The sequence below is a fragment of the Streptococcus sp. HMSC065C01 genome (assembly GCF_001813525.1).
GTDB classification, from domain to species: domain Bacteria; phylum Bacillota; class Bacilli; order Lactobacillales; family Streptococcaceae; genus Streptococcus; species Streptococcus parasanguinis_V.
The window spans coordinates 202,528-254,180 of sequence record NZ_KV812857.1; the positions used below are offsets into that span (position 1 = coordinate 202,528).

Consider the following 51,653-nt stretch of genomic DNA (forward strand, 5'->3'; position numbering starts at 1 on the left):
AATATTCGGGAGTTGTAAGCCCACCATCACTCCATTGTGTCTGATCCCAATCAATCTGAACGGATTCAACTTTTGAATTTTGTGCTTTGACTAAATCAATAACCTTCTGTTCGTGTTCTTTTAGGTAGTCCAGTTGTTCTTTTTTTATGTCTCCTTCTGGTTTTTGTACGACTTTCTTTGAAGATGGGGTCGTTATCTTCTGTTCGGGTCTTTTGGTCAGGGTCATGATTTTTCCTCCAAGAAAAACCAGTCCTAGGATCGGTAACAAAATAATCAAAAATAGTTCCATTTGTCTCTTCATTCAATTCTCTCCAATCTACACACTTTTAATTGATCTATCAACTTATTTATTCGAAAATTCTTCCGCCTATCCTTAAGGATTGGCCCAAATACATCATTTTTAAATTAATTTTTCCATCTTCCACGACTACATCAACTCGCCAACTCGATTCAGGATTTTGATTAAATCCACCAAAAATGAGAATCATTTCGTCACCGCCTTGAGGTGTTCCATTCCCTGCTACTCCCCACTGAGTTTCATCCCAATATATTTGGACAGATTCGACTTTTGGATTTTGGGCTTTCACAAAATCGACGATTTCTTTTTCATGTTCTTTGAGGTAAGCGAGCTGCTTTTGTTTAATGGCTTTTTTGTCTTCTTTGATTGATGAAGAAACATTCGTTTTATCTTGCTTGGTATCTTCCTTCTGTTTCATGGTACATCCAGCTATACATAGCACCACCGCAATTGATACACCTATCATCATGATTTTTCGACTTTTCATAAGTCCTCCTACCATTTTGTACAGATTTTTCTTTAAAATGTCCACCTATCATTTCTGGATCTATTATGAACTCATAGCTCAAGTATTTTTGGAATTCTTTCCTCTTAATAGGTAGAATGATCTGTTGATTTTATTAAGGAAAATTCGAACCAGAGATTGAATCAATTGAACTTGGATTCTCAACATTTGGTTTTGGGACAATAAAAAATGAATAACCATTGAATTCCTTATCATTTGCCCCATAGACCTTTAAACGAATGTCAAACCCAGATTCCGTAAAAGCACCACTATCTCCTACTTTCACACTATCCCAGTCATACTTGACTCGAACAACTTCTGGATCATTCAACTTTATGTAGTTAGTAATTTCGGACTCGTGTTTTTTTAAAAAGTCGACTTGCCTTTGAGTAACAGTTGCTGTATCTTCTTTGGTGGAGGAAGAAACATTCGTTTTTTCTTGCTTCATCTCTTCTTTAGATTTTACAGTGCAACCTGTGATGATGAGCAATGTGACACATAAAGCAAGTAAATTGAAAATCATTTTTTCTTGTCTCTTCATAAATCCTCCTTACAGGCTTTGAATCTTCCAGTTCTTACTCAATATAATTACCCTTAATACTAATATGATAGCCCATACTGAAAGTCATCTTTTGATCAGAACCAAATACGACATCCACCCTCCATCCTGAATCTTCAAGTTGATTGACGGTACCAAAAATTTCTATGACCTCATCTCCACCTTGTGGGGTCCCATTTCCACCATCAATCCATTGCGTTTCATCCCAATAAATCTGAACAGATTCAACCTTTGAACTCTTTGATTTCACAAAATCGACGATTTCTTGCTCATGTTCCTTGAGAAAAGAGAGCTGTTTTTGTTTAATGACTCCTCTGTCTTTCTTTGTGGTTGAAGAGGTGACAGTCTGCGCTTGTCTGCTCTTTTCACGTTCTTGCTTCACACATCCTACTAGACATCCAAGTGTTGAAATGAAAGCAAGTGCGATCATCAGATTGTTTATTTGTTTTCTCATAATTTTATTTCGTTTAAAAATGATTCCTCTATTGCATCTCTCATTGTCTAACGGACGGATCATTTCTTTTCTACCCGATATAAACTATCAGAACCAATTGAATCTATTTTAGGCATTTTATTTTCGTCTAACGTAAAATTCAGGCTAAAATTTGTTAGATCACTTCCATTGGCATAACCATAAACTAATAGTATTTCGTCACCTCCCTGAGGTGTTCCATTACCTCCTACAACTGTTTTAATACTGTCCCAGTCATAAGACACCTGATGAATATTGGCATTATGTGCTTTCACATAGGCCGTCATTTCTTGCTCGTGTTCTTTCAGATAGGCGAGCTGTTTTTGTTTAATGTCTTCTTTGGTTGATGAAGAAGCGATGTGATCCATTGGTTTCGTCTGTTCTTTTGGATTTCCAACACACCCTCCAAGGCTTAAAATTCCAGCAATGGCAACAACTGTTACCATGATTTGTCTTGTTTGTAATTTCATAGCTTTTCCTTGTCCCAATTACTCAAATACTTCTCCTCCAACACCAAAAGCATTGCTTAACATCATTGTTTTTAGATCAGGCATTTCATTATGAATCTCAATTGTGACATTCCAACCAGAATTTTCAATATGATTAAAGCCACCATACAACTCGATGATTTCGCCACCTCCTTGAGGGGTTCCGTTGCCTGCTTCGCCCCATCGAATATCACTCCAATTAACCTGAACAGATTCTATTTTAGAATTTTTTGACTTTACAAAATCAATAATTTCTTTTTCATGTTCTTTCAAATAGGCAATTTGTTTTTGCTTCGTCGCTTCTTTATCTTCCTTGGTTGTCGAAGGGGCTGCAATGGGTGCTTGTTTTGTTTGCTCTTTTGATTTTATGGTACATCCTCCTATACTTGCAAGGAGAGCTAATGTAGAGATTAATATAAATATCGTTCGTTTTTCCATGGGGTAACTTTCTCTAACACAGTTCATTTTCAATACGTATTGTACTTGTTTAGGAAATCGGCTTTCCGCCAATCGTAGGTTCATGGAGCATAAACATTTCTCGCATGTTAATTGATTGATCATCATTAATTGGAATATCCACTCCCCATCCTGAGTTCTCAATATGATTAATGCGACCAAAAACATTCATATAATATTCGGGAGTTGTAAGCCCACCATCACTCATCTGAGTTTCATCCCAATCAATCTGAACGGATTCGACTTTTGGATTTTGAGCTTTCACAAAATCGCCGATTTCTTTTTCATGTTTTTTCAAATAGGCTACTTGTTCTTTTTTTATCTCTTCTTCTGATTTTTGAATGACTTTCTTTGAAGAAGCGGTTGTTATCTTCTGCTCCGGTCTTTTGGTCAGTGTCATGATTTTTCCTCCTAGAAAAACAATTCCTAGGATCGGTAACAGAATAATCAAAAATAGTTCCAGTCGTCTCTTCATCTCTTCTTCTCCAAACTATGATAGTCTGCCAAAAATAACTACACTTCGAATCAATCTATCAACTTAATCACTCGAAAATTTCTTGACCTATGCTTAAGTTTTGCCCAAGTGACATCGTCTTTAAATTAATCTTTCCATCTTCCACAACCAAATCAACTCGCCAACCAGATTCAGGATTTTGATTAAATCCGCCAAAAATGAGAATCATCTCGTCACCACCTTGTGGCGTCCCATTTCCTGCTACTCCCCACTGAGTTTGATCCCAATCAATCTGAACGGATTCGACTTTCGGATTTTGGGCTTTTACAAAATCGATGATTTCTTGCTCGTGTTCCTTGAGAAAAGCGATTTGTTCTTTTTTTATTTCTTCTTCTGATTTCTGTACGACTTTCTTTGAAGATGAGGCCGTTATCTTCTGTTCAGGTCTTTTGGTTAGATGCATGATCTTTCCTCCAAGAAAAACCAGTCCTAGTATCGGTAACAAAATGATCAAAAATAGTTCCATTTGTCTCTTCATTCAATTCTCTCCAATCGTTCCTTTCATGACTGAATAGGCCAGTCACTTTCCTTACTATTATAGCATCTTTCATTTGAATCTCAATCTAACTCACTAGTTAGAGACTTTATGCAACAATCATAAAAGAACTTGCGAGGTTCTGCTAGATTATAGGTAATCCTTTTTTACAAATATCAACCTAGGTGATGCTAAATATTCAAATGTTGCATTTTTGTAGAGTATCTAAAAATAAAATGAAACTTTCCGCTGTGAGAAAAGTGCTAGAAACACTATTGTTTCTAGCACTCGGGAGTTTTGGAACCTTAGGTCCAAAACTAAGTCATGGAACTTCTTCGAAGTTCGCTGACATCCGTACTCACTTAAGGAAAGTTTCTAAGAAGAATTCATCTTCAAACAAAAAGGAACCCGGAGGTTCCTTTTGTGTTATTTACGATACATCTTGACCTGGAGGTAAAGATCGTTATAGACTCCAAGTAATTTCTTGCCTAATTGTTGATAGACTTCCAAATGGTCCAGCGTTTCATCGCTTGGATAGAAGGCTTGGTCATCTTGGATTTCTTTTGGCAACATGGCTTTGGCTTTTTTATTTGGCGTTGAGTAGCCGACATAAAGAGCATTTTTCAAAGCATTTTTAGGACGAAGCATGAAGTTAATAAAGGCATATGCTGCTTCTTTATTTTTCACGGTTTTTGGAATGACAATGTTATCAAACCAAAGGTTGCTGGCTTCAGTTGGGACGACATAGCGAAGATCCTTATTGGCTTCGAGCATTTGGCTGGCTTCTCCTGAGAAGGTAACCCCAATAGCCGCATTGTTTTGGATCATATAGCCTTTCATCTCATCAGCAACCAAAGCTTTGATGTTTGGCGTCAAGGTGTAGAGTTTATCTACTGCCTCTTGTAATTTCTTTGGATCCTTTTCATTGAGGCTATAGCCCAAGGTATTGAGACCAATTCCCATGACCTCACGCGCACCATCGTACATCATGATGTCATTTCTGTACTCTTCACGCCAGAGATCTGACCAATGTTCAGGAGCATTTTTAACCATCTTGGTATTGTAGACGATCCCCAAGGTACCCCAGAAATAAGGGACTGAATATTGGTTGCCTGGATCAAACGATTGGTTCAAGAGTTTTGGATCGATATTTTCCATCCCTTTAATCTTGGATTGGTCCAACTTTTCAACCAGATGTTCATCCATCATCTTGGCAATCATGTATTCACTAGGAATCGCAATATCGTAGGTAGTTCCCCCTTGCTTGATCTTAGTGTACATGGCTTCGTTGGAATCAAAGGTATCATATTGCACCTGAATTCCTGTTTCTTTGGTAAATTCCTTGAGCAAGTCTGGATCGATATAATCTCCCCAGTTGTAAATGACCAGCTTGTCACTATTCTTGGTATTCATGCTCGCTTCGATCTGGTGGCTAATTCCCCAGAGGACCAGAATGACAAGGACAATCCCAGTTAGGAATGAATAAAGTTTTTTCATGCTGTTTCCTCCTTTTCACGGGTAATAAAGTAATAACCGATGACCAAGAGCACACTAAAGAGAAAGACAAGGGCGGACAAGGCATTGATACTGAGGGAAATCCCTTGTCGCGCACGGGAGTAGATCTCTACAGATAAGGTTGTAAAGCCATTTCCGGTTACAAAGAAAGTCACGGCAAAGTCATCAAGCGAATAGGTAAAAGCCATAAAGTAGCCCGCAATAATGGCTGGTGTCAGATACGGCAACATGATCTCTTTGAGCATTTGCACTTGGGTAGCTCCCAAGTCATAGGCAGCATTGACCATATCCCGGTTCATTTCCTTGAGACGTGGCAAGACCATCAAGACCACAATGGGAATCGAGAAGGCTACGTGGCTAGCCAGAACAGATAGGAAACCTAGCTGGTACTTGACCGTCGTAAAGAGAATCAAGAAGCTGGCCCCGATCATAACGTCTGGCGCTACCATGAGAATGTTGTTAATGGAGAGCAAAGGTCCTTCTAACTTTTTCTTGGATTGGTAAATATAAATGGCTCCAAAGGTTCCAATCACTGTCGCAATCAAGGCTGACAAGAAGGCCAAGAGGAAGGTCTCTGATAAGATCAGCATCAGGCGACTATCTGCGAACAATTCATTGAAATGCTCAAGCGTGAAGCCCGTGAAGGCATTCATATCTCCCCCTTTATTGAAGGCATAAAAGATCAAATAGAAGATGGGAAGATAGAGGATCAGAAAGACGAAGCCTAGATAGAAATGGGATACTTTTTTCATCGTTCTCTCCTTTCTCTAGTTGCCCACATGGTAAGGAGCATAGCAAGGATCAGAACAACTCCGATGGTAGAACCCATTCCCCAGTTTTGTGTTGTCAGGAAGTGCTGTTCAATCGCAGTCCCTAAGGTAATGACTCGGTTTCCACCGATCATCCGTGTCAACATGAAGAGACTCAGACTAGGAATAAAGACAGACTGCACACCTGAGCGGACTCCATTCATGGACAAGGGGAAGACCACATGACGGAAGGTATCCCAACGATTGGCTCCCAAATCATAGCTGGCATTAATCAAGTTTGGATCTAAGTCATCTAAGACATTAAAGATCGGCAAAATCATAAAAGGCAACTCGATGTAGCTGGCTACAAAGATAAAGGAGAAATCGGTAAAGAGGATCTGCTGGGGAGCGACTCCGAGAAAGCTTAAAAAGCTATTAATGGAGCCGTTTTGCCCAAAGATTCCGATAAAGGCATAGGCCTTGAGCAAGAGATTGACCCAGGTTGGCAAGACGATCAACATCAACCACAACTGCCGGTGTTTAAGCAGCGTCAAAAAGTAAGCAGTCGGGTAGGAGATCAAGAGCGTCACCAGGGTGACGATTCCGGCATAAAGGACCGAATTAAAGCTCATCTTTAAATAGGTCAAATTTTGCGAAGTGAAGAACTCTTTGTAGTTTTCAAGTGAAAACTGCCCTTCAACGTTAAAAAACGATTGAAAGATGATCATGACTACAGGTGCCAAGACAAAGAGAAAAATCCACAAGAAATAGGGGAGGATAAATAGATTAGAGGTTGTTTTCTTCATCTCTTTCCTCCTCAATGGCATTAATCAAACCAGCTTCTTGCTCTTCCACTTCAACGTACTCTTCGATCCGCGCATCGAATTCTTCTTCGGTTTCGTTGAGACGCATAACGTGGATATCTTCTGGTTCAAAGTCTAGCCCAATGACTTCTCCCACGATAGCCTTCCGAGTGGAGTGAATCATCCACTCATTTCCCAAATCATCATAAGCGATGATCTCGTAATGCACACCACGGAAGAGCTGGGTGTCCACCTTCACTTGGAGCTTGCCTTCTTCAGGAAGAGTGATTTGCAAGTCTTCAGGACGAATGACGACTTCAACTGGTTCATTTGGACGCATTCCCCCATCGACCGCTTCAAAGCGTTTGCCATTAAACTCCACCAAGTAGTCCTCGATCATACGCCCATCTAGAATGTTGGACTCCCCGATAAAGGTAGCTACAAAGTGGTTGATCGGTTCATCATAGATATCTACTGGTGTACCAGATTGGACGATCTCTCCTTCATTCATGACAAAGATCCAGTCACTCATGGCAAGGGCTTCTTCTTGGTCGTGGGTAACAAAAACAAAGGTAATCCCCAAACGTTGTTGCAATTCCCGCAACTCATACTGCATGTCTGTCCGAAGTTTCAAGTCAAGTGCAGACAAGGGCTCATCTAAAAGGACCACTCGTGGTTCATTGATAATAGCCCGTGCAATAGCTACCCGTTGGCGTTGACCACCAGATAATTTTTGGATCGAACGTTTTTCAAATCCAGCTAACTGGACCATTTTCAAGACTTCTGAAACCCGACGTTCAATCTCAGCCTTGTCCACCTTTTTCAAACGAAGGGGAAAAGCCACATTTTCAAAGACCGTCATATGTGGAAACAGGGCATAGGACTGAAAGACGGTGTGGACGTCCCGTTTGTTGGTAGGGACATCATTGATCCGTTCCCCATCAAGATAGACATCTCCAGTCGTCGCATCCAAAAGACCTGCAATGATATTAAGGATGGTCGATTTTCCTGATCCAGATGCACCAAGCAGGGTATAGAACTTCCCTTCTTCCAATTCAAAATTGATATCCTTTAGGACAACGGTTCCGCTATCTTCAAAGACCTTTGAAACATTTTTAAACTCAATAATTGGTTTTTTCAATTCACATAAATTCCTTCTTTACTGCGATTACCAAACTGCTTTTCATACGAAAATGCAGCGGCTGACAGGAAGACCTGTCAGACCACCAATACCTCTCGGGGACTTACTAGACTGCCCCACCTATTTACGGTATCGATAGGCACTCACCCCCTCTCCGACTGATGCTATCGATGGTTCACTATCAATTGTTCTTCACTACTAAAGTTCTTAGTCTTGGCCGATAATGCGAACTTCTGCTTCTAAACGGACGCCTGAGTGAGCTTCTACTGCCTCAATGACATGGGCGATCAGGTCTTCGTAGTCCTTAGCTGTTCCATTGTCGACATTGACCATAAAGCCGGCATGCTTTTCAGAAACTTCCACACCACCGATTCGATAGCCTTTCAGACCTGCTTCACTGATCAATTGACCTGCAAAATGACCGACAGGACGCTTAAAGACAGATCCACAAGAAGGGTATTCAAGGGGTTGTTTCAACTGACGAAGATGGGTCAACCGATCCATCTCCTGCTTGATCACCTCGTGATTGCCTGGTGACAAAGCAAATTTGGCAGAGATGACGACAGCACCTGTCTCTTGAATCTTAGAATGACGGTAGCCAAAAGCTAGTTCACTCGCTGACAGAGTTTCGATCTCTCCGTCTTTGGTCAAGACCTTACAGGATACTAGGACATGAGCGATTTCTCCCCCATAGGCTCCCGCATTCATAAAGACAGCACCACCGACACTGCCTGGAATGCCACTAGCAAACTCGAAGCCTTTCAAACTATGGTGCAAGGCCACATGAGTGGTGTCGATGAGTTTAGCTCCTGCCTCTGCTTCGATCACATAGCCGTCCACACTGATGTCACGCAAGCGATCAAACATAATGACAAATCCCGGAATGCCCCCATCACGGACAATGATATTGGACGCATTGCCCAGGACCATCCATGGGATTTGCTCTTGGTTGGCAAATTGGACGATGCGTTTTAATTCGTATTGGTTGCGAGGGAAGGCTAAAAATTCAGCATTCCCACCGACCTTTGTGAAGGTATAATGTTTTAAAGGTTCTTGAAAACGGATATCAATCCCTTCAAGAATTTGATTCATTTTTTCATTCATCTTTCTGTCTGTTCTCTCTCTATAAAAATACAAACTATTATACCAAATTTTTGACTATTTTTCGACCCTAAAAAACAAAAGAAGACCTATAATATTCAGGCCTTCCTTTTACCATTTATTATGCAATTTTACGTGCGATGGTACGATTCTTTTGTCCATCCAGAGCTGATTTGACCGAAATCCAAGCACCACCAAGAGTAAAGACAGCTAGCAAGCCTAGATTCAAGTAAAATTTATCTGGGACGTCCCCTGAAAATGTCGCTTCATTGAGAAGCGTCCAGGACATATCAAATGGCAAATCCAGTTCACTCATAAGCGCCAAAGTATAATCTAATTGGTTGACCAAAAAGACGGTCAAGACCATCAAAATAGCTGAAACTACCACACCTTTTTTAGTCAATTTCTTACCAAGGATCTCATAACCTTTGATGGTACAAAAACCAAGGGCTGCCCCTGCTAAAACAGACACATAGCCAAGACGCGCTACCAAGAGGGCAACGGCTCCACCGATGATCACACCGATCACAGCCCCTACAATCCCTAAAAGGAAGTTTTCTTCCCGAGCTTCATAAGCTTCAACTGTATCTTGCACTTCGGCTTGGTAAGCTCTAAAGGTTTCATCGTCGATTAAAAAGATCGCATCTCCAATTTGATACAGACCGATTGGTCCTTCCTCACCCGTTTGCGCATTCACTTGCACAAATTGGTGGTTGAGCAAGAAATCAACAATATCTTGGATAGCTGTCCATAAGGTTTCGACAGCCTTCCCTTTGGTCATTCCACCTTTGACGACGATCGAGGTCAAGTAACCATCAGAAGAGATAGCATTAATGGCTTTTGATTGTTCTTTTAATTCATTCCAAAGAATTTCACTATCTTCGATCAAGTCTCCTTCGGAACCTTGTTTCACACTGAGTGAAATGGTAAATACATTCTTGGTTTGAGCGCCTTCAATGACCAACAAGAAGCCTTCACGCTCTCCATACATCACACGGGCTTCGCCATCAAATTGCAGTCCAAGATCGGTAGCAATACTATATAAATATTCTGGTTTCATGTTTCCCCCTAGATTTTCGGGAAAGCTTGAGCTTTTCCCCATACAGTTTCCATTCTACCATAGGAGAAGCAAAAAGGACATATACAAAAGTATACATCCTTTTTTCAATTGTGTTACATTCAGTCTTATTTCTCGACACGAACGCCAAATGTGTCGATTTTAAGTTGGAAAATCTGACCATCTAGCCCAAGTGCTGCGAGAGCTGCTACAAAGGATGCGACATGCTCTGGTGCCAAAAGGTTCATGATCGTTGGGCCTGCTCCTGAAAGATAGGTGGCATAAGCATCGTGTTGATGCGCAACTTCTTTTACCTGAGGGAATTCTTTGACCAAGGATTGACGATAGCGCTCGTGGAAATGATCTAACTCAATGGAGCGACCAGCCGTCTCCAAATCTCCCTTGAGAAGAGCCGCGATGGCCACATTGGCTACACTACTAGCTGCAACAGCTTCCTTATAAGACCATTCTTTCGGTAGGACATTGCGGCTATCGCTGGTCTTCAATTGGTAGCTCGGTACAAAGGCCACAAGGTCACAGCTTGGGAAGTCAGCCGTGACATATTGGACATCCTCACCGATATAGCTCGCAATGACCATATTCCCAAAGATAGCTGGAGCTACATTATCCGGATGCCCTTCGATCTCGGTCGCGATGCGTAATTTCTCAGCATCTGATAGCTGGAGGTTGGCTAATTGGTTGGCCAATTCAATCCCTGCTACAATGACCGAGCTAGAAGATCCAAGACCACGCGCCAAAGGCACTTCACTAGTCATCTTGATCCGATGGGGTTGCATATCAGTTGAGATAGAAAGAGCTGTTGAGAGCAAAAGGTTTTTCTCATCTGTCGGAATCCCTGCTCCAAGATCATGCTCAATGAACCAAGCATCAGCTGGTTCAAGGACTTCAATGGTCAAATAGCGAGTCACGGCAATCCCAACCGAATCAAATCCTGGCCCTACATTGGCACTGGTTGCTGGAACAATAATTTTCATGCTTATTCTCCCAAGACTTTAAAGGTATTCAAGAGTTCGAAATTCGCCTCTGAATCCAATTTTTCAACCAAGTTCTTGAATTGAGTTTGGTTAACTTGGTGAGTAATGATGACAACACTTGCATAGTGACCATCTGAGTCTTCTTGAAGGATTTGCTTGAAGGAAGCTCCTTCTGCATTAAAGATTTCCGCAAGACGCAAGATTTGACCAGTCGCATCTGGTGCTTTGATTGAGAAGTAATAATTGTTCTTCACGTCTTCTGGCTTAGCCAATTGAAGAGGGCGACTGTATTCATTGAAGGCTTTACCGATTGTTCCTTCTTTTAGTCGACGGACAATGCGAACGAGGTCGGCTACGACACTTGTCGCAGTTGGTTTTTGACCAGCACCTGGTCCGTAGTACATAGACTCACCAATACCGATGGATTCCACATAGACCGCATTCATGACATCATTCACTCCTGCGAGTGGATGTTGTTTTGGAAGGAAGGTTGGTGTCACTTCTGCTGCGATCCCTGACTCTGTTTCAACGATAGATCCGACCAGCTTAATGACATATCCAAGGCTTTGAGCAACCGATACATCTTGAGGAGTGATCTGGCTAATTCCTTTGTGACCTACTTGGTCAAATTGGATATTCATCCCAAAAGCGAACTGGCTCAAGATCACCATCTTGTATGCAGCATCGATTCCTTCAACGTCGTTGGTTGGATCACTTTCAGCGTAACCAAGACGTTGCGCTTCTGCTAAAGCATCCTCATAAGTCCAGCCTTCTTCGACCATTTTGGTCATCATGAAGTTAGATGTTCCATTGACCACCCCGAGCACTTTGGTCACCTTGTCGGAAGCAAGGGAATTCACCAAGGTCCGAAGGATTGGGATCCCACCAGCTACGGCAGCTTCATAATAAAGAGCCACTTGGTGTTTTTTAGCAATCTCTAGCAACTCGCTTCCATGAACGGCAAGAAGGTCTTTGTTAGCAGAAACCACGTGCTTCCCTGCTTCAAGAGCACGGGTGATAAAGGTCTTAGCTGGCTCAATACGACCCATCAATTCAACCACGATGGCAATGTCCTTGTCTTCAATGATCTCATCGACATTGGTCACAAAGTTGTAGTCATGACCAGCAGCTTGTAATTTTTCCTTCTCAGCATCATCTCGAACCAAGACCTTGGCGATCTCGATTTCATCTTGAGCTGCCTGGGTGATTTTTTCATGGTTTTCTTTTAATAAAAATGGTACGCCACTTGCAACAGTACCAAATCCTAGTAAGGCAATCTTAACAGACATCCTATTGACTCCTTGAATTTTCTATAGTAGCTCCATTATAACAAAAACTTGAGCGTTTGACAGCCAATTGCCTTAAAAATTCTGAATTTTCATGACAGGATCTGCCTGTAGCAAGTTCTGGAAAAGAACCTAGAATTTGTGGTACAATAAAGAAAATAATGAAAACGGTGACACTATGAGTAAACGAAGAGTACCTAAAAAAATCAAAGCCCTACTTGGAATCAATGCCCTCCTACTGGTCTGTATCTTTATTTGTAGCTTTCTTCTGATCAAGCGGATCACTCAGCCGAATGAGGGGAATACCAGTGGCACTGCCATGACGCGTTCTCTCGAAGAAGGTAGCTCCTCTATCGAGTGGACTCGGGTGAAAAAGCCGGTCAAACTGCCCATCCTCATGTACCACTCCGTGCACAATATGGCCGAGTCTGAAGCTGCCAATGCTAATTTGATCGTTGATCCAGAAACCTTTGAAAGCCAACTAAAGGCCCTAAAAAAAGCGGGTTACTACACCCTGACACCTGGGGAAGCCTATCGCATCCTCGTCAAGAACGAAGTACCCAAAGGAAAGAAATTTGTCTGGCTGACCTTTGATGATGGCGTCGAAGATTTCTATACTATCGTCTATCCGCTTCTTAAGAAGTACAAGATGACCGCCACCAATAATATCATCACGGACTTTACCCAAAAGGAAAAAGAAAATGTCCTGACCTTTGACCAAATCAAAGAGATGAAAAGTGCTGGCTTGACCTTTGAAAGCCATACGGTCAATCATCCAGACCTAGCCAATTCCAGTCTTGAGACCCAAAAGAATGAGCTAGTTGCTTCTAAACGCCTGCTAGATAAGGTGCTGGATCAAAATACCAGCGTTATCGTCTACCCATCCGGTCGCTACAGCCAGGTCACGATCGACCAAGCCAAGAAAGCTGACTACAAACTAGGCCTCACCACTAAAAATGGACTAGCCAGCTCCGCTGATGGACTCTATTCCCTCAAACGAGTCCGGATCCTTCCAACCACTACAGGAGAGGATCTCCTAGCCATGATCCAAGAATAAAGAAAGAGAGTGGGACAGAAATCGGTAATTCGTTAGAATTCGATTTCGTCGTCCCACCTCCGCACAGTTGAGTAGGGCTGTAAAAGCTGATGAAATCAGCGTAGTAGAGCCCACTCAACCACTGCGTCTTGCTCGACAATCCAAAAATAATTGAGAGGCTAGGACTTTTGTCCCAGCCTCTTTTGTTAGAGTTACTTATAAAAAATTTTTTATCGTTGATTCATAAACTGTAATAGGATTCAAAAATTTTTAAAAGAGCTTCAACATTGATTTGCTATAGTCTTTGACTTTCTTTTATAAATGCTCAAAACAATTGCAAATGACAACAACTGCCAAAGAATAATTCTCACTATCTGCAAGCTATCTGATTCAGAATTTGAGACAACATGAACCAGATTTGAAGCAAGATTGTTGAAAAGATGATCTCCTAGTCCTAGCCACAAGGAACCTGTCATTTTGTATAGTAAGGACCATTTAATGCTCATCATTCCCGCTAGGATAACATAGCCAATCCCCATGGTAATAAGATTTAAGAGTGACGATTCTCCTTGAAGATAATCTCTGAAAGGCATTGCCAAGTGCCATATTCCAAATAGGAAGGCTATAAAGAATAGACTCTTACGGTAAGAAATCCCTTCAAGAATTTTGGTGAAAAGGCCACGAAAAACTCCTTCTTCCATCCACACGTTTATCAGGTTAAATAAGACACTTAACAAGATAAACAAGATGCCTGCTTGTGATCCTTTTTCATCAGTTAAAGAGAAACCACTCGCATAAAATGATAAGTGAACATTGTCATGAAGAAACAAGAGAACAATACACTCAACTGTATATGCAAAGATGGAGCACACTAAACCAAAGAGTAGGCCATTTCCTATACCTCTTATTATTCCATTAGGTGTAAAACCAATATCTATCCATCTTAATTTGCTAATTGAAAGAATTCCCCACAATAAAAGTATTCCAAAAAGCTTGTGTAGAAAATTCTACGATAAAAAGGTTTCATCTGTCCTCATATAGAAGTATTCGAATAGCCTTGCTACTGAGCAGATAACAAATATAATTGAACAACTTAAAATAGGTTTCTTTATTAGTTGATTTAGCATATCTTTCTTTCAAATAAGTCTTTTATAAAAGTTAATTTCAATATTTCACTCAGTCCAATTCCTTCTCTAGTTCTTTTAGAAAGGTGATTAAAAATTGATGGCGACTTTCTGCCATTTGTTTGGCAGTCTCCGTGTTCATTTCATCTTTTAAGAGGAGCAACTTGTCGTGGAAATGTTGGACGGTATCAGTAAGGGGTCTCCCTTTGTGGCCACCATAGGAAAAAGTTCGCGCAATTCCTACAGCTCCTATCGCATCGAGCCGGTCTGCATCCTGGACAATCTTGCCTTCTAAGGTTTCTGGATGTTTACCGCGATTTTTGCTGAAAGAAACAGCATTGATTACCCGACAAATCTGCTCGATTTGGTTTTTAGGAGTACCGATCTCTTCTAGAAACTTACGAGCATTCGCATGATTCTCTGTTTGAAACAATTTATCATCATCAGCATCGTGAAGAAGAGCTGACAAGCCCACTATCTCCAGATCACATGGCCCTTCTGCTTGTGCGATTCTCATAGCATTAGTATAGACGCGGAGGGTATGCTCTACATCATGGCCATCCGCTCGATCAGCAAATAAGGTTTTCACATACTGCTTAGCAGCAAGAATTCGTTCTTCCATCATCGTTCTTGTCCTTTGAATAATCTATGTATAGTTCTATCTATTCATTTGGGCTAGTTATGGAGAGGGGCAGTTTACTTTAAAACCACCTATCGGTGGTTCTTACTTCTTCTTTTGTGGGAAGAGAGGAAGGCCTAGGGTCGCGATTTTCTCAGCGGGAATCTTCATGCCATCCTTGATCCATTTGGAGATGACAGAGACAATGGCTGAGCTCCAGAAGGAATTGAGGTAGCTGCCAGCGCCATTTGATGAGCTGCCATTTCGTTTTTCTAAAAAGTCATAGACTGCCTTGGTCAAGAGCCGTTCAAAATTGTAATCAATGGCCAGGCTGATAATCTTAGCTTCTTTCTTAACTTCCTTAAAAAGATAGACCCAGACTTGGTAGAGATCTGTCTTGAGGTTGTAGCCATCTAAAGACTTGGTAATTTTTGCGATACTAGATTGAAAGATAGACTCAAGAATCTCTTCTTTTGATCCATAATTGCGGTAAAAGGCCGCGCGAGAGACCCCAGCACGCTGAACCAGCTCAGAGATGGTGATCTTTTTCAGATCTTTTTTCTCCAATAGTTGCAGGAGAGAGATTTCGATGGATTCTCGTGTAATCGCATTGTTTTCTTGGTTAAATCGTTTGAGATTTTCCAAGGATTTCTCGGATATTTTTCTTTCTGCCATAACATTTACTTTCTATCTGTCTCACCTGATGTTATCTGCTTGGATAGCATGGTACTTCATGATATAATTGTAAAAGAAGACAAACTACTTGTCAATGTACATTTTTATACAATTATGAGGTATGAACTGATGAAATGGAAAATTATTGCGGATTCAGGCTGTGACTACCGCTCTTTGGACAACCTGGCACCAGATACGGAGTTTGTCAGTGTCCCACTGACCATCCAAGTGGGAGAAACTATCTACACAGATGATGTCCAACTCAATATCGATCAGATGATGGAGGAGATGTATGCGACTGCGACTGCATCTAAGTCTGCCTGCCCAAGTCCGGATGATTACATGAAGTCTTTTGAAGGGGCGGATAATATCTTCGTTGTTACCATCACAGGGACCCTTTCTGGTAGTTACAATAGTGCCGAGGTGGCCAAGAAAATTTATCTGGAAGAGCATCCGAATACCAATATTCACGTCATTAATAGCTTGTCAGCTGGGGGCGAGGTGGACCTAATCGTTCGCAAGCTCAACCAGTTGGTCGCTGAAGGTCTCGATTTTGATCAAGTGGTTGATGTGATCACTACTTATCAGTCTAAAACCAAGTTGCTCTTTGTTTTGGCTAAGGTCGATAATCTGGTCAAAAATGGGCGTCTCAGCAAATTGATCGGGACTGTTGTCGGACTCCTCAATATCCGGATGGTCGGAGAAGCTAGTAAGACGGGTACCCTTGAGTTGCTTCAAAAAGCACGGGGACAAAAGAAAGCTATCAAGGCTGCTTTTGATGAACTAATCAAGGCGGGTTATAAGGGCGGACATATTACCATCGCCCACCGCAACAATGAAAAATTTATCGAGCAATTCTCTGAATTGGTTCGTGAGAAATTCGCCCATGCAATGATCGAAGTCCTCCCTACTTCTGGACTTTGTAGTTTCTATGCTGAAGAAGGCGGACTCCTTATGGGATATGAGATTTAAGTTACCACTAAAAAGGAGGCTGGGACAAAAGTCCTAGCCTCTTTATTGTTTTTGGATTGTCGATCAAGACGCAGTGGTTGAGTGGGCTCTACTACGCTGGTTTCATCAGCTTTTACAGCCCTACTCAACTGTGCGGAGGTGTGACGACGAAATCGAATTCTAACGAATGACCAATTTCTGTCCCACTCTCTCTTTTTATTCTCCGATCTCTTGGTAGAGAGTGCGGATTTTTTTGCGGTAGATGGTAGAACTGATTGCTACTCCGACTAGCAGCAGGACACTATAAAGGATCACAGCCAGCAGAGTGCTGACGGAATGGTAAGTCCAAATGAAGCTGACAATAATCAAGAGAAACATCACAAAGAGAAAGACAATCAAGAGAATGGACTGAAGGGCTGCATTCCCACGATGACGAGTCATTAACTCCGTGATATTGGTCCAATTGGTGCTAAAATTTTGAAAATCTTTGACATAGTCTATAATGCAGAACGGAATGGTGGTCACAATCCAGATCAGCAACATGGCAAGGATGGCCAAGGGATGCACGCCAAAATAGAGACAAACGCCAAGCAAAAGAAGGTCCGGAAGGATGGATTGCACCAAATAGAGCAACCAAAACTTCATAAAGAGATAGCGCTTGAAATCAATAGGGAGCGATCTCAAGTACTCAAAGTTTTCACGCTCCAGCGAAATACCGATACTGGTCAAGCCTCCAAAACTATTGAAAACACCGATCAAGATGGCAACAAGGGTCAGTGGTACCAGATACTGGGGTGTCAAGTAAGGACTGAGGCCTCCTATATTTTTTGATGCTCCTGCTGCTCCACTGAGGAGGAAAATATATGGCAGAATACTCATCATCAATAGGACTTGCACCATAAGGGTTCCATCGCTCAAGAGTCTGCGATGATACTGAATGACAAACTGTCTAAAGGAGTCTTTCTGGCCCACATGGATGGCTTTCACGCGCTCTTTGACGGTTTGGTTGGTCGCAACCGCAAGGGCTGCATCATAGAATTGTGGGATCACGATTTTGCGAACCAGGCCGATCAAGACCAAAAGCACCGCTATCCAGCCCAGAAGGCCAAGGATCGCTCCACCATCAAAAGGATGGAGGATAAACTGATGAAAGGCTGTAAAAGGTGGAAATAGAATGGGAATATCCGCTCCACCCGACACCTCTACCCGATGGGTTTGGACTAGATTCAGATAGAGATAAGCTCCTAGGCTCAGAAGAGAACCAATTCCGACCATGATGTTGGAGACCAGGGTCGTGTGTTTTTTGAAAAAAAGGGTCTTAGTGATCAAATGAGCTAGTAAAATCGTCGCTAAAAAGAGAACGCCTAAGAGAATCACGGCACAAAAGAGGCCTAGCAGGATCCCTAACGGATTGAAGCCGCCTGCTTGGACAGGCAGGATCAAAAAATAGCTGATCAATGGAAGGATAGCCATGAGAAGGGTCAGGATGACCGAGATACTTTTTCCAGCAATGACTTCCGCATCTGAGAAAGCATAGGGCCGGTAAAACTGGAGGTCCTTGCTTTCATAAAAGACATTGTAAAAACTCATAAAGCCTTGGGAAATGGTCATCAAGGAAAAGAGGGCCACCATATTGACAAAGAAGGCTGGCTGATGGACAAAATCATAGATACTAAAGAGCAAGCCAAATATGAGGAAATAGACCAATCCTAAAAAGAGGTAGTTGAGCACCGATCTGCGGGCAACATTGAGTTTGACGTCCGGTTTTTTAGCCTGTTTGGCGCGTAATTTTGCGATCTGGGCCGGCTGACTAGCATAGATGATATTGACATTGACCAGCTGTTGGATGATCTTAAGACGCATGATCGCCACCTTCTTCCTTCCGCCCCGCTAGGCTGAGATAGATACTTTCCAGACTTTGTTCGGGATGTTGGCCCTTCAATTCCTCGATCGTCCCATAGAAGATGAGATTACCTTTTTTGAGAATGGCGATCTTATCACAGAGTTGTTCGGCCACTTCTAATACGTGGGTAGAGAAAATAACCGTCTTGCCGCGATCCGCATGTTGGCGCATCATTTGTTTTAAATCGTAAGAAGCCTGTGGATCCAAACCGGTCATGGGTTCGTCCAAGACCCAGATATCTGGATCCGACAAGAGGGCTGCAATGACAAAGACCTTCTGGCGCATCCCATGTGAAAAGGATTCAATCACTTCATAGCGGTGGCTCTGAAAATCAAAGATCGTAAGAAGCTCTTCCAAGCGTTGATCACAGTCTTTCTGACTCATATCATAGGAGGTCGCAACCAACTCCCAGAATTCATTGGCTGTGAGGCGCAAGAAAAGATCTGGTGAATCCGCTACATAACCGATCTTCTTTTTGATCGCCAGCCGATGGCTATAGAGGTCCTGACCATCCACTTCAATTGATCCAGTAGTTGGGGTGATGACACTGACCAGGCTCTTAATCGTCGTTGACTTTCCAGCTCCGTTGTGGCCAATCAAGCCGACAATTTGTCCATCTTCGATGGTCAGATCCAAGTGGTTGAGGGCAATGTGCCCATCGTAATCTTTGGTAACTCCGTGAAATGTAATCATGTTAACTCCCTAATGGATCCTCATTGGGACCGTTTTTTCTTATTCTGTTGATAAGCGATCATCGAAATGGTAGAGCAATTCTAGCAGATAGTTTGGAATGGTCTCTAAGAAGTCTTCTTTGTAGACCCGCTCTCCTCGCTTATGCAATTCTTTGCCCCAAGGGCCTAGATTGACCGCTGGAACCTGAATTTGGGCAATTTTTTCCAGATCCAGATCATAGACCTGGGCTGGTGTGGCTAGGCTATCCAAGACGACTTGATAAGAGGCCACATCCTTTTCCAAGGCACAATAACTGGTGTCGTTAATCCCCATAAAGTATTCTTCGACTTTTAAGAGGTAACCTCTTGTGTCCAGATACTCGCGGTAATCAGTGATGAGGGACACGATATTGAGATCGGTATTGTCCAAAAAGCGGCAGTTCATGGAAGGATAATAGGGGGGCGCAAAACCAATAACCACCATGGGATCCTTATCTCCGAGAAACTCTAGGAGTCGCTGGATTTGCTGAATCGCAAGGCTCTGGTAGCTGGTCCCATTACGAAAATCGTGCTCCGCTTTTTTATTAGAAGCTTCTCTAAAGTCTTGGTAACCCTCTAAGTCTTGGCAACGTTCCTCTAGTTGTTGATAGGTGATGACTCTTGGCCTTGCAATAATATGTTCTTGGCCAGCCTGATCCTGCAAGTGCTCATACTTCTTGTAAAAGGCGTCCAAGGCCTCTTGACTAAGCTCATAGATTCGTTGCAAGAGCTCTTGCGGTGTTTTCTTCAAATGCAACACACTGAAATAACCAGCCGCATACAGCACGGTCGATACATCGTACTGCTCCTTCAAATCTCTGAGATAGGACCAAGAAGGAAGGGGAGACGTTTCTCCCAAGGCCTGATCTGCCAGATCGGGATGAAGATCCAGCTGGCTTGCAATAGCTACTAAGAGCGACAAGGCATTGATCCCTTTGAGTGGCTCCTTCATATGGGACAAGACGCCTTGCGCCACAACGACTGGCATGAGTTTGCCGACTGCGCCAATGTGAAGGACCTTTTCTTTTCCTACTTCCGATTCAAAGGGCTCTGAATCCACTGCTAATACATAATTCAGATCAAACTTTTCCTGCAAATCTGTAAGGAGGCCTAAGGCTCCACGCATCCCACGTGAATAGGATTCCTCGTCTCCAACAGAGAGATAAAGCAGATTGACCTGACCTCCTGTGGGGTCTGCTGCATAGGCTTCCAGAACCCCCAATTGAAGGGCTAGGGCTGCTTTCATATCGCAAGACCCTCTGCCAAATTTCCACTCCCCAGAAGCTAAATCTTCCTGCATATCTGGTCGCCTATCCAGTGTTTTCAAGGCTTCTGCTACTTGATCAGAATCGAGCGCGATTTCTGCCAAATTTCCATAGTCTTCTAGATCGACTGTATCATGGTGGTGGAAAAGGATAACTGTTTTTTTCTTGCCCTTATCAACCAAGGCCCAATTGACCGACCGATGCAAGTGATCCTGTGGCACCTGATAGCGCCCAAAATGGTCCGGATGTTCCTTGAAATAGGGGATTTGTCCAATCCGTTGATCCAGGTAGGCTTCGATTCCTTGCTCGGTCTCAGTGTTGGTAAAGCTTGGGATCGCCAAGGCTTCAGTAAAAATCGTTTCGATGCTCTCTCTATTGGTGGTTTTCACTTTCTCTCCATCCTTCTTTTCTATTATTCATCTTTGTGAGCTTTGCCAAGTGACAACAGGCTGGTGAGCATGAGTCCTAGGAAGCCAAAGAGAGTCCAAGGGCTTGTTGCTTGACCTGTTTTTGGAAGGTTTTGTTGGCTTGTCACTTCTATCTCATCTTTATCAGCTCTTTGAGCCAATTCTTGTGCAGTTTCTTCTTTTTGTTCCTTACGGAAGTCCATCGGATCTCGACCGTGGCTTGGTTTTTGAGGAATTTCAGAAGCAGCTGGATTGGTTGGCGTCATTAGATTACTTGGAACAATTGGTTTTTCTGCTTGATCTACTGGACTTGGGTCTTGTTCAGGATCTACTTTTGGTTGAATGGTTGCAATTGGCAAGATCCGATCTGCCAATGACGCATACTCTGTATCTTTTTCACTTGGTTGATAACGGAACAAGAGAGACCGACTGTCTTCAACGATTGGAATCGTTGCAGAAATAGAATCTGTCTTGAAGGTCACTTCATAAGGATCTGCAAAATAAATATAATCCGGATCATAGGTGTGCAAACTCAAAACCAGTCGATGGCCTTTTTTCACTGTATAGAGATTTGGTTGCAGATACATGGTGTAATCATGATATTCATTTTCTTTCAGATCAATAGAATGACTAGAACTTGCTGAGTCATAGCGAGATGCTGGATTGGCCAGATTCATCCAACCACGCGCAATCACCACACTCTTAACCTTGTGGGTCTTGTAACGTTTGAGAGGCAAGGTTTCAAGGTTGCTACCATTCCAGTAGCCTGTCTCATCGATGGTTTCTTTTTCCAATGTGCGCGTGCTATAACCGTCTTTGTCATAGGTGATTTCTTCTTTGACCACATCAAAGTCTTCGTCTGAAACATCCATCAGGGTCGCACTGACATGGGCATGGTTTTTGTCTCCCTTGACAAAAGCAGCGCTAAAATGCACAGGAATATGGCCTTTGATGGTGACATCTTGGTCGACGGTGGCTGCATAGGAAGCTGCCACTTCGGAAGAATGGAAGGCTGCATCTTGGTTACGTGTAGTCCAGTTATTTCCTGTACCATAGTAATCGCCAGTTACTGTCACATCCTCCCGTTTAGAGTAGATTCGAGCGGAGATGGCATTGTTGGTATCCCATTTATCAAAACGACGCCATTTACTTGGATCTAGATTGTCCTGAGCTGTTACTTGTGGAAGGTTTTCAATCCCATTTTCAATACCGTAGAGGTAATGGCTATACCAGAGATTCATCAGGTCATTAAAGGCTTGGCCTGCGACTTCTGTCCCTGACCAACGAGTAGATGGATAGATGTGATTGCCCTGGTGGAGCAAGACCTTGGCATCGATCCCCGCCTTTTTATAGGCTTCTAACATGAGTTCAAAATGTTTGGGTTTGACATTGTCATCATTGAGCCCTTGGATAATGAGAGGGGCCGCTTTCAGATTGGCTGCATTGAGCGTGTAGTCGCGTTTAGCATATTCTTCGTTGTAATTATGACCATCCTTGTGTTGGAGCTCATTGAGCTTGGTGATATAGGCTGCATAGTAATCCTTGACCTTGTCCCAATCTTCCTTGTCAAGGATACGACCAGAGGTATAGACAGATAACCAGGAAAGGTCATTGGAAGCTCCTGTATCAAGGGGAGAGCCTTGGCTGTTGAAATGGTCATACCAACTAGCAATCCCTGCGGCTGGCACAATGGTCTTGAGCCCTTCAACCCCAGTGGACGCTACACCAAATGTCGTCGTACCTGCCCAAGACAAGCCTGTCATAGCGACATTGCCGTTGGACCAGTCTGCCTTAACTTCCTGGTTGCTAGTCTTATCAGAGTAGGCTTTGCGTTTGCCGTTGAGCCACTCCACGATATTCTTGTATGCGGCCACTTCAAGATCAGAGCCGGTCGTATTGATCCCGTCTGATCCTTTTGAGCCCAAACCACTACTGGTCACCACTGCATAACCACGAACTAAGAAATAATTGTACCAGTTGAGATTTTCGTAATCATAATGCGTATAATCTTCAGAGCTTTCACGTGGATTGACGTAGTACCAATCCTTTGGATCAGTTGCTTTGGCTACTTCTTCTGTCGTAACAGACTTGGTTGCTTGGCGTTTGGCAGGTTTTTCATAGAGCTTGGCCATATCGAAGTTTCCACCTTCTTTGAGGCCAATTGCCTCTAAGGTACGCTCTTCTGTTGTTCCTGTTACATAAGGACTAGCTTCAAAAATGGTCGCAGCTTTATAGTCCCCATTGACAGCAGCTTTTGGCACCTGCACGAAGGTCTTGACCAAGTCAGGCTTGCCATCTCCATCCGTATCATAATCAGTTTCCACATAGACAATATAGCGGACGATGTCACTCTTGTCATAGGAGTAATGCTCCGGATCGTCCCCTGGCGTAAATGGGAAAATAGGTTGTGCTTTGCCATTCAAAAAGAGAGGTGTCTTCTTGTCAGCTCGGTAAGCGGCACGGAGCTGTTTGGCTACATCAACCATTGAAGTGAGATTGGTGACCGGAGCAGATCCCTCCACTCCTTCCTTGACCATCCCAAGGCTCTTGGCAAAAGCTAATCGATCTTTATCAGTAGATCCGACTTGATTTTCCTTGATTGAAGCCCAGTTCAATAGTTGATTGACTGCCTCCGTCACAGTGACTTCTTTTTCACGATACTGGTCGGTTACAGTTGCACCAGTAATTTCAGCCAAGTCTCCTTGGGTTACTTTTGGAATCGCGCGCTCCTCTTGACTACCAACGGTAGGCGTCGCAGGCGCAAGGCTTGGCTGATTGGTTAGAGTGGGCTCAACAGTTAGAGCGCTCACCACCGTTGAACTTGACGCAGGTTCTTCATGTAGCTCAGTCGTCGGAGTAGTTGTCGGAGCGGTTGGCGAAGTGGTTGGTCTGTTAGTTTCTGAAACCTCTTCCACTTTTTCAGGCTGTACGATTTCTTTAGTATCTCCTTGTGTTGAGGTCACTGTTTCAGTAACTTCAGGACTTGCCGTAGAAGGAGTCACCGTCTCCTCAGTAGTTGTGCTACTTACTTGGTCTGCTTGCACATGCTGGGCGAGTACAGCAGGACTAATCAGTAAACCTGCAACGAGTAGAGAAACAAGAGTTGTTTTTTTCATAAAATGGTCTCCTTTCACCATTTTCAAAGTCAGTCCTAGCGGAGCCTGACTCCATTATGTTATATTCTCACTTCATTTCTTTCATGTATGCGATTTCTTTTTTAGAAAGGGCTTGCTTCCAGCGCAAACGTTTGTCGCATCCAACTATTTTTGGTAAAATAGGGACATTCACATGAAAGAAGAAATAACGATGGAAAATCAAACCTTAATGCAATATTTTGAGTGGTATTTGCCCGCTGATGGGAACCACTGGACGCGTCTTGCTGAAGATGCGCAACACTTAGCAGACTTGGGTATTCGTAAAGTCTGGATGCCGCCTGCTTTTAAAGCTACTTCTAACAATGACGTTGGGTACGGAGTCCATGACCTCTTTGATTTGGGCGAGTTCGATCAAAAAGGAACGGTTCGTACCAAATATGGTTTCAAAGACGATTATCTTCAAGCCATTCAAGCCCTCAAAGATGCTGGGATTCAACCAATGGCCGATGTCGTACTCAACCATAAAGCTGCCGCTGATGGCTTAGAGGAATTCGAGGTCGTTGAGGTCGATCCTATGGATCGAAACAAGGTTCTCACTGAGCCCTTCACCATTCAAGGATGGACTAAATTCACCTTTGATGGCCGAAATGGCGCCTATAATGACTTCCACTGGCATTGGTACCACTTCACCGGTACGGACTACGATGCTTCACGTAATAAGAATGGGATCTACCAAATCCAAGGGGACAACAAAGGTTGGGCTCATGGAGATCTGGTAGACAATGAGAATGGAAACTACGATTACCTCATGTATGCCGATATCGATTTCAAACATCCAGAGGTTGTAGAAAATCTCGACCAGTGGGCTGACTGGTTTATCGAAACGACTGGTGTAGAAGGTTTCCGTCTGGATGCGGTCAAACACATCGACTCCTTCTTTATGAAGAATTTCATCCACAATATTACCCAAAAGTATGGTGAAGATTTCTACGTCTTTGCTGAATTTTGGAATGGCGACACAGAAACTAACGATGAGTACTTGGAAAGCATTGATTACCTGTATGACCTGGTCGACGTAGCCCTCCACCAAAACCTCTTTAGAGCTAGTCAAGAGGGTGAAAATTTCGACCTTCGAACTATTTTTGATGGAACACTGGCGCTGAATCATCCTGAAGAGGCCGTAACCTTTGTGGACAACCATGATACCCAACGAGGGCAAGCCTTGGAATCTACCATTGAAGAATGGTTCAAGCCTGCAGCCTATGCCTTGATCTTACTTCGTGAAGCTGGTTTGCCTTGTGTCTTCTATGGAGACTACTACGGTATCGAGGGCAAGTTTGCGCAAGAAAGTTTCCAAGAGGTCCTCGATCGGCTCTTATGGGTTCGTAAAGATCTGGCCTACGGGGAACAAACAGACTACTTCGATGATCCTAATTGCATCGGTTGGACACGCTCAGGTACTGAAGAATCAGCACCAATCGCCTGCTTGATTTCCAATAACCAAGCTGCTACAAAAGTCATGGAGATCGGCTCATCCTACGCAGGTCTCACCTACTATGATATCTTAGAAAATTGTAGCGAAACTGTCCAAGTTCAAGAAGACGGTACTGCCGAATTCCCAGTGGCAGAGCGCTCCGTCAGCGTCTGGGTAGCCCAAGATACAGAGGGCCAATAACCAATAAATGTAATTTTCTCCTAGGATCTACATCTTCCTAGGAGAATTTTTTCCTGTAAAAATTTTATAGGAAATACAGCTTCATTTTAGCACTATAAGAAAGCGCTGTCAATGGGTGTCGCGTCTATTTAAAAGAAATAAAGAGCATAAGAAAACTCGTTTTCCAATATGGAAAACGAGTTTTCATTTTAGCTCAATTCTGCAATGATTTCTTTCAATTGGGCTTTCGTATGAACTCCAGCCACTTGTTTGACAACTTGTCCATCTTTTTTAAAGAGAAGAGTTGGGATCGACATGATACCGAATTGACGTGCTGTATTTGGATTTTCATCTACATCCATCTTACAGATTTTCAAATCATCTTCATGTACTTCTTCTGCCAACTGATCCAAGATTGGAGCTTGCATGCGGCATGGACCACACCAAGTTGCCCAAAAGTCAATCAAGACAAGGCCTTGGCTGGTTTCTTGTTCAAAAGTTGCATCTGTGATTACGTGTGCCATATTTCCTCCTTTTTCAGTAGTGACTACTGATTCTGCATTTCTACTTTTATTTTACACTAAATGATGTCATTTTAGAAATATTTGCTACGGGGACTCCTTAGGCATCTTCTCTCTTATTGCGCCAAAAGATGAGGGTAGAAGCTGTTAGGCTGATCACCCCTAAGAGACCCAGAGCATGATCTTTGCTCCCTGTTTGAGGAAGCGTATGGTCTGCTTTCTCTCCTCCCACTACAAGAGTTGCAGCTTGAGGATCTTCTGCCAATCCTTGTGAAACAAATTGAGGGCCATAGGATACAGCTAGTGTAAGATGAGATTGCTCTTGTCTTGCTGATGCTGTTTGCATCTGTTCATCTTTTTCAGGAAGAGTTTGGCTTGGTTGGACAAAGTATTCTGGGCTTGGCAGTGTATACTCTTGCTTGTAGTGTACTTCTGGAGCAACTAGAGCAGCTCCTTCAACTTCTGGTAAATTCGCATAGTCTGTATCTGTTGCACTTGGCACATAGGCTGCCTTTTGAGCACGTGTCTTTTCGACAATTGGAATCGCCGCCTGGATAGAATCTGTCTTGAAGGTCACTTCATATGGATGCTCCACTGTTAAATCAGACGGGTCATAGGTGTTGAAAACAAGCGCTAACTTGTGACCTTTCTTAACTGTATAGAGATTTGGTTGGAGATAAACCGTGTAATCGTGGTATTCTCCCACCTTTGGCTCGATACTATTTCTTGAGCTGGCTGAATCGTAGCCGGACTCAGGGTTCGCAAGGTTGATCCAGCCTTTTGCAATCACCTTGTACTTGGTCTTGATGGTTTCGTATTCGGCAACAGATAGGTTGCTTAAATTGCTTCCCATCCAGAAAGCGTCTGCTGTTTTATCTTGCTTGACGCTACCATTTCCCACCACGTCAAAGTCCTCATCTGCCACATCTACCAAAAGGGCGTTGATTTGGAAATTCTTTCCTTGACCTTTGGCAAGAGCTGCTTTGAAATGAACAGGGATGTGGCCCTTGATCGTAGTGTCCTCAGTAACATCAGAAACGAAGGTCAGATTGGCCTTAGAGGAGGCTTTGCTGACAGTTTCATTACGGTTAGCGATCTCAACACCTGCAGCCGCATAATCACTAGAAATGGTTTCTTCTAGACGTTTCGAGCTTGCATTCAAGAAGAGACGTTGACTGCTCTTCCAGTTATCATAGCTGGTCCACTTGCTTGGATCATAGTTGTTTTGAGCTAGGACCGCTGGCAAGCTTTCGACGTGATTGTCCACTCCGTAGAGGTAATGGATCAGCCAGGTATTGAGCAGGTCATAAAAGTCCTGACCATTGGCGGTGATGCCGTATCCCCGTGACATAGCCGCTGGGTAGACGTGATCTCCTTGGTGAAGATAGAGCTTGACATCTTGTCCTGCTTTCTTGAGGGCATCGTACATAAGTTCAAAGTGCTTGGTCTTGACATTGTCATCATTCAAGCCATGGACGATCAGGGCGCTGGTCTTGAGATTTTCCGGATGAAGGGTATAATCCCGCTCCTTCCAGACATCACTGTAGTTACGATCATGGGCGTACTGGTCCTTGTTCAATTGGTTGATGTAGTTGGAATAGTTTTGCCAAATCCCTGCCCAGTCGTCTTGGTCCAGCATCCGCGTGCTAACGTAGAGGGATAGCCATGAAAGATCACTATAAGGCGCATTGCCAAACTGGGTTCCTTGGCTATTGAAATAATCATACCAAGAGGCAATCCCTGCTGCTGGAACGATGGTCTTTAGGCCTTCTACGCCTGTCGCTGCCACACCAAAGGTCGTGGTTCCAGCCCAGGAGAGACCTGTCATAGCGACATTGCCTGTTGCCCAGTCTGCCTTGATTTCGACATTGCTGGTCTTATCGGTGTAGGCCTTGCGTTTGCCATTGACCCATTCGATGATATTCTTAAAGGCATTGATTTCGAGATCAGACCCCGTCGTGTTAAATCCTTCTGATCCCTTGGTACCAAGTCCAGCGCTGGAGATAAAGGCATAGCCCCTGACCAAGAAATAGTCGTACCAGTTCAGATCTTCGTAGTCATAGATATACTCGTAGGGACTGTAGTAATACCAATCCGATGCCTTGGCTTTTTTGGCTGCTTCTACTGTTGTTTCACTGCTTACTGGCTGTCTCTTTGCAGGTTGGCTGTGCAGTTTCTTCATATCATAGCTACCGTCCGTTGGAAGGCCCAGGCTTTCAAGAGTGACGTAGTTTTCATCGAGCGTCCCCGCTACGTATGGGCGCGCTTCGAGAATAGTGGCTGCCTTAAAATCGCCTTGTGCTACGGCTTTTGGTAATTGAACAATGGCTTTGACTAAGTCAGGCTTGCCATCTGCATCGGTATCGTAGTCCGTTTCGACATAGACTGGGAAGCGTACAATTTGGCTATCTTCATATTTGTAGTCTTGGTCTTCTTTTTCTCCCGTCGTATAAGGGAAAATCGGCTGGGCACGACCATTTAAAAAGAGCGGACTTTTCTTTTCAGCCCGGTAGGCATCGTATAGTTTCTTAGCTGTTTCATACATCTTGGCCAATTCTGGCTGACTAACCTTACGAGTCAGATCATCAGATTTTTCAATCAAGCCTAAACTCTTGGCAAAGCGTTCGCGATCTGCTTGGCTTTGGCCCAATTGGCTAGGATCTGTTGCTGCCCATTGAAGCAAGCCATTAACAGCATCTTGGACCGTCAACTCTTTAGAGGCCTGATCCGCTGCAAGGGTGCTACCTGTAACCTTTGCCAAATCATTACTTGTTGCCAGAGCTTCTGAAGGAGGAGCAGATTGAGGTGCAGTCTCCCTGTTTGTTGCTGCTAGACTTGCTACTGGAACCGTAGGCTCACTTTGTGCTGCGCGCGCTTCTGTTGCAGGTGCTACTTGATTGGCAGCTGCTGTCCGATCCAGCGATGCCTCATTCGAGCTTGCAGCTTCTTCACTAGTGACAGTACTTGCGTCACTTGCTATCGGTCTTGCTTCAGTAGATGGAGCATGGACCACTTCTGTCGATGGGGCTAGCTCTTCTGTCTGCTCATCTGCTGCTGCTACTTGATGCAAGACCATCGGCGCGATCAATAAACTTGATGCGACAATGGAAACCATTGTTTTCTTTTTCATGTCAATCTCCTCACTTTTTGTAATCAACACTCCTATTATACTATGTAAGCGTTTTTAGATCAATTAGATATTCAAATGATCCCACAAAAAACCGAGGCATCAGCCTCGGTTATCGATTCTTATTTAACGTGTTTCTTAAGATCTTCTTGTGCTTTTTTGTTTGACTCTGCTTGTTCTTTTTGCCATTTTTCAAGGGCTTTGTTGTAGTCAGCAGTTGTCACAGCTTTATCTTGGAGTTTCATTCCTTTGTAGATCACGTGGTCTTTTCCTTTACCACCAGTCCATGCAAATGGAGCTGAGAATGGTTCGATACGTGTCAAGAATGGACGTCCTGTTGATGAAGAAGTTGGCATAACAAGGGCGCTATCAGTCAACCAAGCTTGCGCTGCCGCATATTTTTCGTAGCGTTTGTTAACGTCTTGTGTTTCTGCACCAGCATCTTTGATCATCTTTTCAAAGTCGTACAGACCAACTTTTTTAGCTGCTTCATTGTTTTCACTTGGGTCAAATCCAAGGAAAGTCTTAGTATTTTCACCAGATGAAGCTTTCAAGATATCCATGTAAGTTGATGGGTCTTGGTAGTCAGGGCTCCATCCAACATTATCAGAGAGATCCCAGTCTTCGCCAGCCGCATTTGGGGCAAAGAGGGTCACGTTTTGAAGGTCTTCTTTCGAAAGCATTTGGATATCGATGACGATATTTTCTTTACCAAGTGCTTCTTCAACTGATTGTTTGAAGGATTGTACCCGTTGAACTCTTGATGGTGTGGTTTGGTCTACAGGCATATCGATGTGAATTGGGAATTTCACACCTTCTGCTTCCAAGGCAGTCTTCGCTTTTGCAAACTCTTCCTTCGCTTTCTTAGCATCGAAGAGACCATTTTGACCATCGTCTAGTTTAGTAGATTTCCACTCATCTCCGTAGGTATCCAATTGAGTTTTCACCATTTCACCAAAGGTCTTGCCATTAGCTTGGACAAATGTTGGTGGAATGTAGAGGTTACGGATGATCTTACTTGCTCCGTCTTTTCCGTTCAATTGAGCAGCATACGCTTCACGGTTGAAGGCAAAGCTGATCGCTTGACGGAAGTCCTTGTTCAAGAGAGCTTTCTTAGTAGATTGTTTTTCTTCATCGGTCTTCTTAGCAGTGTGTTTGTAAGATTGACGGTCGATGTTGGTACCAATAACATAAGAAGCGGCGTCTTGAGGAGTGTAGGTGATTTCGTCTTTGAATTCTTTGGCTTGCTCTGAATAACCAGATCCAGTTGGGAAGAGTTTGGCCAAGCTAAGAGCATTTTCTCCGAATGATTTGGCCAATTTACTTTGGTCTTGTCCATCGTAGAATTCCAATTTCACATCTGAGATGTAGACCTTGTCTTTATCCCAGTAGTTTTCATTCTTGGTCATTTCGATAGAAGATTTTGAAGTAAAGCTCTTCAAGATGTAAGGACCATTGTAAAGAAGAGAGCTGGTGTCACTTGCTTGAGCGAATTTATCCCCTTTTGATTTCACGAATTTTTCGTTGACAGGGAAAGTGATCCCAAGAGTCAATTTAGAGTTCCAGTAAGATTCTGGTTGGTTCAAAGTGATTTGAAGGGTATGATCATCAACTGCTTTTACTCCTACAGCTGAGAAATCTTTATTTTTACCACTGACGTAGTCATTCAAGCCTTTGATAGAATCTTGGATGATGTAGAGCATTTCTGATTTGTTATCAGCCGCATATTTGATACCTGTGACGAAATCTTTAGCTGTTACATCCGCATACTCTTCGCCTTCTGAATCATACCATTTAGCATCGTCACGAAGTTTATAAGTATAAGTCAAGCCATCTTGCGAAACTGTCCAATCTTTTGCAAGAGATGGAATCAAGTTCCCGTATTTATCATTTTCAAACAAACCATCAATCAAGTTTCCAGTGATATCGTGGGTTGCTGCTTTACCAGATGTGATATAGTTTAGGTTTTCTGGCTCAGTCTCATAAACATATGAGAATTTTTGACCGTTGCTTGAGCTAGATGATTTAGAACCACCCGAACAAGCTGCTAGGATACCTGCTGAAAGGAGGGCAACTCCCGCAAGTGCAATGACATTTCTTTTTTTCATGTAAAACTCCTTAAGAAATTTTAAGTTTATTTTAAGATTATACCACAAAGATTTTCAGAAGAAAAGGAATTTTCAGAAAATTTTTGTATTATGAAAAAAACTACTCCGAAGAGTAGTTATTAATTTAAGTTTAAAACTTATTTGAGACTTTCCTTAGGTGAGTACGGACGTCAGCGAACTTCTACGAAGTTCCATGACTTAGTTTTGAACCTAAAGTTTCAAAACTCCCGAGTGCTAGAAACCATCGTGTTTCTAGCACTTTTCTCACGGCGGAAAGTCTCAGTTTTGATTTGAAAAACTATAAGGACTGGATATTATATAAAAAGAATTCTTATGTTATTTCTAAGAAAAAACATTTTTTTCTTTCTAAAACTAGTTCACAAAAGTAGTTCCAATTTTTAATCTACTAAGTCGCTCTTGAGGTAGGCATCGACCATGCGCTCTGTTGCGACTACAGAATCCAAGTGAGTCCGCTCATATGAGTGGCTAGATTCGATACCTGCTCCGAGGAGGGCATGTTTGACTTCTGCTCCTGCGCTCATGGCTGCAGAGGCATCTGATCCATAGAAAGGATAGATATCCAACTTATAAGGGATTTCTTGGGCTTTTGCCAAGGCTACCAAATGCTGACGGAATTCGTAGTGATACGGTCCTGAAGCGTCTTTGACACAGATGGATACCGTGTATTCATCCGTCGCTTGGTCATCTCCCATAGCTCCCATGTCCACTGCCAAGTACTCTACTACTTCAGCCGGAATACTAGAATTAGCACCATGCCCCACTTCTTCAAAGACTGAAAAGGCAAAGGTGGTCGTTACTGGCAATTGGATCTGTTCTTCCTTGTACACGCGCAGAAGATTCAAGAGAATCGCTGCACTCACCTTGTCATCCAAGTGACGAGATTTGATAAAGCCGGTATCTGTCACAATGGTCCGGGGATCAAAGCTGACAAAATCACCCACTTCAATGCCAAGGGCACGGGTTTCTTTCTCATTGGTCACTTTTTCATCCAGACGGACTTCCATATTGTCCTGGGTCCGTTCGACAGTTCCCGCATCCTTGTAGACGTGACATGAAGTCTGATGGACCAAAATTGTCCCCGAATGGGTCTTTCCTGTATTGGCTACATGGACTGTACAATTTTCCCCTTCAATCATATTCCAAGGGAAACCACCGATACGGTCTAGCTTGAGGCGACCATCTGCTTTCACAGCGCGGACAATAGCCCCCAAGGTGTCCACATGGGCTGTGACATAGCGTTGCTTGTCTGTGATCACACCAGGCACGGTGACATTCACGCCACCCTTAGCAGTCCGAGTTACTTCATACCCAAAGCCTTCAATGGTTTTGACCAAGTAGTCTGCGATCTCCCGTGTAAAACCGGTCGGTGAAGGAATGGCTGTCAATTCCTGCAAATAAGTCACTGTCTGATTCATAATGCCTCCAAATGTGTTTTTCTTTATTCTAGCATGAAATAGGTGGAATAGCTAGAGGCGAGGTTACAGAGTGGCGTTTTTCAACTCTTTCCGTACTTTCATCAGGAGAAGACCTAGCTTGTTCTTCCCAGAGCCATCTCCACCATCAGCCCAGTAGGCATCATTTCGCGTATGTTCGATGAGGATGGCATCTCCTGTCGCTAGCAATTCTTCAGCGATTTCTGGATTCTGGCTAAATTTCATTCGAAGGGCCTGAAGCATCACCTCATCTTTGACCTCTTCCCAATCTGGTCTCAAGGGATTTTGTCGATTGCGTCCCTCCAAAGCAGCATCTATTGGAGATGCTATCTGACGAATTTTCTCTTGAATTTGGGGTACTAATACAGTATCTGATGACAAAATGCTGGCTTTATCTTCTCCTTGTTTATCCTCTACAAGTTTAGCTGCAGCCAATTCAATCTCTTTGCGACTTTGTTTAGCAGTAGAATGTTGACCAGCAGTATATCCCATCATGATAATAAAGCTAGTTGCAGCTACTGTTACAACACTAATTAAGGCTTTAGTTTTGACTTTATTTAACATCTTAGACCTTCTTTCTATAAAAACTAAGTCAAGAATACCAGATAAAGCTTGAAAAAAGTATCACAGAAGTAAAAATGCCACCCGAAGGTGGCCAATATAACTTACAAAATTAGTAATCCGTCTGATAAATTTTTTTATACAAACCATTTTTCAGATATCATAGACATAATGATTTCCTCCTTAATTACTAATAGATTATCAAATTTACTGTTTATTAGAATGAGTAATATGTGTAATTTTTGTAAATAAATTAAAAAAGCTGCATCTTCTGCAACTTTTTAATCTGGTGGAAAATAGCCCAACTGCTCAGCGATGTGAATCGCCTCCTGCCTGTTAGTCACTCCCAATTTTGAAAAGATATTGGCCAAGTGATTGGAAACTGTACGTTTACTCACATAGACCTTGTCACAGACATCATCAATGGTCAAGCCATTTCTAACCAGTTCTAGTATCTCGATTTCTCGTGGTGTTAGCACCTCTACCATCACTTCATCTGAAAAGACCTTACCACCTAAATAAATCTTTTCCAGTTTTTTCACCAACTCATCTGGGTCCACACTTTTGTCCAGAAAGCCATAAGCCCCCATAACTTTAGCTCGGTGTTCATACATTTTTTTACTGTAACCTGTCAAAATCACAACCTTACTAGAACAACCATTATCGATAATCTCTTGTGCCAAGGTCAGCCCATCATCTTGATACAGACTCGTCAGGTTGATGTCAATCAAAATAATGTCGTAGTCATTAAAAGCAATCTCCGAAATAGTCGAAAAATTATCCACTAACTGGACCTTTTTAATGTTTTCCGATAACTCTAAAATCATCTTGATACTTTGGCTAAATAATTTATGATCATCAATTAACAAAATTTTCATAACACAACTCCTTATCAATCGGGAGAGTAATTTCTACACGAAATCTCTTATTATTTTCAAAAATCTGCATTTGACCACCTAAAACACTAATTTTATTAGACATATTTTTCAAGCCATAACCTAAGGATTTTTCTGTTTGAAGGCAGTCATTTTCAGAAATGATAAAAATAGCGTCATCATGCACATCAATCTTCAAAGAAATCCTTCCACCACTAGCATACTTAACGGCATTGGTCGCCAACTCCTCAACCAGACGATAGGCAATTTTATCGTAAGGAGATAAAAGCCTAAAGTGGGCAGGAAACTGTGTGACTACTTCATTTTCTGCGTGATAGCGTTTGACAATCCGATTAATCAACCCTTGATACTGGATGTCTAACTGCTCGTCTGTTTCTACCATTGGCTGATAATAATCCATCCGCTCACGAATCCGCTGAACCAACTCCTCTGTTACCAGATTGATCTGTTCACCAAAAACTTGATTACTACTATATTTATTGAAATTTTTTATTGCCATAACATTTTGCAGGATTTCATTGTGAAGAAATTCGGAGAACTGTTGTTCTGTATCTTCATTTGCCAGCAGATTTTTCACCATACGGTTACGCTTTAAAAAGAGAACTTTTACATAATCCCTAGAATCTAGCATTTCAGCAGAACGAAAGAGGCGAATTAATTCTTCCGAACAAATCCCGAACAATAGTAACATGATATTCAAGACCAAAAAGCTCGTGTTTAAATCTAGACGAAAGATGATGAAAATGCCTACTAACAAAAACATAACCAGTAAAAACAAGCGTGAAAAAGCTTTTATATAGGACAATTTTAACTCTGATACCTTTTTTTGAAAAGAGCTGATAATTGTTTTGAAGTGTAAAAAAGCTAAAATGCCAACAATTTCCAGATACCAGACTAGGTTCATCACTCCTGAGCCCGTCGTATTGATATACAAAAAGAAATAAGAAAGAGGCAATATCAAAGCTAATATCCACAAATTTCGTCTCTGATACTTGAGTTTACTTTTCAACTCTTTATGATATAAAATCAGTAAAATCAAGGGAACAAGGTTTAAAAAGAAAGACGCAAACAAGGACAGAAATAGAAAAATTGAAGGACTTAACAGATATGAACTAATGGTGATTAGTGTCAACACAAAGGACACACTCAACAGTTCTTCTCCTATTTTCTCTCCCAGAAAGATAATAGACAGAGAACTATACAGCAATAAAAAAGAGTTGAGCGGATGAAGAATATCAAAAAAGTGCAACAGGGTGCTCGCAACTCCTTGATTAAATATGGATTGCCAGCTAATGAGAAACATCATCAGGAGCAACCAAAGTTTCAACTCACTATACCGAAAGGTCACAATATTACAAATATAGCTAAATACAATTAAAGCAATAATCAGCAATAAAACCATCTGCAAGGAAAAATCTGTCGAAAAGTCCAGAGGGATCCTATGATAAATATAAATCATTAAAGCTAGATGATTCAAAATCGTCAACCACCACAATAAAAGTGAGTTTTTCGAGAACAATTTGACAAACTGTTTCATATGTATCTACTTCCTGAACTACTTTAATATTATTATAACACAATACCAGAATTGCAGGATAGGCAACTCTGTTATTTGACTTAATTTTCAATAATTTGCCAACTTACTCTGTAAGTCACTAGCAAGTAAAGGACAAAGAGTAAAACCGCTACTCCCAGATAGGTGATATCAATAGAAATGCTGGTATTAGCGAAATTCTCAAAATAGCCCAAAAGAGCGGTACTCAAGGCAAATGCTAGCGGACCTGCGATGACCAGCGGAACCAAGAAATAACTTAGAATCTGTTGCAAAAGAATAGAGCGATTTTGCTTCCTCTTATTCCCAAGAAGATATAAGATTTGATAATCATTGACACTATCCAAAGCACTTGTAGAAGTTTGAAGGGACAAGATACTGAGGGAAATAATGATAAAAATAACACTGACAAAAATCATGACAAAGACAATGACGCCCATAAATCCAAGATAAATCTCAAAAATTCTTCCTTTGGTTTGATAGGTGAACGGATTCAACTCTGCTCCATCACGAATGAAGTAGTATTTTTCTATCCACTGACTTAAGAATGTTTCTACTTTCCGTTTGTCGATATTTTCTTTGAAATTGGCAACATAGGTCGTGTGGTCTTCCGTCAATCCAACTACTACCTTATCTGGTACAATTAAGGTTCCTGTATCATTTGTACCCACTGACGATAAAAAGTAAACTGTTTCAAGTGGATTCGAAGAGGCAAGGTTGAGAGAATGACCGTTAATCATGAGGGTTTTGGTCGTTGATAGAAAGTCCTGGATCTGCTTGGCAGTTCCTTTATAGTTTGCATTGACCAGAAATTGGTTATCTGCCAAGTCAACCGCTTTTTCCCCTTGCAGTTTGCGGAGATGATTGTAGGCAGAAATTCCTAAAATCGGTACTTTTGATTCAGGAAGTTCCTTATCATGCGCCCAGAGATTGCTAGTATCAATCAAATCTTTATAGGTTAAATCACTAGAATAGATAGGATAGCTGTACTCCTCTTTGATAAGGTTAAAGTCAAATCCATCTGCTTTCAATCTGTCTTTGACAGATTCCTGAGAAAACTGGAACTCTTGACCACGATAAAGATTGACAGTTACATCATAAGGTGAGTATTTGTTCAGCTCTCGGTTCATAGTCGTATAGGCACTACCACTAAAAACTAGTAAGCTGAGAGCCAGTGTCAAGGTCAAGGATAAGACAGCCAACGTTACCGAATTACTATCAGCTTGTTTTGAAAATTGACGAATTTTAAAACTGTTTAGTTTGTTATAGTAGGTTTGAGGCAGTTTTCTAAGGGAAACCAAGATAAAATGGCTCAAGGTATTGTAAAATAAAATCACAAAAATCACGAAGACAGATACCAGCAAGATACCCCAGCTTTTCAAGAATGATAGATGGTGATAGTCTGAAAAATAGAGAGCACCAAAACCGATAACAGCTGTCGAAAGAATAAAGAGAAGTGCTTGAAGAACTGGCTTGCCTTTTGCCAAGACAGATTTCTTGACCCCATTTTCTTGAATGAGTGCAATGATATTTTGCTTTCTAAAGGTAAGAATGTCCATGACACCAACAATAAAACTGGTTACCAAATAGGAATAAACTAGTAAGATGACAGACTTGCTATCAAAAAAAAACAGACTACCAAAGTAATTGGCCATAAAAAACTCAGATGCAACCTTAGATAGAATGACCAGTAAAATCAAGCCAAGCAAGAAACCTAGAATCAAGGAAAAGATATTGACCAGCATGGTTTCAAAGAACAGGGTACGGATAATCTGCTTCTTCTTCATTCCCAGCGTTGCATAAAGTCCCAGCTCTTTCTTACGACGTCCCAGGACAAAGTTTGTGGAATAAACGACGAGAAAGGCAATCGCCGATAGAATCAGATAGGAAAGCAAGCCCATGTACTGACTCATCACCGTCGTCAACATTTCCTTTGCCCCTGATAAACTTTGCATCACTGGATGGCTTGGTAAAGCATTAAAAGCATAGAGCAAGCTATAAATCAAGGTTAGACTGAAAAAGTAGATGGTGTAAGTCTGTAAATTTCGAAATACATTTCGTAAAATTAATTTTGGATACATACTCTCTTCCTCCTATCTGGTACGGCTGTAAATCTCTTGCAAATACTGTTCATTAGATAAGCTGTTACGTTCCAAATCATCCATAATCTTTCCATCGCTAAGTAGCACCATCCGTGAAGAGTACTTGGCTGCGGCAGGGTCATGCGTAACCAGTAAAATGGTAATACCAAAACTTTTATTGATTTCCTGCAAAAGTGCCATCAGTTTTTCAGAATTGGCAGAGTCCAAGGCTCCTGTCGGCTCATCTGCGATAATCAGTTTAGAATCATCAATCAAGGCTCTAGCAGTTGCCACACGTTGTCGCTGGCCACCTGATAACTGATTAGGAAACTTATCTTTTAAGTTTTGAATGGCCAACTTATCCAAAATTTCCTCAATCTTATACTGATGTTTTTTGATATTTTTCCCCTGAATTTGAAGAGGTAGAATGATATTTTCATAGACCGTCAAGGTTTCCACCAAGTTGTAGGCTTGGAAAATATAGGAAATGTTTTTAGCACGATAGTCAGCTAGTTCATTTTCCTTGGCATGGATGATGTCAAAATCTTCAAATCGAATCTCACCTGATGTTGGTTTATCAATCGTTGAAATACAGTTGAGGAGTGTTGTTTTTCCACTACCACTGGCACCCATAATTGCCAGAAATTCACCTTTTTCAACGGACAAGTTCACATCTAATAAAGCATGAACGATATTATCCCCTTGACCAAATGTTTTCGTTAATCCTGTCACAATAAGCTGTTTCATCATTTCATTCCTCCGTTTCTTTATTACTCTCTCATTATACGGTTTCTTTCAAGGTTTTCCATGAGTATTTTGTGCAGTATATTCAAGTTATAAAAAACCGATACCTTTTTCAGGTATCGGTCGATGTTGATTATTTGCGATCGTTTCTTTTTTTCATAAAGTAAACAATCCCTATGACAATAACTCCTAAGACCAGTACAGGTGCATAGAATTCTAGTGTTCCAATAATTCCTTCCATTTTATCCTCCTATCAAAAAATAGAGGTAGTTTTATCCACAGCGCACGTTTGGCGAAGTACATTCATAAGAATATGTAAACCACCAACCACAGCGACCTTGTACTGTTAATCTAACAGTCGTACGTCACCCAGCAGTATATTTAATATTTAACTCTTGGCTATTAATTTCATAATCCAAAGAATCAATCTCAAAATGGTCTTGTTTCATTTGTATTTCTCCTCGTAAATATAACACCAAATCAAAGTGTTGTCAATGTTTTGCAATAAAACTCAAGAATTTTCCTTTTGTTTTATCTAACAACAAACATTATTTCTCGTATACTCATAGGAACAGGTGAAACACAATCCACAGCGACCTGCTAGTGTCATTTTAAAAGCTATGCACCACTAGCTCCTGATTTCCCGGAAAGTTCTTGGTTTTCAACCTCGAAACTTAGAGAATCAATCTCTGGACGACTTGTATTTTTAGACATAAGGTTGCCTCCTTCCTTCTTTTAGATGATCATCATTACAGTAACTAGTATAAACTCTAGTATTGGCTAAGTAATGAGTAAATCGTGCAAGTTTCTTATTTTCGAGAAAAATTTTTATAGTGCCCAATTAAAAAGTAGGTCAAGCATACCAGATAAAGCTTGGAGCTTTTATCACAAGAAAAAGACTCCGAAGAGTCTTCGCATTACTTATGCAATTCTTTATTACTCAATGTATGAAAAATCCCCCACAGAAGAATATTTACAATGATAAACAGCAATATTTCCACTAAATTAAAGTCAATCAAATTCCGTGACCGCATTGCCACCATAGCTTGGGAGTAGGGATAGATTAAAGATAATTTATCTGATACAAAAATCATCATAAATCCTATGAAAGTACCAATAGCACCAATTCCCACAGATTTACTGAAAACACGAGTTTTAGCTGTTACAAAAAACTGCACTGCCATCATACTAATTGTTCCAAAAATCCCCAATAAATCCCACTTGAGATAGGTGAACAAATTAGAAATTTCTAAATGAGCTAGGTGAGCACTTACATAAAAAATACCAAACAAGAACAACTGTAAAACAGCAATAAACAAGATAATTACTATTTCTTTTGCCAATAATAATTTCCCAAGACTGACATTATTAGCTCTGAGAAATTCAATATTTTTTCTATCAAACTCTTTTCCTAACATCATGGCTACATAAAGGCTGACCAAAATCGGAAAGAAAAGCTGGCTATAATAGAAGGTCAATTGTCCCCATAAAACAGGCACTTTTTCACTTTCTGCAACCATAGAATAAGCTGCACCTAAGTAAATACCAAGACCAATCAGGCTACAAAAAGCTAAGAAGAAAATACCAATCATCAACATGGAAAATTTTTGGGTTTTCCGCCATTCTACTGATAGATAAGACATCATAGCTTGCCTCCTTTCTTTTCAACTAGATAGAGAGATAAGAAGAGATAGATTAGGGCTATTGGCAAATATGTAAAGAGTTTAAATCCTAGGTTTGTCGCCAAAACATAACTCACTTGACTGGCGACTTTCTGGTAATCCACCAGAGACAGATATGCTATACCACCAAATGGGAAAATCAGCTGTAGAAAAGCTGTTGCATGACCAAATCCAACTCCAAGAAATCCTCCGAAAATCCCTAATGCCATTATCAATGCCTGCTTTTTCAGTAAAAACTGCAAAGTCAAAAACAGACAGGTTAAGACAAAAGAGGCTAGCAAGAAAATGACGATTTGCCAGAGGATTAGGCTAACAGGCATTTCTAGACCAGAAAAGTTTGCAATCAACTGGACTACTACTCCCTCCAAAATAGCGAGAAAGGTCAAAACGAACATAGTCAGGCCAAGCTTACTCAGAAAGATATGCCGTACATTTTCACCATTTGCCAAAAGCAGTTTGAAAGTGTTGCCCTCCTTCTCGTTCTTGACAATCCGGGATACAAAGAGAGCAATCACGATAGGGAGAATCAAGCCATTTACTTCTTTTATCATATAGAAAATTAGGTTAATCTGGTGCATGTCTGGATTACTTAGGTAACGTGTAGCGGCTGCAATTGCCCAAGCAAATCCGACTCCCATAACTAGTATGATAATGAAGAAGGATTTGGTTCGTTTTGCCTTGAGCAATTCAATAGACAAATTATTCAACATAAGACTCACTCCTTGGTTAAGTTGAGGAAGATAGATTCCAAGGTTTCTTGTTCTTGCTTCACTTCATAAATTGGAACTTTCTCGACTATTAAATCTCGTAACAAACTAGAAATCTGCTGGTCGGCAAGGTTAGTCAGCTTGAGTTTATCCTCATGTATTTCTAACATCTTGCACGGATAACCAAATAACACTTGGCTAATGGCTTCACGTCGACCTCTAAAATCCCCACGCACTTCCAGCCATTTATTGGACTGAATTTTACGAATTTCTCCCTCGTAAACGAGTTGACCATGATTGATAATCCCTACACGGTCAGCGATATGCTCTACTTCAGAAAGGATATGGGTAGAGATGAAGACAGTAATGCCCTGTTCTTTTGCCAACTTGATAATCAGTTCCCGAATTTCATGAATCCCTGCTGGGTCTAGCCCGTTAGTTGGTTCATCCAGTATCAACAAACGCGGTTTCTTGACTAAGGCAAAGGCTAAAGCCAAACGCTGTTTCATACCCAGAGAATAATCTTTAACCAATTTTTTCTTGTTTTTAGGTTGATCTAACCCAACAATTTTCAAGGTTTCCTGAATATTTTTCTTATCAAATCCAAGGATTTTTTGGAAAACCAAGAGATTTTCATAGCCTGTCAAATTAGGATAATAAGACGGTTCTTCAATCATAGAGCCAATCTGATTAAGATACTGCTTGTCCGTACCTATGGATTGACCGAACACTTCAATATCCCCAGCTGTACGAGAAATCAAAGACAAAATCATCTTCATGGTGGTTGTTTTCCCAGCTCCATTTGGACCTAGAAAACCATAAATCTCACCTTGTTGAACTGATAAGGAACTAAGGTTAACTACCTGAGTGTCCTTAAATTCCTTTTGTAAGTTTTTTATCTGTAAAACATTACTAATCATTATGAACTTCCTCCATTAAACTAAAAAATTTTCTATAATTTTGATTTCCATGAATCAAATTATCATGAGTATCTTTGATAACATCTCTACTACTCTTATCAACAAAAATGATAGAATCAACATAATTCACAATATCTAATTGGTGAGTCACTATTACCATTGTTTTGTCTGAATAAAATGGATTTGGATTACTCCACCACCAGCACCAAGAACGTTATCAAGTTCTTCAAGAGTCAATTCTTGAAGAGAATTCATTGCTTCAATCTCAACGAGATTCATTTGTTGTTTAACCATTTGGAAATACCTCACTGATTAAAATTAATTTGAGAAGTATCTCTATCTAGGTTATGTCTTTATTATAGACATGCTAGATTAATTTTAAACTAAGCTAACCTTAATTTTACATTAAGATTAAAGTATTTTTCTTTTTTTCACTCTTTTAAATGGTATAATTTAAGTAAGCGAGGTAAGATTATGAGTTTCGAACAACAACTCCTGAATAAGCACATCCTTATCATTGATGACGATAAAATTTTAAACTCTTCCATAAGAGATATTCTCACTGCCTACGGATTTTCCAATCTAACATCAGCCTATGATATAGAATCTAGTTTGGACATGATTGAAATAGAGCAGTTCGACCTTTTCCTTTTGGACATTATGCTACCCGATGGTGATGGCTACACATTAGCAAAACATATCCGAAAAAAAGGCGATACTCCTATCCTCTTTCTGACTGCCAAAAATAATCCTGAAGATGAGATAGCTGGTTTCAATGCTGGTGGTGATGATTATGTCATGAAACCCTTCGTTCCAAAAAATCTTATCTATCGTATTATGGCTCTGCTCCGGAGAAGCTATAAATCAGAACAAGAATCAATACAGATTGGGCAGACTGTGGTGAGTTTTCGGAATGCAACAGTACAAAAAAATGGAGCAGAAATTTCTATTACGCCAATTGAAATTCAGATTTTGAAAAAACTTTACGATAATAAAAATTACATCGTTTCAACCGAATCTCTCTGTGATACGATTTGGGGAGTGGATAGCTTTGGTTATGAAAATTCTTTGACTGTACATATTCGGAAAATTCGAGAAAAAATAGAAGAAAATCCTTCAAAACCTCAATATTTAAAGACAGCTAAAGGGCTGGGATATAAATTGTTATCATGATTATGAACCAAACCAAAATTTTAAGGTATTCACTAAAGAAATTTATCTTTTTTTCCATCATTATCTTTATTACCAATATTCTTCTAATTGCCAGTTTTGTTTTCTACATTAGGGAAAAGCAAACTGCTACTGAGACTGTGAAAATAATTTCTGAACACATTACCATCACAAAAAATAACGTCCACATACCTAGAAATGATATTTCTAGTCTAAAAGAACAAAAGTTATGGCTCATGGTATTGGATAAGCAGACTGGAAAACAAGTGTACGAACAGTATAAACCTACAGAAGTTCCTTCGCAATTTGACTATGGGGACATTTTACAATTTTCTCGCTATTATCTTTCAGATTATCCTGTTTTTAGTCAGATAAAAGGTGGCTACATCATTGTTGTTGGTTTTCCAAAAGATAAAATTGCTCGTTATAGTTATAATTACTTAGATATAGATAGTATTCGCCTGATTCCGCTAGTAGCATTTGGAGTATTGCTTTTCAACTGCCTTTATTTCGCTTTTCTTTACTACTATGGTGTGACGCATATCAATCGTAAAATTGCGCCTCTTGTAACTGCTATTCAGAATCTCCCAGATGGTTTGAAAAATCCAATAAATTCTATATCAGAACTAGAATATCTTACAACTGCAATTAATCAAACCGATACTCTACTCAAAGAGAATGAAGACTTTAAAGAGCAATGGATTTCAGGTATTGCACACGATATCAAAACACCTCTTTCTGTCATCATTTCTAACGCGTCCTTGTTAAATGATTCTGAACTAGATGCACAGTCTAAAAAACATATTCCCCCAATATTGACGGAATCCTATTACATCCAAAATATTTTAAATGATCTAAATATAGTAGCTCGCCTTTCATCCGGTCATCTTCAATTAAATCAGACTGAAACAAACATTATCCCCTTCTTCAAAGACATTCTCATCCATATTTTAAATCAAGAAATCTGGAATGATTTTGAATTTGAATTTGATTACGATGATTCACTTGTTAATCAATCTATCATGATTGAGCAATTTTTAATCACAAGAGTTATCCATAATATCATCTACAACTCTGTTTTACATAACGAAAAGGGTTGCACAATAAGAATCCACTTATTCAAAAAAGATACAAATGTAATTGTCGAAATCAAAGATAATGGACAGGGAGCTTCACCAGAAAAAATTGCTGAACTTAATGAATTATCTTTTAAAAACATTGATATTTCTAAAATTAGAACGACTGGAATTGGGTTAAAAATTTCAAAACAAATTGTTGATTTGCATCAGGGCTCTATTTCATTTGCTAGTGTCCAAAATGAATTCTTTGAAAGTATCATTTCACTTCCGATTTTCAACATTACCAATTAGATAAAAAAATGGAGAAGAACCATTAGAGTTTTCTCCATTTTTTTCATCTTATCTTCCACTTATACCCTACCCAGCCTGCCAAGACAAGCAAAGCATGGTTAAAGAGGATAAAGAAAGACGTAAAACCAAATAATCCATTCTGTGCCAAATCTTCTGTGTTGGAATTCTGTCAATATTTTGGACACATTTTGGGAGGAAAATTTGAAGGCTAGCGCCCTTCGGTTGCTGGACCCCTTCTACGACCAATTCTCTGTACTCTACAGGGGACTGGTCATTCAATTTTTGTTGAATTCTAGTTTCATTATAAAATATGATGTAATTTTTGACAATATCTGTTAAACTATCTCCAATTATGTTTCTTCACTTATGGGGAGAGAAGGTTTCAGACTTGAGAACAGAGTGAAACCATTCGATACAGGCATTATCTGCTATTTCGCCTCTTTTCTGAGAATTCTTACACTCCTGTTTCCAGCGATAAAGGTGGAGCGTTTGACGCCGAAACATTCTAAAATAATCGATACAGGGCACGTTTTCTTATACTCTTCTACTAGCTTGATAAGACTTACTTTGTCGATTCTCTTATCAAGTTCTGATACTTTTTTAGTAATTCTACCTGCAAACGTAACTGTTCCACTTCAGATAACTGTTTCATCCCATTACCATAAGTATATTGTTTCCCCACAGGTTGGTGGAAACGGTACAATTCATCATTCTGATACCATCGCTACCAGGTCTTGGCCTGACTAGCATTTTTGATGCTGAGGGTATCCATGATAACTTTATTTGATTTGCCTGCCTTCTTCATTTCGATACAGGCTAGTTTAGTTTCTACTGAATATGCTTTTTGACCATAACAAAACACCCCTGTTTCTAGTTTACCAGAATTCAACAGGAGTGTTTTCTTGTGTCTCATTTTATGGGTGCAGTGCCGACCCTAGGGATTCTTTCGTTCTCATATATACGTCATTAGTATAGGCTAATTTGATTTAAATTGCAAGAGAAATAACATTTTACATAAAAATCGGTGGGCATTTTACAATTTTTGCATATAATAGAGCTAAAAAGCAACTGGTTTTAAGAATTCGTATCTAAAACATTCGGAAATTCCCCTTAACCGTAGCGGAAAGTTGTTTTCTTCTCCTATTTATAATAGACTATCACTAACATTAGATGAAAAGGTGACTCTATGACTATAAATCAACTGCTTCAAAAGCTGGAGCCTACTAGCCCTATCCTTCAAGCTAACTTTGGAATTGAACGCGAAAGTCTTCGTGTCGATAGACAGGGAAAATTAGCACATACGCCTCACCCTTCCTGCCTAGGAGCTCGAAGTTTCCACCCTTATATTCAAACAGATTTTTGTGAGTTTCAGATGGAACTCATCACACCAGTTGCTAAATCTACCACTGAGGCTCGTCGATTTCTTGGAGCCATTACCGATGTAGCTGGACGTTCCATCAGTAAAGATGAACTTCTCTGGCCCTTGTCCATGCCTCCTCGTATCAACGCCCAAGAAATCCAAGTTGCCCAACTGGAAAATGAATTTGAACGCCACTATCGTAACTACCTGGCCGAAAAATACGGAACTAAACTACAAGCTATCTCAGGTATCCACTATAATATGGAACTAGGGAAAGATTTGGTTGAAGCCCTATTCCAAGAAAGTGACCAGATTGATATAATCGCTTTCAAAAACGCCCTCTATCTTAAGCTGGCTCAGAACTATTTGCGCTATCGTTGGGTGATTACCTATCTCTTTGGTGCTGCACCTGTTGCTGAGCAAGGCTTCTTCGACCAAGAAGTGCCTGAACTCGTGCGTTCCTTCCGAAACAGCGACCATGGTTATGTCAATAAGGAAGAAATACAAGTATCTTTTGCAAGCCTAGAAGACTATGTCTCTGCCATCGAAAACTATATCGAACAAGGTGATTTGATTGCGGAAAAGGAATTTTACTCGGCTGTTCGTTTCCGTGGACAAAAGGTTAATCGCTCCTTCCTTGACAAGGGAATCACCTACCTGGAATTCCGTAACTTCGACCTCAACCCCTTTGAGCGTATCGGTATTAGCCAAACTACCATGGATACCGTACACCTACTCCTTCTAGCCTTCCTCTGGCTGGATGCCCCTGAAAATGTTGATCAGGCTCTGGCTCAAGGTCACGCGCTGAATGAAAAAATTGCCCTCTCTCATCCTTTAGAACCTCTACCTTCTGAAGCTGAAACTCAGAACATTACGACAGCTCTAGACCAACTGGTGCAACATTTTGGGCTTGGTGACTATCATCAAGGTCTGGTCAAACAAGTTAAAGATGCCTTTGCAGATTCCAGTCAGACACTAGCTGCTCAACTTCTTCCTTATATCAAAGACAAGTCCCTAGCTGACTTTGCCCTTGACAAGGCGCTTGCCTATCATGATTACGACTGGACTGCCCACTATGCCCTTAAGGGTTATGAGGAGATGGAACTTTCTACCCAGATGCTGCTCTTTGATGCCATTCAAAAAGGGCTTCATTTTGAAATCATAGATGAGCAGGATCAATTCCTTAAACTCTGGCATAAAGATCATGTTGAGTACGTCAAAAATGGTAACATGACCTCAAAAGACAACTATGTAGTTCCTCTTGCCATGGCTAATAAAACCGTGACCAAAAAAATCCTGGCTGATGCTGGCTTCCCTGTCCCTGCCGGCGACGAATTTACCAGTCTAGAACAAGGTCTAGCCTACTATCCTCTTATCAAGGGCAAGCAAATTGTGGTTAAACCAAAATCAACCAACTTCGGTCTGGGCATTTCCATTTTCCAAGAGCCTGCCAGCCTTGATAACTATAAGAAAGCTCTCGAGATTGCCTTTGCAGAAGATACAGCTGTTCTTGTTGAAGAATTTATCCCAGGAACCGAATACCGTTTCTTCATTCTGGACGGGCGTTGTGAGTCTGTCCTCCTTCGTGTCGCTGCTAATGTTGTCGGTGATGGCAAACACACCATTCGTGAATTAGTCGCTCAGAAAAATGCCAATCCATTGCGAGGCCGTGACCACCGCTCACCTCTGGAAATCATTAAGCTAGGAGACATCGAACAATTGATGTTGACTCAGCAAGGTTATGCACCTGATGATATTCTCCCAGAAGGGAAAAAGGTCAATCTCCGCCGTAACTCCAACATTTCTACGGGTGGTGACTCTATTGATGTCACTGAGACAATAGATTCCTCTTACCAAGAATTGGCAGCAGCTATGGCAACTAGCATGGGGGCCTGGGCTTGCGGGGTTGACCTCATCATTCCAGATAAAACTCAGCCTGCTAGCAAGGAAAAACCTCATTTCACTTGTATCGAGCTCAACTTCAATCCCGCTATGTATATTCACACCTATTGTGCTGAAGGTCCTGGACAAGCTATCACTCCAAAAATCCTAGACAAGCTTTTTCCAGAAGTTGCCACAAGTCAAACCTAAAACCTAATTCTTAGGAACAAACAAATCACCTTTATCTCGATGATATGATACCTCTTAAGTAGACAAGGTAAATACCTAAAATCTACGGCTCTTTGTCAACTGTAGTGGGTTGAAGAAAAGCTAAGCTCGAGAAAGGACAAATTTCGTCCTTTCTTTTTTGATATTCAGAGCGATGAAAATTCGCTTCTTGAAGTTTTCAAAGTTCCGAAAACCAAAGGCATTGCGTTTGATAAGTTTGATGAGATTATTAGTCGCTTCCAATTTTGCGTTGGAATAGGATAACTGAAGGGCATTGATGATTTTCCCTTTGTCCTTTAGAAATGTTTTAAAGACAGTCTGAAAAAGAGAATGAACCTTCTTTATATTGTCTTCAATGAGTCCAAAAAATTTCTCTGGTTCCTTATTCTGAAAGTGAAAAAGCAAGAGCTGATAGAGATTATAGTGGTATTTCAAGTCTTCTGAATAGCTCAAAAGCTTGTCTAGGATTTCTTTATTGCCTAAATTGTCAAATTAAGTTAGACTTTTCAAGTAACTCAGAAAAACTTGGTAGGGTGATTGAAATAGTTCTAATGGTAATTCATAGACTACCCTCTGTTCAGCTATTCCTCCTTCATCTGTAACAAAAAAATATTTCTCATGATGTCGCCAAACATGTTGTCCATAACCTTTTATTTCTTCAAACTTACTAACGTCTTCCCAAGTTAATTTACTATGTTCCATGTGTGTTCTCCTCTTTGGGTACTAATATCTTTCATGATGCCTTCTGGCATATTTCCTGGGAAGGTTTGTCCTCCTGGTTTCCAAAAATCTTCAAAAGCAGATGCTTCATTTTCGCTTGGAATTCTTGTATGAGATTGATGAAATGCTTCTAATTTTAAAATTTGATGCATTTACTATGATTCCAAGTTTTCTATTTGATTTAAAAGCTCCCATAATCTATTATTGTAGGCTTCAATTTCTTCATTAATTTTTAGTCGTTCCAAATAATCATTCTTCCAAACAAAAAAGTCTGATAGACCTCCTCTTGGAGGATAAAGGATATCTTTAATTTCTCTTATTGTAGGGAGTGAGTCACCATTTTCCAATGCACATTCTAATCCTTGTAAAAATGAAATTTGTACATGAATTGTCCCATCATTGTATTGATTTAATAGTGGTAATATTAATTTGATATTATCTAATAATTCTTTTCGTTTCATTTCTTTCCTCACTAATTTAATGGTTTTGAGCTAATAACCTCTACACCTTCTATTTTCCACGGAGTTTCAATAAAAATTTGTTCATATTCCAAACCACCTTGATAGATGCCTCCTTGACTCGCAACAGGTCCTCTATATATTGTTGTGCCAGCTGGTATTTTTATTTCGTAAACTGTATTTAAAGGAGAACTGCCAGTGTAGTTTCCTGAACGATCTGTCCAAATTGGTTTTACTGCCGTATTTATTCTAACTTCTATCTCAGAATGTGGGGCTGATTCTGTAAACCATTGCCCTAGCGGATTGCTTTGGTCGCCAGCTCGATATAATATTTTGGGAGACTTCAAAACTTCAACATCATACCGTCCCCCATAAAAATTAACATTAGGCTGACCTCTTAAATCATTTAGTGGACCAGGATTTGTATATGAATTATATTCATAAGTTTGCAAATCGGGATATTTAGATTGAATATTATTTACTACTGGTCCCTCAACATCTAAATTCTTAGGTGCAGGCTGAGGCTTGACTACCGGCTGAAGCCTCGTGGTTGAAAAGTCTTTAAACCCTGAATTCTCCCTCGCAAGCCTGCTTTCTTCTATATTTCGTAAAATATGTTCGCGATCATAAGGTTTTGTGGTTTCTGTTATAGTTTTACCATTGATATCTACCTTAAGGTTAACCTCAGGAATTACTGGATTCCTATTGAAGAATGGAATCTTCCCTTTTACCTTACTATATACATCCAAGAACGTTGTATAGGGTTTATTGTAGTACTGATTATATCCAACATAAGTGGTTACCTTAAGGTAGCTCCTTAAAACTTTGTCCTATTTTTAATTTTCTACTATGTAAACTTGAAAACTCTTGACCTTACTGCCAACAACATGCTTTTCAACATCGCATTCCCACCAAGGAAGAATATCTTCTTCCAAAATTTCTAAAAATAAGTCTTTAGATGATAAGTCATCTTTTAAGAAGCTATCATAATTTTCAAGAATAAAGTTGTATTCTTCAGCTTTTATCCATGATAAGTCTGTCAGCCAATCTGTAATAGATGACCAATTATTGGCATCAGGAAGTCCGACATTTTTTTCAAGAAAACGAAATAGTTCTTCTTTGTTTTGGATCTGCTTCCCATCAAAATTTGCTACAAAGCCACTGAAAGGCAATCGATCTTGCATTTCAAGTTTCGTAATGTAATGAATTCTATTTTTCAGGATTTCAAACCTCTATTCTATTTTTTTAAAATGTTTTATAATGGTCTTCTGTTTTGAGTAAAATCTATTTTTGAATATCGATTTGAAAAAATAGGTTGATTCAAACTAAACTTGCTGGTTGCTGAGGAGGCCACATAACCTCCTACGATGTTCCCGATAAAGTTTGCAGTTTGAGCATCTTCTTCACTTCCACCTAGGAGTTTGGTCCCATGATAGACAACCTGACCACTTGTATAGAGATTTATTTCTCTTAGAATACAATATAATTATACAAAGTCTAATTGAATAGTTTGATTGCTCTCCATTTTTTTAGCTGTATTAATAATATTTTCTATTTCTCTTTGAGTTATCGGAAGATTCTCATGAGGAGGCTCCCATTGTGTCATACTATCTTTATAAACAACAAATTTTTTATTGATCAGCAATTCTCCTTGTGCTTTTATGAGGAAACCATTCTCTAAATCAAAAGTAATTGTTGATCTTGTTCCTGTAATTTTCATTTCTACCTCTCGAATATAATTTTTTCTACCCCTGTTTTAGGATCTATTGTTGTAACCTTAGTAACATTTGGATTGGCCTTCAATCTTGATAGTTCGATGTTTTCCCAAATATTTCCTGGTCGTAGTTCGCTACCAACTACAGCTCTTATTTCACCAGATACTTGCTCTGCGTAAACATTCGAAGCTTCCTCCCAAGCTGTTACACTTGAAGGAGTATTAAAATCCCATTCAGGCATTACAATGTTCGTATCATCAATCGTAGATTCTAATGTAACTCCTCCTTTATTTTTTGCTATTTTTTTCGCAACATCCATTCCTCCAATGCCATCTGTTCGTCCTGACCAGAAAAAAGCCGTATCTGGATCAGTTTTCAATCTACCTCTTATTAACTCAACATCAAAGTCAGTTTGAGTAAAATCTATTTTTGAATATCTATTTGAAAAAACAGGAATTACTGGTTTCCTATTGAAGACAGGAATCTTCCCTTTTACCTTACTAAATACATCCGAGAACGTTGTATAGGGTTTATTGTAGTACTGA

General features: G+C 40.8%; 47 protein-coding genes and 6 pseudogenes. 6 read left to right on the plus strand and 47 right to left on the minus strand.

The annotated features are described in order from the left end of the window. The 16 genes and pseudogenes from HMPREF2918_RS06615 to HMPREF2918_RS06690 form a co-directional block, all read right to left on the minus strand. A pseudogene (locus tag HMPREF2918_RS06615) lies at nt 1-301 on the minus strand (hypothetical protein); the annotation flags it as partial. 46 nt (nt 302-347) lie between these two features. Next, nucleotides 348-785: a lipoprotein BUG3 gene (locus HMPREF2918_RS06620; protein WP_256263202.1), complete on the minus strand. Its 438-nt coding sequence runs from the start codon at nt 783-785 to the stop codon at nt 348-350. Between the two features lie 133 nt (nt 786-918). Next, complete coding sequence (locus tag HMPREF2918_RS06625; RefSeq protein WP_070594951.1) at nt 919-1,344, minus strand: hypothetical protein; 426 nt, start codon at nt 1,342-1,344, stop codon at nt 919-921. A gap of 34 nt (nt 1,345-1,378) precedes the next feature. Next, the gene (locus tag HMPREF2918_RS06630; RefSeq protein ID WP_256263203.1) at nt 1,379-1,879 is read right to left on the minus strand and encodes a lipoprotein BUG3; all 501 of its coding nucleotides are present in this window, start codon (nt 1,877-1,879) and stop codon (nt 1,379-1,381) included. Continuing rightward, nucleotides 1,876-2,304 (minus strand): hypothetical protein, encoded by a 429-nt coding sequence (locus HMPREF2918_RS06635; protein WP_070595085.1) that lies wholly within the window; start codon nt 2,302-2,304, stop codon nt 1,876-1,878. Before HMPREF2918_RS06635 ends, HMPREF2918_RS06630 begins: the two co-directional genes overlap by 4 nt. Nucleotides 2,305-2,322: 18 nt before the next feature. Beyond that, entirely contained in the window at nt 2,323-2,760 is a 438-nt protein-coding gene (locus HMPREF2918_RS06640; RefSeq protein WP_176745993.1) for a TroA family protein, read from the minus strand. A gap of 49 nt (nt 2,761-2,809) precedes the next feature. Further along, nucleotides 2,810-3,253: a hypothetical protein gene (locus tag HMPREF2918_RS06645; RefSeq protein WP_070594952.1), complete on the minus strand. Its 444-nt coding sequence runs from the start codon at nt 3,251-3,253 to the stop codon at nt 2,810-2,812. A 67-nt stretch (nt 3,254-3,320) separates the two neighbouring features. After that, the gene (locus HMPREF2918_RS06650; RefSeq protein WP_070594953.1) at nt 3,321-3,770 is read right to left on the minus strand and encodes a hypothetical protein; all 450 of its coding nucleotides are present in this window, start codon (nt 3,768-3,770) and stop codon (nt 3,321-3,323) included. 423 nt (nt 3,771-4,193) lie between these two features. Next, entirely contained in the window at nt 4,194-5,264 is a 1,071-nt protein-coding gene (locus tag HMPREF2918_RS06655) for an ABC transporter substrate-binding protein (RefSeq protein WP_070594954.1), read from the minus strand. Continuing rightward, on the minus strand, nt 5,261-6,034 hold the full coding sequence (locus tag HMPREF2918_RS06660; RefSeq protein WP_003016507.1) for an ABC transporter permease: 774 nt from the start codon (nt 6,032-6,034) through the stop codon (nt 5,261-5,263). The genes HMPREF2918_RS06655 and HMPREF2918_RS06660 overlap by 4 nt, the downstream gene beginning before the upstream one ends. Continuing rightward, on the minus strand, nt 6,031-6,837 hold the full coding sequence (locus HMPREF2918_RS06665) for an ABC transporter permease (RefSeq protein WP_049475040.1): 807 nt from the start codon (nt 6,835-6,837) through the stop codon (nt 6,031-6,033). Before HMPREF2918_RS06665 ends, HMPREF2918_RS06660 begins: the two co-directional genes overlap by 4 nt. After that, on the minus strand, nt 6,818-7,975 hold the full coding sequence (locus tag HMPREF2918_RS06670) for an ABC transporter ATP-binding protein (RefSeq protein WP_003002881.1): 1,158 nt from the start codon (nt 7,973-7,975) through the stop codon (nt 6,818-6,820). The genes HMPREF2918_RS06665 and HMPREF2918_RS06670 overlap by 20 nt, the downstream gene beginning before the upstream one ends. 207 nt (nt 7,976-8,182) lie before the next feature. Then, a complete protein-coding gene (gene murB / locus HMPREF2918_RS06675; RefSeq protein WP_070594955.1) occupies nt 8,183-9,079 on the minus strand; it encodes a UDP-N-acetylmuramate dehydrogenase in 897 nt (298 codons plus the stop codon). 118 nt (nt 9,080-9,197) lie between these two features. Further along, complete coding sequence (locus tag HMPREF2918_RS06680) at nt 9,198-10,178, minus strand: hypothetical protein (RefSeq protein ID WP_070594956.1); 981 nt, start codon at nt 10,176-10,178, stop codon at nt 9,198-9,200. 83 nt (nt 10,179-10,261) lie between these two features. Then, nucleotides 10,262-11,128, minus strand: coding sequence for a homoserine kinase (thrB, locus tag HMPREF2918_RS06685; protein ID WP_070594957.1), 867 nt, complete (start codon nt 11,126-11,128; stop codon nt 10,262-10,264). Nucleotides 11,129-11,130: 2 nt separating this feature from the next. Further along, complete coding sequence (locus HMPREF2918_RS06690; protein ID WP_023918393.1) at nt 11,131-12,417, minus strand: homoserine dehydrogenase; 1,287 nt, start codon at nt 12,415-12,417, stop codon at nt 11,131-11,133. Nucleotides 12,418-12,592: 175 nt separating this feature from the next. Between HMPREF2918_RS06690 and HMPREF2918_RS06695 the strand changes: the two genes are divergently transcribed. Continuing rightward, nucleotides 12,593-13,471 carry a polysaccharide deacetylase family protein gene (locus HMPREF2918_RS06695; RefSeq protein WP_049492061.1) on the plus strand — a complete coding sequence of 293 codons (879 nt, stop codon included), beginning with the start codon at nt 12,593-12,595 and terminating at the stop codon, nt 13,469-13,471. A 260-nt stretch (nt 13,472-13,731) separates the two neighbouring features. On the opposite strand, the gene HMPREF2918_RS06700 is transcribed toward HMPREF2918_RS06695, so the two are convergent. From HMPREF2918_RS06700 to HMPREF2918_RS06710, 3 genes are all read right to left on the minus strand, one after another. After that, a complete protein-coding gene (locus tag HMPREF2918_RS06700) occupies nt 13,732-14,424 on the minus strand; it encodes a CPBP family intramembrane glutamic endopeptidase (RefSeq protein ID WP_256263205.1) in 693 nt (230 codons plus the stop codon). Nucleotides 14,425-14,626: 202 nt separating this feature from the next. Continuing rightward, the gene (locus HMPREF2918_RS06705) at nt 14,627-15,199 is read right to left on the minus strand and encodes an HD domain-containing protein (protein WP_023918398.1); all 573 of its coding nucleotides are present in this window, start codon (nt 15,197-15,199) and stop codon (nt 14,627-14,629) included. Nucleotides 15,200-15,298: 99 nt separating this feature from the next. Continuing rightward, entirely contained in the window at nt 15,299-15,868 is a 570-nt protein-coding gene (locus tag HMPREF2918_RS06710) for a TetR/AcrR family transcriptional regulator (protein WP_037599347.1), read from the minus strand. 129 nt (nt 15,869-15,997) lie between these two features. Here HMPREF2918_RS06710 and HMPREF2918_RS06715 point away from each other — a divergent pair, with 129 nt between their 5' ends. Beyond that, nucleotides 15,998-16,840, plus strand: a complete 843-nt coding sequence (locus HMPREF2918_RS06715) for a DegV family protein (RefSeq protein WP_070594958.1) — start codon at nt 15,998-16,000, stop codon at nt 16,838-16,840. Nucleotides 16,841-17,035: 195 nt separating this feature from the next. Here HMPREF2918_RS06715 and HMPREF2918_RS06720 read toward each other — a convergent pair whose 3' ends face one another. Genes HMPREF2918_RS06720 through HMPREF2918_RS06735 form a run of 4 tightly spaced genes read right to left on the minus strand, consistent with a single transcriptional unit; the run spans nt 17,036 to nt 24,220 of the window. Next, nucleotides 17,036-18,682, minus strand: a complete 1,647-nt coding sequence (locus HMPREF2918_RS06720) for a hypothetical protein (protein ID WP_070594959.1) — start codon at nt 18,680-18,682, stop codon at nt 17,036-17,038. Beyond that, nucleotides 18,672-19,415, minus strand: coding sequence for an ABC transporter ATP-binding protein (locus tag HMPREF2918_RS06725; protein ID WP_014713507.1), 744 nt, complete (start codon nt 19,413-19,415; stop codon nt 18,672-18,674). The genes HMPREF2918_RS06720 and HMPREF2918_RS06725 overlap by 11 nt, the downstream gene beginning before the upstream one ends. 39 nt (nt 19,416-19,454) lie before the next feature. Then, entirely contained in the window at nt 19,455-21,086 is a 1,632-nt protein-coding gene (locus tag HMPREF2918_RS06730; RefSeq protein ID WP_070594960.1) for a M20/M25/M40 family metallo-hydrolase, read from the minus strand. 23 nt (nt 21,087-21,109) lie between these two features. Continuing rightward, the gene (locus HMPREF2918_RS06735) at nt 21,110-24,220 is read right to left on the minus strand and encodes a CocE/NonD family hydrolase (RefSeq protein WP_070594961.1); all 3,111 of its coding nucleotides are present in this window, start codon (nt 24,218-24,220) and stop codon (nt 21,110-21,112) included. Nucleotides 24,221-24,392: 172 nt separating this feature from the next. Between HMPREF2918_RS06735 and HMPREF2918_RS06740 the strand changes: the two genes are divergently transcribed. Continuing rightward, the gene (locus tag HMPREF2918_RS06740) at nt 24,393-25,874 is read left to right on the plus strand and encodes an alpha-amylase (protein ID WP_083307802.1); all 1,482 of its coding nucleotides are present in this window, start codon (nt 24,393-24,395) and stop codon (nt 25,872-25,874) included. Between the two features lie 188 nt (nt 25,875-26,062). On the opposite strand, the gene trxA is transcribed toward HMPREF2918_RS06740, so the two are convergent. The 14 genes and pseudogenes from trxA to HMPREF2918_RS06810 all read right to left on the minus strand — a co-directional run bounded on the left by trxA (nt 26,063) and on the right by HMPREF2918_RS06810 (nt 42,500). Continuing rightward, nucleotides 26,063-26,377 carry a thioredoxin gene (trxA, locus tag HMPREF2918_RS06745; protein WP_003002728.1) on the minus strand — a complete coding sequence of 105 codons (315 nt, stop codon included), beginning with the start codon at nt 26,375-26,377 and terminating at the stop codon, nt 26,063-26,065. A gap of 97 nt (nt 26,378-26,474) precedes the next feature. Next, complete coding sequence (locus HMPREF2918_RS06750; protein ID WP_070594963.1) at nt 26,475-29,504, minus strand: CocE/NonD family hydrolase; 3,030 nt, start codon at nt 29,502-29,504, stop codon at nt 26,475-26,477. A gap of 119 nt (nt 29,505-29,623) precedes the next feature. Next, nucleotides 29,624-31,609, minus strand: a complete 1,986-nt coding sequence (locus HMPREF2918_RS06755; protein ID WP_023918412.1) for a peptide ABC transporter substrate-binding protein — start codon at nt 31,607-31,609, stop codon at nt 29,624-29,626. A gap of 398 nt (nt 31,610-32,007) precedes the next feature. Next, nucleotides 32,008-33,045 carry a M42 family metallopeptidase gene (locus tag HMPREF2918_RS06760; RefSeq protein WP_049506597.1) on the minus strand — a complete coding sequence of 346 codons (1,038 nt, stop codon included), beginning with the start codon at nt 33,043-33,045 and terminating at the stop codon, nt 32,008-32,010. A gap of 90 nt (nt 33,046-33,135) precedes the next feature. After that, nucleotides 33,136-33,627 (minus strand): annotated as a pseudogene (locus HMPREF2918_RS11800) (NADAR family protein); the annotation flags it as partial. Between the two features lie 278 nt (nt 33,628-33,905). Continuing rightward, nucleotides 33,906-34,502 (minus strand): response regulator transcription factor, encoded by a 597-nt coding sequence (locus HMPREF2918_RS06770; RefSeq protein WP_070594964.1) that lies wholly within the window; start codon nt 34,500-34,502, stop codon nt 33,906-33,908. After that, nucleotides 34,483-36,057, minus strand: a complete 1,575-nt coding sequence (locus HMPREF2918_RS06775; protein WP_070587247.1) for a sensor histidine kinase — start codon at nt 36,055-36,057, stop codon at nt 34,483-34,485. Before HMPREF2918_RS06775 ends, HMPREF2918_RS06770 begins: the two co-directional genes overlap by 20 nt. Nucleotides 36,058-36,137: 80 nt before the next feature. Next, nucleotides 36,138-38,153, minus strand: a complete 2,016-nt coding sequence (locus HMPREF2918_RS06780) for an FtsX-like permease family protein (RefSeq protein ID WP_070594965.1) — start codon at nt 38,151-38,153, stop codon at nt 36,138-36,140. Between the two features lie 12 nt (nt 38,154-38,165). Next, the gene (locus HMPREF2918_RS06785; RefSeq protein WP_083307812.1) at nt 38,166-38,900 is read right to left on the minus strand and encodes an ABC transporter ATP-binding protein; all 735 of its coding nucleotides are present in this window, start codon (nt 38,898-38,900) and stop codon (nt 38,166-38,168) included. Nucleotides 38,901-39,169: 269 nt separating this feature from the next. Continuing rightward, a pseudogene (locus HMPREF2918_RS11805) lies at nt 39,170-39,247 on the minus strand (salivaricin M family lantibiotic); the annotation flags it as partial. A gap of 567 nt (nt 39,248-39,814) precedes the next feature. After that, a complete protein-coding gene (locus tag HMPREF2918_RS06795) occupies nt 39,815-40,543 on the minus strand; it encodes an ABC transporter permease (RefSeq protein WP_070594966.1) in 729 nt (242 codons plus the stop codon). Next, nucleotides 40,540-41,289, minus strand: coding sequence for an ABC transporter permease (locus tag HMPREF2918_RS06800; protein WP_029689695.1), 750 nt, complete (start codon nt 41,287-41,289; stop codon nt 40,540-40,542). The genes HMPREF2918_RS06795 and HMPREF2918_RS06800 overlap by 4 nt, the downstream gene beginning before the upstream one ends. A gap of 5 nt (nt 41,290-41,294) precedes the next feature. After that, nucleotides 41,295-42,206 carry an ABC transporter ATP-binding protein gene (locus tag HMPREF2918_RS06805; protein WP_083307804.1) on the minus strand — a complete coding sequence of 304 codons (912 nt, stop codon included), beginning with the start codon at nt 42,204-42,206 and terminating at the stop codon, nt 41,295-41,297. A gap of 153 nt (nt 42,207-42,359) precedes the next feature. Beyond that, the gene (locus tag HMPREF2918_RS06810) at nt 42,360-42,500 is read right to left on the minus strand and encodes a type A2 lanthipeptide (protein WP_006149380.1); all 141 of its coding nucleotides are present in this window, start codon (nt 42,498-42,500) and stop codon (nt 42,360-42,362) included. Between the two features lie 180 nt (nt 42,501-42,680). Between HMPREF2918_RS06810 and HMPREF2918_RS06815 the strand changes: the two genes are divergently transcribed. After that, complete coding sequence (locus HMPREF2918_RS06815; RefSeq protein ID WP_070594967.1) at nt 42,681-43,379, plus strand: response regulator transcription factor; 699 nt, start codon at nt 42,681-42,683, stop codon at nt 43,377-43,379. Next, on the plus strand, nt 43,376-44,746 hold the full coding sequence (locus HMPREF2918_RS06820; protein WP_070594968.1) for a sensor histidine kinase: 1,371 nt from the start codon (nt 43,376-43,378) through the stop codon (nt 44,744-44,746). Before HMPREF2918_RS06815 ends, HMPREF2918_RS06820 begins: the two co-directional genes overlap by 4 nt. A 66-nt stretch (nt 44,747-44,812) precedes the next feature. Here HMPREF2918_RS06820 and HMPREF2918_RS11810 read toward each other — a convergent pair whose 3' ends face one another. Then, complete coding sequence (locus HMPREF2918_RS11810; protein ID WP_141751594.1) at nt 44,813-45,100, minus strand: IS3 family transposase; 288 nt, start codon at nt 45,098-45,100, stop codon at nt 44,813-44,815. A 244-nt stretch (nt 45,101-45,344) separates the two neighbouring features. Further along, nucleotides 45,345-45,551 (minus strand): annotated as a pseudogene (locus HMPREF2918_RS11675) (IS3 family transposase); the annotation flags it as partial. Between the two features lie 381 nt (nt 45,552-45,932). Here HMPREF2918_RS11675 and gshAB point away from each other — a divergent pair. Further along, a complete protein-coding gene (gshAB, locus tag HMPREF2918_RS06830) occupies nt 45,933-48,197 on the plus strand; it encodes a bifunctional glutamate--cysteine ligase GshA/glutathione synthetase GshB (protein ID WP_070594970.1) in 2,265 nt (754 codons plus the stop codon). 120 nt (nt 48,198-48,317) lie between these two features. Here gshAB and HMPREF2918_RS06835 read toward each other — a convergent pair. From HMPREF2918_RS06835 to HMPREF2918_RS06870, 8 genes and pseudogenes are all read right to left on the minus strand, one after another. Then, nucleotides 48,318-48,701 (minus strand): annotated as a pseudogene (locus HMPREF2918_RS06835) (transposase); the annotation flags it as partial. A 6-nt stretch (nt 48,702-48,707) separates the two neighbouring features. Further along, nucleotides 48,708-48,917 carry a hypothetical protein gene (locus HMPREF2918_RS06840; RefSeq protein WP_049516158.1) on the minus strand — a complete coding sequence of 70 codons (210 nt, stop codon included), beginning with the start codon at nt 48,915-48,917 and terminating at the stop codon, nt 48,708-48,710. Beyond that, the gene (locus HMPREF2918_RS06845; protein ID WP_049516156.1) at nt 48,899-49,087 is read right to left on the minus strand and encodes a hypothetical protein; all 189 of its coding nucleotides are present in this window, start codon (nt 49,085-49,087) and stop codon (nt 48,899-48,901) included. The genes HMPREF2918_RS06840 and HMPREF2918_RS06845 overlap by 19 nt, the downstream gene beginning before the upstream one ends. Before the next feature lie 3 nt (nt 49,088-49,090). Then, complete coding sequence (locus HMPREF2918_RS06850; RefSeq protein ID WP_003007809.1) at nt 49,091-49,396, minus strand: hypothetical protein; 306 nt, start codon at nt 49,394-49,396, stop codon at nt 49,091-49,093. 11 nt (nt 49,397-49,407) lie between these two features. After that, complete coding sequence (locus HMPREF2918_RS11680; RefSeq protein WP_070594971.1) at nt 49,408-50,142, minus strand: hypothetical protein; 735 nt, start codon at nt 50,140-50,142, stop codon at nt 49,408-49,410. 87 nt (nt 50,143-50,229) lie between these two features. Continuing rightward, complete coding sequence (locus HMPREF2918_RS06860; protein WP_003007812.1) at nt 50,230-50,577, minus strand: barstar family protein; 348 nt, start codon at nt 50,575-50,577, stop codon at nt 50,230-50,232. Between the two features lie 302 nt (nt 50,578-50,879). Further along, a complete protein-coding gene (locus tag HMPREF2918_RS06865) occupies nt 50,880-51,113 on the minus strand; it encodes an Imm74 family immunity protein (RefSeq protein WP_024056346.1) in 234 nt (77 codons plus the stop codon). Nucleotides 51,114-51,115: 2 nt separating this feature from the next. Further along, nucleotides 51,116-51,653, minus strand: a pseudogene (locus HMPREF2918_RS06870) (hypothetical protein); the annotation flags it as partial.

Excerpts from the sequence above, each read along its gene's own strand:
- HMPREF2918_RS06620 (WP_256263202.1), bottom strand. The coding sequence starts at position 785 with ATGAAAAGTCGAAAAATCATGATGATAGGTGTATCAATTGCGGTGGTG.
- HMPREF2918_RS06625 (WP_070594951.1), bottom strand. The coding sequence starts at position 1,344 with ATGAAGAGACAAGAAAAAATGATTTTCAATTTACTTGCTTTATGTGTC.
- HMPREF2918_RS06630 (WP_256263203.1), bottom strand. The coding sequence starts at position 1,879 with ATGATCCGTCCGTTAGACAATGAGAGATGCAATAGAGGAATCATTTTT.
- HMPREF2918_RS06635 (WP_070595085.1), bottom strand. The coding sequence starts at position 2,304 with ATGAAATTACAAACAAGACAAATCATGGTAACAGTTGTTGCCATTGCT.
- HMPREF2918_RS06640 (WP_176745993.1), bottom strand. The coding sequence starts at position 2,760 with ATGGAAAAACGAACGATATTTATATTAATCTCTACATTAGCTCTCCTT.
- HMPREF2918_RS06645 (WP_070594952.1), bottom strand. The coding sequence starts at position 3,253 with ATGAAGAGACGACTGGAACTATTTTTGATTATTCTGTTACCGATCCTA.
- HMPREF2918_RS06650 (WP_070594953.1), bottom strand. The coding sequence starts at position 3,770 with ATGAAGAGACAAATGGAACTATTTTTGATCATTTTGTTACCGATACTA.
- HMPREF2918_RS06655 (WP_070594954.1), bottom strand. The coding sequence starts at position 5,264 with ATGAAAAAACTTTATTCATTCCTAACTGGGATTGTCCTTGTCATTCTG.
- HMPREF2918_RS06660 (WP_003016507.1), bottom strand. The coding sequence starts at position 6,034 with ATGAAAAAAGTATCCCATTTCTATCTAGGCTTCGTCTTTCTGATCCTC.
- HMPREF2918_RS06665 (WP_049475040.1), bottom strand. The coding sequence starts at position 6,837 with ATGAAGAAAACAACCTCTAATCTATTTATCCTCCCCTATTTCTTGTGG.
- murB (WP_070594955.1), bottom strand. The coding sequence starts at position 9,079 with ATGAATGAAAAAATGAATCAAATTCTTGAAGGGATTGATATCCGTTTT.
- HMPREF2918_RS06680 (WP_070594956.1), bottom strand. The coding sequence starts at position 10,178 with ATGGGGAAAAGCTCAAGCTTTCCCGAAAATCTAGGGGGAAACATGAAA.
- thrB (WP_070594957.1), bottom strand. The coding sequence starts at position 11,128 with ATGAAAATTATTGTTCCAGCAACCAGTGCCAATGTAGGGCCAGGATTT.
- HMPREF2918_RS06690 (WP_023918393.1), bottom strand. The coding sequence starts at position 12,417 with ATGTCTGTTAAGATTGCCTTACTAGGATTTGGTACTGTTGCAAGTGGC.
- HMPREF2918_RS06695 (WP_049492061.1), top strand. The coding sequence starts at position 12,593 with ATGAGTAAACGAAGAGTACCTAAAAAAATCAAAGCCCTACTTGGAATC.
- HMPREF2918_RS06705 (WP_023918398.1), bottom strand. The coding sequence starts at position 15,199 with ATGATGGAAGAACGAATTCTTGCTGCTAAGCAGTATGTGAAAACCTTA.
- HMPREF2918_RS06710 (WP_037599347.1), bottom strand. The coding sequence starts at position 15,868 with ATGGCAGAAAGAAAAATATCCGAGAAATCCTTGGAAAATCTCAAACGA.
- HMPREF2918_RS06715 (WP_070594958.1), top strand. The coding sequence starts at position 15,998 with ATGAAATGGAAAATTATTGCGGATTCAGGCTGTGACTACCGCTCTTTG.
- HMPREF2918_RS06720 (WP_070594959.1), bottom strand. The coding sequence starts at position 18,682 with ATGCGTCTTAAGATCATCCAACAGCTGGTCAATGTCAATATCATCTAT.
- HMPREF2918_RS06725 (WP_014713507.1), bottom strand. The coding sequence starts at position 19,415 with ATGATTACATTTCACGGAGTTACCAAAGATTACGATGGGCACATTGCC.
- HMPREF2918_RS06735 (WP_070594961.1), bottom strand. The coding sequence starts at position 24,220 with ATGAAAAAAACAACTCTTGTTTCTCTACTCGTTGCAGGTTTACTGATT.
- HMPREF2918_RS06740 (WP_083307802.1), top strand. The coding sequence starts at position 24,393 with ATGAAAGAAGAAATAACGATGGAAAATCAAACCTTAATGCAATATTTT.
- trxA (WP_003002728.1), bottom strand. The coding sequence starts at position 26,377 with ATGGCACACGTAATCACAGATGCAACTTTTGAACAAGAAACCAGCCAA.
- HMPREF2918_RS06750 (WP_070594963.1), bottom strand. The coding sequence starts at position 29,504 with ATGAAAAAGAAAACAATGGTTTCCATTGTCGCATCAAGTTTATTGATC.
- HMPREF2918_RS06755 (WP_023918412.1), bottom strand. The coding sequence starts at position 31,609 with ATGAAAAAAAGAAATGTCATTGCACTTGCGGGAGTTGCCCTCCTTTCA.
- HMPREF2918_RS06760 (WP_049506597.1), bottom strand. The coding sequence starts at position 33,045 with ATGAATCAGACAGTGACTTATTTGCAGGAATTGACAGCCATTCCTTCA.
- HMPREF2918_RS06770 (WP_070594964.1), bottom strand. The coding sequence starts at position 34,502 with ATGAAAATTTTGTTAATTGATGATCATAAATTATTTAGCCAAAGTATC.
- HMPREF2918_RS06775 (WP_070587247.1), bottom strand. The coding sequence starts at position 36,057 with ATGAAACAGTTTGTCAAATTGTTCTCGAAAAACTCACTTTTATTGTGG.
- HMPREF2918_RS06780 (WP_070594965.1), bottom strand. The coding sequence starts at position 38,153 with ATGTATCCAAAATTAATTTTACGAAATGTATTTCGAAATTTACAGACT.
- HMPREF2918_RS06785 (WP_083307812.1), bottom strand. The coding sequence starts at position 38,900 with ATGAAACAGCTTATTGTGACAGGATTAACGAAAACATTTGGTCAAGGG.
- HMPREF2918_RS06795 (WP_070594966.1), bottom strand. The coding sequence starts at position 40,543 with ATGATGTCTTATCTATCAGTAGAATGGCGGAAAACCCAAAAATTTTCC.
- HMPREF2918_RS06800 (WP_029689695.1), bottom strand. The coding sequence starts at position 41,289 with ATGTTGAATAATTTGTCTATTGAATTGCTCAAGGCAAAACGAACCAAA.
- HMPREF2918_RS06805 (WP_083307804.1), bottom strand. The coding sequence starts at position 42,206 with ATGATTAGTAATGTTTTACAGATAAAAAACTTACAAAAGGAATTTAAG.
- HMPREF2918_RS06810 (WP_006149380.1), bottom strand. The coding sequence starts at position 42,500 with ATGGTTAAACAACAAATGAATCTCGTTGAGATTGAAGCAATGAATTCT.
- HMPREF2918_RS06815 (WP_070594967.1), top strand. The coding sequence starts at position 42,681 with ATGAGTTTCGAACAACAACTCCTGAATAAGCACATCCTTATCATTGAT.
- HMPREF2918_RS06820 (WP_070594968.1), top strand. The coding sequence starts at position 43,376 with ATGATTATGAACCAAACCAAAATTTTAAGGTATTCACTAAAGAAATTT.
- gshAB (WP_070594970.1), top strand. The coding sequence starts at position 45,933 with ATGACTATAAATCAACTGCTTCAAAAGCTGGAGCCTACTAGCCCTATC.
- HMPREF2918_RS06840 (WP_049516158.1), bottom strand. The coding sequence starts at position 48,917 with ATGGAACATAGTAAATTAACTTGGGAAGACGTTAGTAAGTTTGAAGAA.
- HMPREF2918_RS06845 (WP_049516156.1), bottom strand. The coding sequence starts at position 49,087 with ATGCATCAAATTTTAAAATTAGAAGCATTTCATCAATCTCATACAAGA.
- HMPREF2918_RS06850 (WP_003007809.1), bottom strand. The coding sequence starts at position 49,396 with ATGAAACGAAAAGAATTATTAGATAATATCAAATTAATATTACCACTA.
- HMPREF2918_RS06860 (WP_003007812.1), bottom strand. The coding sequence starts at position 50,577 with ATGCAAGATCGATTGCCTTTCAGTGGCTTTGTAGCAAATTTTGATGGG.
- HMPREF2918_RS06865 (WP_024056346.1), bottom strand. The coding sequence starts at position 51,113 with ATGAAAATTACAGGAACAAGATCAACAATTACTTTTGATTTAGAGAAT.